Raw genomic sequence first — 57671 nt, 5'->3', positions numbered from 1 at the left:
GACGCGGCACAAAAAGGTCGAGCCCCGCACACCGAAATGTGCAGAGCTCGACCGAAGAACCAGTTGACTATGCGCCAACGACGTTCAGGTTGAACTTGGCAACCACATCGGGGTGCAGGTTCACGACCACGGCATGCTTGCCCGTGTTCTTGATGTGAGCCTTCGGCAACACGAGGGTGCGCTTGTCCAGGACCGGTCCACCGGCAGCCTTGATCGCAGCAGCGACGTCAGCAGCGGTAACCGAACCGAAGAGCTTGCCCGAGCCACTGGCGGTCTTGACCGTCAGCGAAACATCGAGTGCTTCAATTGCAGCCTTGAGCTCCTTGGCGTGATCCAGGCCGCGCACTGCGCGCAGTTCCTGTGCACGACGGATGCCTTCGACCTGCTTCTCGGCGCCACGGGTAGCGACAATTGCCAGCCGGCGGGGGAGCAAGTAGTTACGGCCGTAGCCGTCCTTGACCTCGACGGTGTCGCCAGGCGCACCGAGGTTGTCCACGTCAGCGGTGAGGATGAGCTTCATGTTCTTTCCTCCCTTTCCTTAGCGAGCCACGGTGGCGTAAGGCAGCAGTGCTACCTCACGTGAGTTCTTGACGGCAATGGCAACGTCGCGCTGATGCTGGACGCAATTGCCGGTGACACGACGAGCACGGATCTTTCCGCGGTCGCTGACGTACTTACGCAGCAACGTCGTGTCCTTGTAGTTGATCTGCGTGTTCTTCTCTTTACAGAAGGTGCAGACCTTCTTCTTCATAACCTTGTCGCGCAAGGGCGGCTTCGGCATGTCTTTGCTCTTTTCTGGATGTCCCTGATCAGGTACGGATCAGAAAGGCGGTTCGTCGTTGCCGCCGCCACCGAAGGAGCCCGAAGCCTGAGGCGCACTGCCCCAAGGATCGTCTCCACCGGAAGGTGCAGCAGCCGGACGTCCGCCACCCGATCCGCCGGAGGAACCTCCGAAGTTGCCGCCCGCGCCCCCACCACTGCCGCCACCACGGTTGGCCTTGTTGACCTTTGCCGTGGCGTACTTCAGGGAAGGACCGATCTCGTCAACTTCGAGCTCGACGACTGTTCGCTTTTCGCCCTCACGAGTTTCGTACGAACGCTGCTTGAGCCGACCGCTCACGATTACTCGTGAACCACGGGTCAAGCTCTCCGCGACGTTCTCGGCTGCTTCGCGCCAGATGTTGCAACGCATGAACAGCGCATCGCCGTCTTTCCATTCATTGGAATTACGGTCGAAGGTGCGGGGTGTGGATGCAACCGTGAAGTTTGCAACCGCAGCACCCGCCGGGGTGAAACGAAGCTCAGGATCAGCCGTCAGGTTTCCGATGACGGTGATGATGGTGTCGCCAGCCATGTGGTTCCTCCTGCATTTGATGTAAGTCTGTTGGGTGCGAGGTTAGAGCCCGCTACCGACAGAAATTACTTGTTGTGGCGCAGAACCTTCGTGCGCAGAACCGACTCGTTCAGACCGAGCTGACGATCGAGCTCAGCGACGGTGGCGGGAGTGGCGTTGATGTCGATCACCGCGTAGATACCTTCAGCATGCTTCAGGATCTCGTAGGCGAGACGACGCTTACCCCAGACATCGACCTTGTCGATCGTGCCGCCGTGCTGGCGCACAACATTGAGGAACGTATCCAGTGAAGGAGCGACAGTGCGCTCGTCCAGGCTGGGGTCAAGGATGACCATCAATTCGTAATGACGCATAAGACCTCATCACCTCCTGTGGACTAAGTGAAAACGGCCACGGACTATCCGTGGCAGGAGGGTCGTTGCGTCAGCAACCCTCGTAGGTTACACGAGGTGCCGCTGACCAGGGAAATCGCACCACCTAGGGTTGGCCTATGCGAACGGACCGAAAAACATCGGCGTCGATCCTGACGCTCGTCGTCGGTCTCTGCGGACTGGCCATGACCCTGGGCTACTTCAACAAGGCACGATGCGCCGGCGCGCCCTTCGCGCCGGACGGTCGAAGCTCGAGCTTCGACATCAACAAGAACGTCGATGTTTGTTACTCCGACATCCAGCTGCTGTGGCTCGGACGCGGCATCGACCAACACCTCTTCCCCTTCATCACCGGCGGCATCACGCCCGAAGGTTTCCTCTACGGCGGAACCGTCGAATATCCGGTACTGAGCGGAATCCTGATGTGGCTGGGCGGAATCGGCTCCCACAACGACGCTGAGTTCCTCCTCCATTCGGCGTTGATCCTGGCACCGTTCGGCCTCCTGACCGCCTGGATGCTGGGCCGGATGAGCGGTGGGTACGCCCTGATCTGGTCGGCCACACCGCCGTTGGTGCTGTACTCGTTCCACAACTGGGACCTGCCGGTGGTGGCGACGACCGTCGGTGCGATTTTCCTGATGACCTTCGAGCGCATTCCTTTTCGAACGCGAGCGATTCTGGCGTCGATCATCCTGGCCGTCGGGTTCTGCTTGAAGCTGTATCCGGGGATCTTTGTTCTCCCACTCGTCGCCTATGTACTGCTGCGTGGGACCGAAGGCAAGAAATACGACGTCCGCGGTGCCTTGATGACGGCGGGCGCGGCAGTGATGACCGTCGTCCTCGTCAACCTCCCGTTCGCTCTCATCTCTTACGACGGGTGGCGGGCGTCGTTCAGTTTCCAGGAGAAACGCAGCGCCGACATCACCACCAACTCGGTGTGGTTCTGGGGGTTGCGACCGTTCTACGGCTTCGGCGTCCGTGAGCTCAATGCGGATTACGACGCTCTGGTGAACATCGCGTCCCCACTGATGGTCCTGGCGTCGTTCGCGTTGGCGATGTACCTGGGTTGGCGACGGTACCTTCGCGACGGCTATTTCCCGTGGATCGCCGTGAGCGCCGCAATGCTGTGTGGATTCATCTTGCTGCACAAGGTGAATTCACCCCAGTACACGCTGTGGCTGCTGCCATTCCTGGTGTTGTTCAAGATTCGCTGGTTCTGGATTGCGGCATATCTGCTGGCGGATGCGGCGCTGGGAATCGGCATCTTCCGCTACTTCTACCAACTGGACATGAACTTCGATCCGAGTAAATACGAGGCCGTCGTACAGGCAAGTGTGTGGGGCCACGTCGTATTGCTTATCGTGTTCTTCTTCCTGTTCCTGCGGGTGCCGCTGCGCTATCCGTTGGCCGGGACAGGAGCCGACACGGATCAACCAACCTTGGAGCACGCACGATGACCGAATCCTGGTTCGGATCACCGACGTTGACGGGCGAGCACGTTCGCCTCGAACCGTTGGGCCACGAGCACGCCGACGCTCTGGTGATCGCGTCGGACGACCCGAGCATCTTCCAGTGGACGGCCGCACCGATCGACACTCGCGCCGACGCAATCGCGTACATCAATGCCGCGTCGGAAAACCCGGACCGCGTGGCTTTTGCGCAGGTAGCAGTCAAGACGGGCGCAGTAGTGGGTACAACGTCGTTCTACCAGATCGACCCCACTCATCGCAGTCTCGCAATCGGCTACACCTGGCTGTCGAAGGCCACTCAGGGAACCGGCATCAACCCCGAATCGAAGCTACTTCTGCTGCGCCGGGCCTTCGACGATCTGGCGGCCGTCCGCGTCGAATGGCACACCGACGAGTTCAACAAACAGTCACGCGCAGCAATCGCGAAGCTAGGTGCGCAGCTCGAAGGCCTCCTGCGCAAGCACCGCCAGCGCCTGGACGGAAGCTGGCGTACAACTGCCTTGTTTGCGATGACGGACGAGGATTGGCCGGCAATCGCACCGCAATTGGAACGACGCGTCCGCACCTAATCAGCCCGGTTGCCCGCTTTGCCGGGCTTCGTGTCGCAAAATCAGGGCATGAGCGAACAGGGCGGATACGGATACCCGCAGCAGCAGTACCCCCAGAATTGGCAACCCCGACCGATGAACACGCTTGCCATCCTGGCGATGGTGTTCGCGTTCCTGTTCGCCCCCCTGGGCATAGTTTTCGGACACATCGCGCGCAGTCAGATCAAACGAACCGGTGAACAGGGCGACGGGCTCGCGCTCGCCGGCCTGATCCTCGGATACATCTTCACGGGGCTCGGCATACTTTTCTTCATCCTGTGGATCGCCATCTTTGCCGCGGTCGTCGATGATGCAAACTCAAACAACAACCGGCCCAGCAGCAGGGCCCTCTCCTACTCTGCGACCACGCCGCAAGCGCCCCGCGCGACCACAACTCCGCCCCGCGCGACGACGACTGTGCCGCGAGCAACAACAACTGCGCCACGCGCAACCACCGCCTCCGGCCCGCTACCCACCGTCACCGGCTCGGACCGTCAGGGATTCATCTCCAACGGACCGAGTTGCAACGCGAACAACCCGGCCGTCGCTGTTGCGATCACCACCGGTTCACGAATCGTGGTTTGTGAAACCGGCGTCGGCCGCTACTACTACAAGGGCGAGAGGCTCAGTGACGGAGCAGTAATCGAACTCGACGATCCGATCCGCACCCGAGAAGGTTTCGCCGTCCGCAACGGCGATGTCACCTACCAGCTCAGTCCCAACGGATTAGTGATCCTGGACGGTGGATCTGAGCTGGGAAGCGAATCGGCCGTCGAAGTGTGGCTGAACTGAGTTCCGTCAGGACCCACACAGATCTCGGTACGGCACACCGGGAAGATAACGCTCCCACTCCTTCTCGGCGATGAGGGTTCCGGCGCTGCTGCAGATCCCTGCGGAAACAGCGTCCGGATCGGTGCCCCACAAGCGAATTGTCTTGTCGGGGCCACTGCCGGCAATCATGTTGGCACTGCCCGCGAACTGAGCGTCGTTGACACGCACGGGATAGGCCGTCAGCTGAGCAAACGGATTCTCACATTCCACAACTGCAGACTGTGGACGCGATCTCGAAGAATGGTGAATTACGCCGGCTGAAGCTCGGCCTCTTTCACTTGCGGCTGTGCCGGACGCAACCAACGTGGGAACCACGACGGCTGCTTGTCGGGCGCCTGATCGAGGACGCCGCCGGCCGGATCGTCGATGAACCCGTACCGCACCAAGTCCTCGTCCGGACGGTAGATCTGGCGCAGCACCACCGCGCACAGAACCAGAACGGCAATATCTCGGATCACGACTGTTCCGGTGAACCACTGCTCGGGCAGTCCCTTGTTGGAGACACCGAGGTAATACATCATCCGCGGAACCCACACCAACGCGTCGATAGTCATCCAAGCAAGAAGCAACCGACGATGTGGCAAGGCCAGAACGGCCAGCGGAACCAGCCACAGTGAGTACTGCGGGCTCCACACCTTGTTGGTCAGCAGGAAGCCCGCAACCAACAAGAAGCACAATTGCGCGACGCGAGGGCGTCGTTGCGCCGTCAAAGCGACATATCCGACGCCGACGCACACCACGGCAAACAGAACGAACGAGACTGCGTTGAGGTTCGACGGTGACTCACCCTGCGCAAGCGGACCGTCCAGACCCGTCCAGGGCGTAAACGACATGATGACGTTGTAAATCGAATCGGGATCGGCCCCGCGCTCCGAATTGAGACGGAAGAATTCGTACCACCCATTGGGGAACAAAGCCGCGATCGGCAGGTTCACCGCAAGCCACGCCGCGACGGCACTGAGCGCCGTCACCAGCCACTCACGAGTTTTGCCGGTACGCAGACACAAGACCAACAACGGTCCGAGCAACAACAGCGGATACAGCTTGGCCGCGCCACCCAACCCCAACAAGATGCCCGCCAGAACAGGCCGCTTACGCGCCCACGCCAACAAACCACCCATCGCGAACGCCGTCGCCAAAGGATCGAAGTTCGTGAAGACATGCACGATCACCAACGGCGAACACGCGACCATCGCGCCGTCCCACACGCGTCGGCCCGCCAGGAGCGTGCTCGCCCACACCGTCACCAACCATGCCAAAGCCAAACCGAAAGCGACCACGTTGAAGTACAGCGCCACCTGAATTGCGCCCGGCAGCCACGTGATCGAATCCCACGCCTTCGCGACCTTCATCGAGCCGTACTGATAGAGCCCCGACAACACCGGATACTCCATGTACCGCGTCTGAATCGAACCGTCGCCGCGAGTCTCTTCCCACGATTTCTTGTACGGGAACGCGCCCTGATCGAGTCGCTCCGCGCCATACAACGGCACCGTGTCCGAATAACACAACGCGACGTACTGACGGGAGCCACTCCAGTCCAGACCCATCTGGCCCTGATCACCGAACGGCGCCTGCTGAATACACGCAGCTTTCGTCGACCAACCCATCGCCAAAAACACCACGGCCAACAGCAGGATTACCCGCATCGGCGTAAAAAAACGGGTCCGGCCGATCAGCGCATGCCGACCGACCGGACCACCGACGGTTCCCGACAGTGCAGACACCATCGGATCGTTCCGACTCGGAACATCACGCCAATCAGCTGACCGCGCATCCTCCGCCAACGGGGCAGGGGATTCGGAAGTCCGAAGTTCTGCCGGAGTTGTCGGATCGGCGTCATCTACATTGGCGGCCACTCCGCGAGGCTACCGCCTCAACTACTGTCCGGGACTCACACCTGCCGGAGTCTCCTCGGTAGTTGTCTCCGCGCCCGACTCCGGGGTTGTTGTCGAGGGACGCGCCACTCCGGGTACCGGAATCGTGATACCCGGCAATATCTCGATATTCGTGGTCGTCACGACCACCGGCGGCTGCGTTGTTGTTGTCGGCGGCGCCGAAGTCGTCGACGGAGCAGTTGTCTTCGGCGGAGCCGGAGCCGTGTACTCGGGAACACCACCAGCCTGACCGTTGATCTTGCCCGGCTTCGGGAACTTCTCGTTGTCCGTACCGTCGAGCGCGCCGTCCATCGTGTCCTTCCAGATATCGGAAGGCAGACCGGAACCGTAGATCATTCCGCCGTTCGAATTGGTGATGGCCTGACCGTCCGTCGTACCGACCCACACTGCCGTCGACAGCGAAGGCGTGTAACCGACCATCCAGGCATCCTTGTTCGCACCCGTGTCACCGAGCTGGGCCGTACCCGTCTTCGACGCCGACAGACGCCCACCGGCCAAGTTATGACCGTTCGAGTAACCCGCGATGGGCTGCATCGCCGACGTCACATTGTCGGCGACAGCCGGATCGATCCGCTGCTCACCCTCCGGCGTTCCACGGTCCAGGAGAACTGTTCCGTCAGCCGCGACGACCTTCTCCACGAAGTGCGGAGCGTGGAAGGTACCGGACGCTGCGAGAGTCGCATACGACGACGCCATATCCAGCACCCGAGACTGGTACTGGCCCAAAACGATTCCGTTGTTGGGGCCGGTACCGTCCGACTCGGTGAGCGACGGGCCGACTCCCGGAATGTTCTCCGGGATACCGGCCTTGTGCGCGATGTCCGCGATTTCCTGCGGGCCGTTGCCGTCGAGGCTGAGCATCTGACGGTAGAAGCTGGTGTTCAGCGAACGCTTGAGAGCCTCTGCAATGGTGCAGGTTCCACAGCTTTCACCTTCGACGTTGCCGATCGAGATGCCGTTGATCGTCAGCGGCGAGCTGTCATACATCTGCGACAGCGGAATGCCCTGATCCAGGGCTGCTGCCAAACCGAATACCTTGAACGACGACCCCGTCTGCAAGCCGGCATTGGCGAAGTCGTAACCGATTCCGTCCTCGCCGCCGTAGTAGGCCTTGACGCCACCGTTACGCGGATCGACCGACACGACTGCGGTCCGCAGATCGTCCGGCTCACCCTTCATGTTGGAGCGCACCGCGTCCATCGCCGCGGCCTGAGCCGTCGGGTCGATGGTCGTAGTGATCTGCAGGCCTTCGGTATTGAGCGACTGCTCGTCGATGCCGGCATCCGTCAGCTCACGGAGAACCTGATTCTTGATCAGACCCTCGGGCCCCGTGGTGCCTTGGCTTCCGTTGTCTACCTGAGCAAGTGGAACGTAGGCGGGATACTTCATCGGCGCGCGCGATGCCTGATCCAACGTTCCGGCGGTCACCATGCCGTCGAGCACGTAATTCCAACGCGATTCCGCGCCAGTCGGATTGTTCTCCGGGTCAAGCAGTGACGGCAGCTGAATCGACGACGCCAAGACGGCACCTTCCTCGACTGTCAGCTGATCGACTGGCTTACCGAAGTACGCATTCGACGCGGCCCCGATGCCGTACGCACCACGACCGAAGTAAATGGTGTTCAAATACGCCGCAAGAATGTCGTCCTTGGACCACTCGTTTGCCATCTTCGACGCGATGACGAGTTCCTTCATCTTTCGCGTCAACGAACGCTCGGAACCGACCAGCGCCTTCTTGACGTACTGCTGAGTGATCGTCGATCCACCACCGGCGCTGTCTCGTCCCAGAACGTTGTCACGGGCCGCACGCGCAAAACCGGAAACGGAGAATCCGGGGTTCGTGTAGAAGTCCCGATCCTCGGCAGCAAGCACTGCGTTGCGCACATGAACCGGAATCTGATCGAGCTGAACCTCGGTGCGGTTACCCTCCGGCGGAACGACGGTGCTGATCACCGTGCTTCCGTCCGACGCAAAGATCGTCGCAACCTGATTGGTCTTGAGGTCACCTGGCTTGGGCACGTCCTGCACGATGTACGCCGCCATGAAAGCGAGAACCGGCAACACCATGCCGAGCGCCACCAACACATACGCCGAGCGGCGAACTGTGCGCCACTTCGACTTCTTCTTCACAGCGTCCTTCTGTCCCTTCGGAGGTCGACCACCAGTGCCGTCGCCACCACCGGAACCGCCTGTCGGCGGCTTCGTCGGCGGGGGGCCGGCCGGTGGACGCCCGCCGGCATTCGTGCGGGTTGTTGCGGCGGTTTTATCGAGACGAGGAGTCGCTGCTGCTGCCACGCGCTGTGTCGGTTCGCCACCCGGAGCGGGGCGATTCTGCGGCGGGCGACCTTGTTGTGCGCCTTGCTGCGGACGGCCCTGCGGCGGCGGGCCCATCGGGCGGCCCTGCGGCGGACCCATCGGGCGGCCCTGCTGAGGACCTTGCTGCGGACGGCCTTGTTGCGGACGTCCCTGTTGCGAACCTTGCTGCGGCGGACCCATCGGACGTCCCTGCGGCGGGGGACCCATCGGACGTCCCTGCGGCGGACCCATCGGGCGGCCCTGCTGAGGACCTTGCTGTGGGCGGCCCTGAGGCGGCGGGCCTGGTTGTCGGCCTTGCTGCGGGCGACCTGGCCCCACGGGGCGATCGTCGGGGTTGTTGGTGGGGGAACTCACGAAATCAAATCTCCAGTGGTCATGGACCGATCACATGAGACTTAGATCGGGCCCTTCGTCGGGTGTGGCGTTACTCGCTGGCGGTGCGCCGGCTCACAGACTGCTCTCGTCTGCTCGGTGGACGTGCTCGCCGCGGTCGCGGCGGCGCAGGGACTGCGCCGAGCACATAGGACTGCACCAAGTGGTTCCAGCTGCAGGAACGGCACACTTCTACGTCGTGCACCGTGAACTCCTCTGCTGTCTCCGCAAGCCGAGCGAGCTCGTCCGTCGTACGGGCTGATCCCGAAACTTGGCCGAGCTTCTCGCCGAACACCCAGGACACGAGCGTCAACTGTTCCTTACGGCAAATGGGACAGAGAACATCACTGCCCCGGCCGTGGAACTTCGCGGCTCTGAGTAGGTACGGATCGGCGTCACACACCTGCTTGACACCGGTCCTACCCGCAGACACCTCAGCCAGCACGGACCGACGCGCGAGCGCGTAGTCCACAACTTGCCGCTGTATCCGCACCCTGACCAGAGTACGTGCGTCGGGGAGGCAGCGGACTGTTCGGGAGGGTCACGATGAACACATTTTCACTCGACGATTGGGCGCTACCAGCGGAGATGAAGTCCACCTGTGAGTTCTCCACAATCGCGTTCGCGGCCAAACGTACGGAAAACCCCCCAAAATCACACATTTGTTACGGATCTATCCGTGACAACTTGGTACACATAGCGGCCAAGTGTGTGGTTTTATATATCGGCGCGATATAGTTAGACATCGCATCAAGCGGTTAGGTCCACAGACTCGGGAGGTGTCAGTTGCTCGAACTCGCAATTCTCGGGCTGCTCCTCGAGTCACCGATGCACGGATACGAGCTGCGCAAGCGGCTCACCGGTCTGCTCGGCGCATTCCGTGCGTTTTCGTACGGATCGCTGTACCCAGCGCTTCGGCGCATGCAGGCCGACGGATTGATCTCGGAAGACGTCGACAACGCCACCGGCACGCTCAAGCGTCGGGCGCGTCGCGTCTACAAGCTCACTCCGGAAGGCCGGCAGCGGTTCACTGAATTGGTCGCCGACACGGGACCGCAGAACTACACCGACGACGGCTTCGGCGTTCACCTCGCCTTCTTCAGTCGCACCCCCGCAGAAGCGCGGATGCGGATCCTCGAAGGCAGGCGACGCCAGGTCGAAGAGCGCCGCGAAGGGCTTCGCGACGCCGTCGGCCGGGCCAGCGGATCGCTGGACCGATATACCCGCCAGCTCCACCAGCTCGGACTCGAGTCGAGTGAACGCGAAGTGCGTTGGCTCAACGAACTGATCGCAGCTGAGCAATCGACAACAGGAATTTCCCAGAAAGAAGGAGAGCCCGACCATGGGTGAGAACAGCACCGCGGTGCGCGTAGCAATTGTGGGCGTGGGTAACTGTGCCTCGTCCCTGGTTCAGGGCGTCGAGTACTACAAGGATGCGGACGAGACGGCCACCGTTCCCGGCCTCATGCACGTCAAGTTCGGCAAATACCACGTCCGCGACGTGCAGTTTGTTGCCGCTTTCGACGTGGACGCCAAGAAGGTCGGCTTCGACCTCTCCGAGGCAATCCTCGCCAGCGAGAACAACACCATCAAGATCGCTGACGTCCCGCCGCTCGACATCCCCGTCCTGCGCGGCCCGACACTCGACGGCATCGGAAAGTACTACTCCGAGACCATCGAACTGTCCGACGCCGAGCCCGTCGACGTAGTTCAGGCACTCAAGGACGCCAAGGTCGACGTCCTCGTGTCCTACCTGCCCGTCGGTTCCGAAGCTGCTGACAAGTTCTACGCTCAGTGCTGCATCGACGCAGGCGTCGCCTTCGTCAACGCACTGCCCGTCTTCATCGCCTCCGACCCGGAGTGGGCTGCCAAGTTCAAGGACGCCGGCGTCCCGATCGTCGGCGACGACATCAAGAGCCAGGTCGGCGCAACCATCACCCACCGCGTGATGGCGAAGCTGTTCGAAGACCGTGGCGTCGTACTGGACCGCACGTACCAGCTCAACGTCGGCGGCAACATGGACTTCAAGAACATGCTCGAGCGTGAGCGTCTGGAATCCAAGAAGGTCTCCAAGACCCAGGCCGTCACCTCGAACCTCACCGGCGCTCTCGCCGGCAAGGTTCACGACCGCAACGTCCACATCGGTCCCTCGGACTACGTGGAGTGGCTCGACGACCGCAAGTGGGCATACGTCCGCCTCGAAGGCCGCGCCTTCGGCGACGCTCCCCTGAACCTGGAGTACAAGCTCGAGGTCTGGGATTCGCCCAACTCTGCCGGCATCATCATCGACGCCGTCCGCGCAGCCAAGATCGCCCAGGACCGCGGCATCGGTGGACCGGTTTACCCGGCTTCCGCTTACCTGATGAAGTCCCCGCCGGTCCAGATGGCTGACGACAAGGCTCGCATCGAGCTCGAAGCGTTCATCATCGGAGCCGATGAGGCGTAGCCAGACGCCGCGCCGACGAGCTTAAGTCTCGACACAAAAGTGGCCCGCACCGATTGGTGCGGGCCACTTTTGCTGTGCAGGACTACTTCTTGATCCAGGCCTCGTCCAGCAGAATGATGCTGTCCAGGCTCGGCATGAGTCCGTAGACGTTCTCACTCCACGGCACGAAGTTGGCACCGGCTCCCCAGACCATGATCGGCACCTGTTCGTTGAACAGCGTCTGCAGATCAGCCAACGCGGCCTTCTTGTCCTCACCATTGCCGGCTGCCTGAATCGCATCCAGCATGGCATCTACCTCCGGGCTGGCAACGCCGACAGTGTTATTCGCCGAGGTGCTGTGCAGCGCCGAGTAGAGACGTAGGAACGGCGCAGCGTCGAGGAGTCCGTTGCCCCCGAGGGCCAAGTCGTAGTTGTGATCGGCGTAGAGGCGCTTCACCATGTCGGCGGTACTCGCCGCGTACTCGACGGTGACGGTGAATCCCACCGACTGCAGCATCGCCTGCACTGCCAGAGCTGCAGCTTGACCGTTGGGATCCTGCGTGCCGAGATAGGTGACGTGCCCGTCGTAGCCGTCCTTCTTTGCAGCGTCGAGCAGTTCACGGGACTTCGCGGGATCAAGGCCGATTGGCGCGATGCCGTTGTGCCACATGGACCACCGCTGGAATATCTCGCTTCCCGGCATTCCCTTTCCGCCGCGAGCGCGCTGATCGAGAACGGCCGGGTCGATCGCGTAGTTCATCGCTTGACGAACCCGTACGTCTGCGCCCGGATGTCCGACACGATTGTTGATCTGGCCGACCATCGACAGACTGATGAACTCGGCATATCCGGGGAATTTGCCCTTGGCTACCTCGACCGTCTCGGAGTTGCGCAGATACGCCATCTGAACGCCGCCGGTGGCGAGGGAGTCGATCTTGGCCTGCTCACCTTGAATGGATACGAACTTCACCTGATCCAATTTCGGTGCGCCACCCCAATAATCGGGCTTCGACGCCAGAACCAACTCATCTGGCGGCGAGAAGCGTTCCACCGTGAACGCGCCCGCACCGACCGGCGTGAACGGTTCCGCTGCATACGAACTCGGCGCAACGATGACGCCGTGGCCGAAGCTCAGCATCGCCGGGAACTCAGCCCACGGCCGATTCAGCGTGAATACCACCGACGACGGACCGGCCGCCTCGGCACTCTTGACAGTGGACGTCCAGATTTCGTTGTTGGCACCACGTTTCGTGTTGTACCGATTGATACTTGCCACCACCGCGGCACTGTCGAGCGGGGTGCCGTCACTGAACTTGACGTTCTCGCGCAGAGTCAACGTCCACGTGAGGTTGTCGGCACTCTCGTCCAGGCCCTTCGCCAGCTGCGGATCGTACTTTCCGGTTTCTGCGTTGTACCGCATCAACAGGTCGTAGATCGCCGCCAATTCGGTACCACCGGTAGCGCCGGTGACCTGCGTCTTGGCCGGGTCCAGGCTGACCACCGGAGCATACGACGCATATGTCAGGGCGCCACCGGCGACGGACGTACCCCCATTTCCTTGACCTCCGAGAATCCCGGAAACTTGAACGCTTCCGGATTCCTTTGAACTACCGGCATTTTCAGCTTCTTGATTCGCTCCCCCCGCACAGCCGGCAAGCAACATTCCGCTTGTGACCGTAGCTACCACCAACTTTCCGAACCTCACCCGTTTTGTTCGAGTCATATCTGTTCCCTCACAGTGGACTTGCAGAATTTCGGACGTCGAACTTACATCGGTGCAGGCCGGCCCGCGCCGACCGTGCAGCGACGAACCTTGCGAACCAAACCGGCATGGTCGCTGAGTGCCCGGTGGTTTGTGCAGCGCTCGTCCCACAGGGCAATGTCGTTATTCTGCCAGCGCCAACGCAATTGGAGGCTGGGCTCCTCGAGTCCGCGGCGAAGCAGATCCAGAATGGTGTCACTTTCCCGGGGCGTCATACCGACGAGGTTCCGAACATTCGATCCGCACATGAACAGAGCTGGGCGGCCGGTTTCCGGATGCTTGCGAACGAGCGGGTGGTAGACGCCGGAGAATTCTGCCGAAACCTTTTCCCACACTTCCTGTCCGAACTTCTCGATGGTGATCTGTTCCATCAGTTCACCCGGATGTACGAACTGCTCGAGTTCGAGGACCAGGCGCTTCATCGGTTCGGAGAGATTGCTGTAAACGTCATACAGGTTGAGCCACATGGTATCTCCGCCCGCATCGGGGGTGTGGCGCATCGAGAGAACACCGAAATCGGGTGGCGTCTCGAGAATCGCGACATCGGTGTGCCAGAGGTCCGCCTTGGGCGAACTGTTGGGGCCGTCCTCGATGAATTCCATCGGACGATCGAGACCGCGCGCCCGAGTAGTGGGGTAGACGTTCGGAATACCGAAGTTGGACGCAAAATCGAGATGCTGTTGATCTGTGAGGTCCTGGTCGCGGAAAAACACCACCAAATGTTCGCGAATTGCTCGCGAAATATCCTCGAATTGCTGTCCCGAAAGCGGCTGGGCCAGGTCGATGCCACTGATCACGGCACCGAGACTCCGCGTAACAGGTGCAACTGAGATGGTTTCGTATTCCATGACGATCTCCTGAAGGTGATAGATCTGCCCAGTGGCAGAGACGACAAACGGACCGGCGTAGCGCTTCGGGTACGCCGACGAGACTGGCGGTCTCGACAGAGACAGCGCCAATGATGTTGTTCCGGTGGAAGTTTCGATACTACGAATCTTCGATGATAAAAGTTGGTGTCAGGGATTATGCGGAGCCGTCAGCGCACCGACGGCCATTTCGATCAGATGAGTAACCATGTCGTCGAAAGAAGCGGCGCCGGCAAGCAACCCCTCTTCCTGGCGTTGCTCGTAGGCCGCGAAAGCCGCGACCATCATGTTCATGATCAGATCCACCCGAGTCGCAGCCGCATCTTCCGGGAGATGCACCAGCGCACGGCGGAGCCTGACGATGATCTCGCGACTGACGTCACTGATATCCGCAAAATCACGGCTCGTGAAGTCGACCCGCGGTGTCATACGTGCCGAGAATCGTGCGTAATGCGAACCGTCCGTGGCACTTCGGAGATAGTCGGCGAGTGGGACGATCGACACTTCGATGAGCGAACGGATGTCTTCTCCGCGCCCTTCACTGTCGACGACTTCGAGATACGCACTGCGCGCTTCGTTCAGCTTGGCCAGACGACGACGGAAGACTGCAAGGAACAATCCGTCGCGGCCGCCGAAGTAGTACTGCACGGCGGACACGTTCTTCTGTCCGGATTCGATCACGATCTCACGCAGAGAAACCTCGTCGACACCTCGTTCGGCAAACATCCGATCTGCTACATCGGTGATTGCGTCTCGCGCTGGACTCGGCTTGCTCATGTAATGGACCATATGATGCAGGGCATTAAAAGTCAATGAAATTTGAGACGTGGGTTACACCGATAGACTTTGGATGAACGCTCACACGTGAATCGAGGCTCCCATGTCGATGTCATCGCTCCCCGTGCTCGACCTCGCACTGTCCGAGAATCCGGACACCGCCGAACTGTTCCGCAAGCAACTCCGCGATGCGACGCACGAGATGGGTTTCTTCTATCTAGTGGGCCACGAAATCTCCGATGACCTGCAACGACGCCTACTGAGCGTCGCCCGTGAATTCTTCGCTCTACCGACTGCCGAGAAACTGGCCATCGAGAACGTCCGCAGCCCACACTTTCGTGGATACACCCGCCTCGGCGGAGAACTCACCGAAGGTAAACAGGACTGGCGCGAACAGATCGACATCGGCACCGATCAACCCGCTGCCCAACTCACCGACGATTCGCCGGCGTGGGAGATCCTGCAGGGTCCCAACCTGTGGCCGGACGCGCTTCCCGAACTCCGCGAAGTCATCACCGAATGGAACGACGCACTCACGTCCGTAGCACTGAAGCTGCTGCGGGAGTGGGCCGTTTCCTTGGGCCAGGATCCGCACATCTTCGACGAGGCGTTCGCCGAAGACCCGTCCATCCTGATCAAAGTGGTGCGCTACCCGGGCAGGCCGCCCGGTGCGGGAACTCAAGGCGTCGGCGGACACAAGGATGCCGGAGTGCTGACCCTGCTGTACATCGAACCCCGCAAAGGCGGCCTACAAGTAGAGCACGACGGCGAGTGGATCGATGCGCCGCCGATCGACGGCGCACTGGTGGTCAATATCGGCGAACTACTCGAGGTAGCAACCGGTGGATACCTGAAAGCCACGGTGCACCGGGTTATTTCACCGGAAGGCGGCGGTGAGCGAATCTCGGTGCCGTTCTTCTTCAACCCGAACTACGCAGCTCAGATCCCGGAATTCGATCTCCCACCGGAACTCGCAACGCGCGCCACCGGAGTCACCGTGGACGCAAACAATCCCATCCACGATTCCTACGGCGCCAACGCGCTCAAGAGTCGCTTACGGGCACATCCTGACGTGGCGGCGCGGTGGTGGCCGGAAATCGTTGCAGCCCAGGGTTATACGTCTCAGCCGTCGCCGAGATCAACTGACAGCACTCGTCGGCGCGACCGTCGCTCGTTTAGAAATTAAGTGCCACAGAAGGTTTGGAAGGTCTCACTGAATGACTGCGGGGCAGCTGTTGTGTAGTCGGACCACTCGTCGCGTCGGCCGAACGGATGCGTGACCACCTCCAATAGCTTCTCGAAAGGGACGAGGTCGCCGTCGGTCGCGGCGCGCAAGGCAGCATCGAGCTGATGATTGCGCGGGATGTACAACGGGTTGACACAGTCCATCGCGTCCGCGGTCTCCGCTGCCCCGCGCCCCAGCTTCGTCAGGGCGCCGTGCCACCGTTCCAACCAGGGCCCGATGTACTCCCGTGGGACGAGGCCGTCGAGGGGCTCCGAATGTCCGCGCAGTTCGTCCGCGAGAGCACGGAAGCTGCCCGTCCAGTCGGCACCGTGTTCCGCCATCAACGTCAGCAGATCGTCGATCAGCGCCTGATCGATGTGCTGACCGGACAGGCCGAGCTTTGCCGCCAGACCGGCCGCGTAGTGGCCCTCGTACCGCTCGTCGAAGGTGTCGAGAACTGCTGACACCGCGGCAATCGCGTCATCGGGTGTGGAATCGATCAGCATCAACAGTGTTTCCGCCAATCGCGCCAGATTCCACTTCAGGACGGCGGGCTGATTGCCGAACGCATAGCGGCCGCCGCGATCGATCGAACTGAACACAGCCGACGGATCGAACGCGTCGAGGAAGGCACACGGACCGTAATCGATGGTCTCCCCAGAAATGGTCGTGTTGTCGGTGTTCATCACCCCGTGAACAAAACCGATGAGCATCCACCTCGCCACCAGTGACGCCTGCGACTCGACCACCGCCTCGAAGAACCTCAGGTAGCGATTGCTTTCACCCGTTGTCGGCAGTGCGATCAGCTCCGGGTAGTGGCGGGCGATCGCGTAGTCGGCGAGCGACTGCAAGACCTCACCCTGCCGGGCCGCGTATTCAAAGGTGCCCACCCGAAGGTGACTGGACGCGATCCGTGCGAGCACAGCACCGGGTTCGGCGCCGCTGCGGCGTACATTCTGGCCTGTTGCGATCACCGACAGCGCCCGCGTCGTGGGACTGCCGAGGGCATACATCGCCTCGCTGACCAGGTATTCGCGCAGCATCGGGCCGACAACCGCAAAGCCGTCACCGCCCCGAGAGAACGGCGTGCGCCCCGAGCCCTTGAGATGCAGATCCACTCGCCGACCATCACTGTTCACCAGTTCTCCGAGCAGCAACGCCCGGCCATCCCCGAGGATTGGTGCGTACCCACCGAACTGATGACCCGCATACGCCATCGCGACGGGTTTCGCCCCGACCGGCGCCGTCGATCCGGACAGGACGCCAATCCCGTCCTCACTTCGCAGTGCCTCGACTTCCAACCGCAGCGTCGCTGCGAGTTGCTCGTTCACAACGAGCAACTGGGGATCCGGCGCCTGAGCGCCTTGCCACGGCACCGTCAAAACGCCCAGCTCGTCAGCGAAGGTGCTCTCGAGGCCGCCCACCGCTGGGTCGGTGCCTACTGTGGAATCTTGGATTGCAGCCATCACACGAGGGTAGCGACCACTCGAGCTGTCCCGTCGCTCACGACCGACAGAGCAATACAACGATCAGATGGAGAACTCCCGAATACCCGAACCGGACTAATCGCCGCAAGCAATGATTCGATCGAGAACCGGTACCGGACATCGTTTCAGCCGAATATGACGCTCATCATCGACCCTGAGAATTCTCATCGAGAGGAAACCGTGAAAACAGAAATCAGTTGCGGGCCTGCATTCGCGATAGCCGAGATCAGTGTTCCCGCCGGCGGATCAGTCCGCGTCGAAGCCGGAGCAATGGCGATGATGCGGGGCGACATCGCCATCACCACTTCGACCCGAGGTGGCTTCATGAAAGGTCTCCGCCGCTCCCTGGGTGGGTCGAGCTTCTTTGTCAACGACTTCAGCAGCGATCGTGGTGGTGTCGTTGGCGTCGCCGGCGCACTGCCGGGCGACATAGTCGAAACCACCATCGACGAAGGGACACCACTGCTCGTCCAGTCCGGCTGCTGGCTCGCATCCGATGCAACCGTCGACGTCGACTCCAAGTGGGGCGGCAGCAAAGGATTCTTCAGCGGAGCCGGACTTGTTCTGCTGCGGTGCAGCGGAAGAGGCGAGATCCTGCTCTCCAGCTACGGCGCCATCCGGCCTGTGACACTCGCCGCGGAAGAAACCATGACACTCGATTCCGGTCACGTCGTCGCGTTCGACGAGTCCGTCCAATACCGCATCCGCAAGGCCGGCGGCTGGAAGTCGATGATCCTCGGCGGCGAAGGCATCGTCACCGAATTCACGGGACCAGGCCGAGTCTGGATGCAGACCCGCAGCGCAACAGATCTGGTCGACTGGCTTCGCACCCGGATGCCATCGAGCAGCAGTAGCAGCACTAGTAGTAGCGACTGAGCGCGACCGACTTCGCCCGGATGGGCACACTCGGTTTCAACGTCGTGCGGCTCACCATCGCGTGGTCCGCCCTCGAACCCACCCCGGGCGCCTTCGACCAGGTGCAGCCGCGGTCTACGACGCGCCGCTCTGGACCGGCGAGTGGGCCTGGTTCGGTGAACCCGAGGACGACGCGAACCAGGTCGAGCGGTTCATGGATGCGATGGACGCCCACAAGATGGGCGGAGCCTGGTGGTCGTGGTCGCAGGCGTGCGGTGACCCGCACGCCGTCCGGGACGGCAACACCGGCAAGCCGATGGGCAACCTCACCGCATCGACTGCCCGTCCGGCGAGCAGTTGGGGCTGGTCGAGGGCTTCGCCAAGCCGCTGTCTCGGGCCTACCCGCGCGCGACCCCCGGAACGCTGACAGAGATCACCGCAGCCGGCTTCACGGGGACCGGATCCGGACGCCTGGAGGCCTGGTGCCCCGGCCTCGGCCGTCCCGTGCTGGCCACCACCAATGTCTCGGACCCGGTCCTGACACAGGTGGCCGGCGGCTGGCGTCTGACCGCGGGCACCGACGGCGCCTACTCGGTGACCGCCCACTGAACCCATGAAACTCGACATCGGCCGACCCGAGCACACTCGGGTCGGCCGAATCCAGCACTTACAGTGCTGCGGCAACCTTCCACGCAGTGTGGATTGCACCCTCGATGTAATCGACCTCGACGGCGTCACCCACAACCTGCACATCGGAAACCACACCCACCAGCGCGTCGGCGAGCGGCGCCTGCGCCGAAACACCCGATGCGACGACAACCATGTCGGCCGGTGCCGTAAGAGTCTCATCGCCGACACGGAACTCGACGTGTTCCTTGGTGATTCGCTGCACGGTCGCATTGCGGTGGATGGTCACACCCACTTCCTTGGCGTGGCGCACAGCAGTCCAGCGACGCGGCATAGCCATCGGCACACCCAACTGCTGGCCTTCCTCGAGCAACGTCACGTTACGGCCACGCTCAGCCAGGAACTCCGAAAGTTCCAGCCCGACAAGAGAACCACCGATGACAACGACGTTCTTGCCCATCGGCAGGAACTTGCGAGTCACGGTTCGGATTGCGGCAGGGCTCTTGGTGATGCCGGAGAGCTTACCCAGCTTGGCCATGATCCGAAGGAAAGGCGGCACCTGCGACGTGTCACCGGCACCGGTCATCAAGGCGCGCAACGTATCACCGGTGTGCACGTGCGGCAAGTCGCCACCCGGAACACTGGGCCGATCACGAACTGCGCCCGTGGCCACCACAACCACGTCGGCGTCGAGCGCCTTGATCGAAGCGACGGTGGCCTCGGTGTTCAACCGAATATCGACACCCAAACGCTCGACCTCGACCTTCAGCCACTTCAGCAAACGACCGTTGTCCGGCGTCGTGAGGCTGGAGAACCAGAGTGTGCCGCCAAGACGATCGGACTTGTCCAGCACCGTAACTCGGTGTCCACGCTCGCTGGCCACGCGAGCAACCTCGAGTCCGCCGGGACCCGCGCCGACAACAACAACGTGCTTCGGAGTAGCGGTGCGCACGAGCGGAAGCAATGTTTCATTACCCAAGGCGGGGTTCACCGCACACAGCGGAGTCTCGTCCCAGAAGTTTTCCTGAACGCACACATAACAATTGATGCAGGGACGGACGCGCTCCGGCGTTCCGGCGTTGAGCTTGTTCACCAAGTCCGGATCAGCGAGCAGCTGGCGACCCATCGCCGCGAAGTCCGTGCGCCCTTCCGCGATCATCTTCTCGCCGACCTCGGGGAGCATACGTCCGACGGTGATCACGGGAATCGATATCGCCTGCTTGATTTGCGTTGCATTGTCGGTGTAAAAGCCGACCTTGTCCGGCAGGGGTCCGTCGGTGAAGTTGGCAAAAGCATTCAGTGCGGTACCGGTGACGTGGATGGCGTCAGCGCCGGCCTCCTCGAACATCTTCGCGGCCGCAACTGCCTCGTCGACGGTTAGCCCGTCGGTTTCGCCATACTCTTGACCGGCCAGACGCACGATGACGGCAAGCGAATCGCCGACCTCCTCCTTGACCGCGCGAATAACTTCACAAGACAGGCGAGCCCGATTCTCCATGGAACCGCCGTACTCGTCGCTGCGCTGATTCGTGTACCGACTCAGGAAAGCCCCGAGGACGTAGTTGTGGGCACAGTGAATCTCGACGGCGTCGCCGCCCGCGGCCTTCACTCGTCCGGCAGCCTCGCCGAACATGCGGACCAGCCAATCAAGATCTTCCTTGGTGGCCTCGTGGTAAGTCGCCTTCTTGCCCTCGTTGATGGCACCCATCTTGCCCAGTTCTTCGGGTGTGCAATCGATCATCGCACTCATGTCACTCGGCGGCTTCGGCATGGACGGCACCAACTGCGGTCGGCCGTCGAGGGTGTCGATGCGCGCCACCTTGCCGTGGTGCGTCATCTGCACACACAGCTTGCTGCCAGTGGCGTGCACCGCGTCGGCGAGAGCCTTGATTCCGGGGATGAACCGGTCTTCCGAGAGCCCCGGTTCCTTGCGGCTGGTGCAGCCCATCGGATACGCAACAGCGCAGCAACCGGTGATGATCAGCCCGGTTCCGCCGGCCGCGCGGGCCAAGAAATGATCGATGTCGCCCTTCTCGATCTCACCGTCTTCGCAGAGGTTCATGTCCATTGCGGGCAGAACAACGCGGTTGGGGATGGTGATGGGACCAATGGTCCCGGGAGCGAGCAGGTGCGAGAACGTCTGGTTGCGGATCACGGGTAGACGCTAAATCTCATTGCAACGTCGCATTGCACGGTTCCCGATCAACGGGATCTACCCAGCGTGATCCTCGAGACAATCCGCAATTACCTCCAGTGCATATTCCAGATCCGCGGCGTCGACTCTGCCGTACCCGATCACCAGACCACCCGGCGTCGTGTGGGTACGGGCAGACTCCGCGACGCTAGGTACCTCCACGCCACTCCGAAGCGCCTCGGATGCGACGGCCTCGGCCACACTCGTGTCCAGCATGAGCGTCGTGTGCATGCCGGCGCCCAGGCCACGTAATTCTCCGAACCTGGACAAAGCATTTTCGACGGACCGATCTCGCTCCCGGTATCGACGACGAGCAGTGCGGACTGCCCGATCCCACTCGCCGTCCCTCAGTAGCGAGAGCAGTGCCCGCTGCAGCGGAACCGAAGGGAAGTCGCCGATACTTTCACGATGCGCCGTGATTATCTCGACCAGTTCTGTCGGAGCAACCAACCAGCCCAGGCGAATTCCCGATCCGAGAGTCTTGGCGACAGTCCCGAGGTACACCACCCGATCGGGAGCAAGCTGCGCGAGTGCAGGTAAAGGTGCTACATCGTAACGGAATTCGGAATCGTAGTCGTCTTCGAACAGAAGCACGTCACGAGCGCGCGCGAAGTCGATCAGCTGGTTGCGTCTACTTACCGGGAGCAAGCCGCCCGTCGGATACTGGTGTGAGGGAGTCACATACACACCGCGAATGTTCTGCGATGACTCACCAAGGATGTTGACGCGAAGTCCGTGGGCATCCACCGGCACATCGAAAAGTGACCATCCACTTGCACGAGCCGCCGACGCAGCGGACCGGTAGCCCGGATCTTCCAGTGCCAGTATGGCGTCGGGGGATCGCAGTGCCGACAAGGCAAGACCGAGCCCGTGCGTGGCGCCGGACGTGATCATGATCCTCTCCGGCTCGACGGACATTCCGCGCGCTCGCGCCAGCAATTGCGAAAGAGCAGAACGCAGTTCGAAATCGCCGGCCGGATCCGGATCCTTGAAAGGCGGTGGCAGCACTCCGACGTCTCGCCAGGCTCGGCGCCACGCCGCGGTTGCACGCGGGGGAGTCCAGGGGACTCCCGGACGTAGCTCCACCCGGGAAATGGTGGGCGCGATAGTTCTTGCGGCTTTCACAATCGGCATGACGACGGACGACGGCGCTTCGGCCACAAAGGTTCCCGACCCTTGCGCCGTCGCCAGCCAGCCCTCGGCGATCAACTGCTCATAAGCACGTTCCACGACGCCGCGCGCAACGTTCAGTTCGGCAGCCAACTTCCGCGAACTGGGTAGCCGCAGACCCACAGCCGCCTGCCCGCAACGAATATCTGCCCTGAGGTGATCGGCAATCTGAATCGGAAGCGACCGGCGATCCGTCCGATCAAGCACGACGGAAACCGCTGAAGGCAGAAACATGTCACCCCTTTCAAAAGTGGCCTACCAAATTCACTGTCAATTGGACCATGACAACGAGCCACTTGGCTAAGAGTATTGCTGGCATGACCGATACCGTCGCACTCGCCGAACAGTTGTCCCCAACACCGCTGTCTCCAACACCGCTGTCTCCAACACCACGTACGACGCACAAGCGGGGACGTCATCACGGTGTCGCGGAGCGGAATGCACTCTTCGACGTCCTGCGTTGCGCCAAGTTGTGCCACCTGGGTGTGGCCATGGACGGGGTGCCCCTGGTGTTGCCCACGGCCTACGGCTTCGATCCAAACGGTCCGGACCAAGGCGGTACCCTCTATCTGCACGGTTCAGTAGCGTCACGCAGCCTCGCGGACGACGGTGAAATCTGCGTCACCATCACTCTTCTCGACGGACTAGTCCTCGCGCGGTCCAGCTTTCACCACTCGATGAACTACCGCAGCGCCGTAATTCTCGGGACTCCTCGCATCGTGACGGATACAGAAGAACGCCTTACAGCACTGAATCTGATTGTCGACCAAGTAGTTCCCGAGCGCTCCGGCCACCTGCGCGCCTCCACACGCAAGGAACTCGCGGCAACACTGGTGCTTGCACTTCCGCTGCACGAAGCATCCGTGAAGACCCGCACCGGCGGCCCCGGCGACGATGCCGCTGACATCGGCGTCGAAAAAGTTTGGGCGGGAGTGATTCCGGTATCTACTCGGTTCGGCGAACCGGTTGGTGCCACAGATTTGGCAGCGGATATCGAACTGCCCGAACATGTCTCGCAACTCATCTGAGCGAGTGGCGACGCGCTAGCGTGCGAGAGCCGTTCACGCGACCGTCTCGGTGCGGCGGAACGATCATGGCCGGAGTTCGCGGCGCCGCTTCACCGGAATCCGCTGCTCTGCCGCGGCTCTCGAGAAACGGTCGAACCAGGTCGAGAGGTAGCGGGAACACGATAGTGGAACTGTTCTCGTTACCGATCTCGTGCAGCGTCTGCAGATAACGCAACTGCAGGGTGGTCGGATTACGACTGATCACCTCAGCCGCGTCAGCAAGCTTCGTCGACGCCTGGAATTCGGCTTCGGCGTTGATGATCTTGGCTCGCCGCTCACGTTCGGCCTCAGCCTGTCTTGCAATGGCGCGCTGCATGTTTGCCGGAATTTCGACGTCCTTGATCTCCACTGTGGTGACCTTGACTCCCCAGGGTTCGGTCTGCTGATCGATCACCTTCTGCAGATCTTCGTTGAGTCGTTCACGTTCGGAGAGAAGGGCATCGAGTTCCGCCTTACCCAGGATGGAACGCAGCGTCGTCTGCGCAATCTGCGAGGTCGCGGCGAGGAAATCTTCGACCTCGACGATTGCACGGTCTGCATCGACCACTCGGAAGTAGGTGACCGCGGTGACCTTAGCCGGCACGTTGTCACGGGTAATCACTTCCTGGACAGGAATTTTCAGTGTCACTGTCCGCAGGCTGACACGCTCCATCCGGTCAACCGCGGGAATCAGCACCACTAGACCCGGGCCCTTCGATGTGATCAACCGGCCGAGGCGGAACACGACGGCGCGCTCATACTCGCGCAGGACGCGGACCGACATGCCCACGAGCACCACGGCGAACAAGACGATCATGGACAAGACGATAAGCAAGGTGGTCATAGCGACGACTCCCACGGTTCACGACGGCGCACCGACAACGTCAGACCCCGGATCCGCTCGACTACAACGGATTCACCCATGGTCGGCGCGGGATCTTCCTCATACCCGAACTCCATTCGAGCCCTCCATAATTCACCGGCCATCTCGACCTGCCCGTGCGATCCGGCCCAACTGCGAACCGTTGCATCAGAACCGATCAGGGATTGCACTCCGGTACGTACGGGTGAGTGCCGGGCGGTCAGCACTTTCCGGCTCGCGACCGCCGCCACACCCAGACCAGCCACTGCGACCCCCGCCGTCACCGGGATCGCGATCAACTGACCGGCGTCACCGGATGTGAAGAGCAGCCAGACGCCGGCCGCAAAAATGAGGGCCCCCAAGCCGCCGAGCACCCCCGCAGTCGGGGCATGCGCCTCGACCACGATCAACAAGACACCCAACAGCAGGGCCACGACGCCCAACGTCGTCATCACTCGTCTCCCACGATCACGCTTGCGAGGGCACGGTCGCTTCGCGTAGCCATCTCGCGATCGGACCCTCGACATCAACGGTAATCACGTTCGGAGGGAACTGCCACCGACCTACAAAAGCTCGCCGAAGTCCCGTCATCGATGGGTAGCGGACCAATCGCTGTCATCTGATTGAATGCAAAATATTTCACATTCGTTATATTCAGCACAAATACTGCTACCCTTCGGCTAACTCTTGGCATTCGGATTCAGCAGAAGGATTTCACTCGATGCGCTCTACCTATGCGGTTGCACCGACCAGGATTTCGCACTACACGAGCGCCGTCCGCAATCACGCTGCCGACTACGTGAACACAACCAGTGCGATTGAACTCGACGATAACCGGAAACCGTACGGAATCGCCGTTTCTCCGGACGGCACCCGCGTTTATGTGACGACCCTCTTCAGTGGCACCGTCGAAGTGATCGACGCGGCCACCGACTCCGTGGTGACATCCGTCCATGTCGGCGGAATCACGACAGGAGTGTCGGTGACACCCGACGGCAAATCCCTGTACATCGGCGAAGGCCACGGCAACGTCTACGCGATGAATACCTCCACATTCGCCCTGACCACGGTCATCACATCGGCGAACTACCCCGGCAAGGACGTCGCCGTCACACCGGACGGTCGATACGTCTACGCCCTCGACAACGTGTTCAACGAGATTCTGGTGATCAGAACCTCCACCCGGGCAATTGCAGCCACCATCGCACTCGATCAGGCGCCACAAAGCATCACCATCGCGCGCAGCAGTGGGCTCGCCTATGTCGGGACAGATTCCGCTTCAAAAGACCCTAGCGGTTCAGTTACGGTGATCGACACCGCAATTCACATGGTCGTCGACACCATCACGCTTGCAGACGGGGTGAGGTCCGTGTTCCTCGCAGCCGACGAAAGTCATGTTTACGCCGTCACCGATATCTCCACCGACGCGATCGAGCTGACAACCAACATCGTGGTGAAGTCGACGCCGCTAAGAATGTCCCCTTCGACGCAGTCGCGAATGTGCCCGGACGGTGTGGCAATCACCCCCGACGGTCGCTACGCGTACATCGCGAACTCATCGGGCAGTTCGGCCGCGAGCGTCACGCGCATCCACTTGTCGGAGTCGCGCCAGACGAGCACGCTGTAACGGGGGAGTTCTACCTTCGAGCGGAGCGCAGCAATGAGCACCACGATCAGCGAGATCGCACCGGACATCTACCGACTGTCGACCTTCGTCGAGGAAGCCAATCTGGTGATGAACCAGTTTCTCGTCGACGGCGAAGAGCCACTGCTTTTCCACGCAGGCCAGCGAGCATTGTTCCCGTCTGTCTCCGATGCGATCTCGCGCCTGATCAGCCTGGACAAGCTGAAGTGGATTACCTTCGGGCACGTCGAGGCTGACGAGTGCGGATCGATGAATTCCTGGCTGGCTGCCGCACCGAACGCACAGGTGGCTCATGGCGCGATGGGGTGCTTCGTCCAAGTCAACGACCTTGCCGACCGACTTCCGGTTCCGTTGCAGGACGGCGATGTCCTCGAGACCGGCAGTCGACAGGTCCGACATATCGACACACCGCACGTTCCCCACGGGTGGGATGCGGGTCTGATGTTCGAGGAAACGACGTCGACGTTGTTCTGCGGCGACCTGTTCACTGCATTCGGCCATCATCCTGCGTCGACGGACGAGGAGATCATCGCTCCCGCACTCAGCGCGGAGGATCTGGCACATGCCACCGCCCTGACGCCGGAACTCAGTCCCACTATCTGCGCACTCGCCGAACTCGAACCGAAGATTCTCGCCCTGATGCACGGGCCTGCATACTCCGGAAACTGCGTCGAGGCGCTGCGCGAACTGGCGAACGCTTATGACTCCCGATTCGTGGCTCAAACCGAAAGACATCGCAGTTGAGCCGGCAGCGGTAGTTCGGCAACCTGTCCGGGCCCACCACTAAGGTTGACCTCGAGAGGTTGAGCAGCGTCGTCTCGGCCCTCGAAAGGTTGGAGGCTCGATGCCCGAAAACACATTCGATCTCGAAATCACTTCTGCGTGGACTGCGTTCGGCAAGCGCTTGTCCGCCTACATTACGGCGATGGTCGACAACGACTCTCTGGTAATCGAATCGCAGTACGACTCCATGGACAACCTCGCCGACGCACCCGCCTGTGTCCAGTTTTTCGCGTGGAACAAGACGCGGGTCCGCACTGAAGTGCGGTCCAATCAATTCCTGCACCCATTGCGGACGCTCGATCCCAGGGATCACGACAAGTTGGTCGCGCTGGGTTTTCATCGTCCCGATCCGGGCGAGCATGACGATTCCGGCAACGGTTCGATGTCGTTCTACATTGACTCCGATCGCAGCAAGCCCGAAGTACTGGTATCCAAAGCGCTTCGAATTCTCGACGAAGTCTGGAGCATCACTCACCCAAGTTTCCTCCTTGCGAAAAGCAGCGGCCGCGAGGATATCCCCGCATTCACCGTGGGCCCGCAGCGAATCAACGCGGGAAATTCGTTGAGCATTTTGGTCGACGCCGCACTTGAACAACTCCTGGGGCATGCACCGGAGCGTGACGGCGACGGCGATATCCCCCTCGTCGGAGGCGAGCAGGTCACGTACGTCCGAGTTCTCGGCGACGATGGTTACGTCGAGGTCTTCTCACGCGTGGTTCATTCCATCGCCGACCTCGATCAGGCGGCTGTTGTTCTGGCGCAACTGAACCGCCAATGGCCCACGCTCAAGCTGATCCTGGTGGAGCAGAGCGTTCTCGGTGTTATCCGAGTCGACGGAGCACCCTTCGTATCCGAGCATCTCCTACGGGCACTGCGCTCCCTCGCGGATCTGTCCGAAGTTTCGGACCAACTCGCCGCAGAATTGGGTGGGCAACCGATTCGTGTCGAGGACAACACCGATCCGAGCCTGTCCGACTCAGAAGATCCGTTCAGCGACTTCGATTCACACGAGTGCCATGAGTTTCCACCGGCACTCATGTCCATTCTCGAACTCGATGCCGACGTCACCGGTGCTCTCACCCCGGACGAAGTCGCAGAAATCTGTGGACGCGACCGCGACACCATCCTCGAATACCTGCGCATCAGCCAGGAGCAGGAAGCGTCGTGGCACCAGGCCCTGACCGATGCAATCGGCCGCAGCGGCGACGACGTAGAGCTGTGCACCGGCGAAAAACTTGCCTGGACCCAGACGATCCAACACTTACGTCGTGCACTCCGCACTGTTGTGCTTCCGGAAAACGGCGGCAGCGCAAAGCAACTAGGCCTTTTCGACGAACCGATCTAGAGCGGAACTCAGCCAGGCAGCGGAATAACGATGCCCGGAAGAATTTCGATCGAGCGAGGCCGCTGCGGAGCCTGCGGGATCTGCGGAATCTGTACCGGCGGTAATCCGGGAATCGTGATCGTGTTGGAGGGATCCGCATTATTGGTCCTGCCACCCCCGCTGTTGGGTGAGGTGGCGCCCGAGTTGGACGGGACACCGGCCTGTCCACCGATCGGGTCGGGCCACGGGAAGGTCTCGACGTCCGAGCCCTTCAAGGCGCCGTCCATCGTGCTCTTCCAGATGTCGGCCGGCAGCCCGGATCCGTAGATCAGACCACCGTAGGAGTTGGTGATGGACTGCGCGTCGGAGGTGCCCATCCACACTGCAGTGGACAGCGAGGGCGTGTAACCGACCATCCAGGCGTCCTTGTTCTCGCCGGTGTCACCGAGCTGAGCGGTGCCGGTCTTGGCTGCGACGGGACGGCTACCGGCCAGTGCGTGACCATTGGAGTACGACGCGATCGGCAGCATCGCCTGCGTGACATTTTCTGCGACAGCTGCGTCCAGTCGACGCTCACCGGGGGATTCCGGGCGGTCGAGGAGGACCTCACCGTCGGCTGTGACCACCTTCTGGATGAAGTGCGGCTGCTGGTAGATCCCCGAGTTGGCGAGAGTTGCGTACGCGGACGCCATGTCGATAACGCGGGACTGATACTGACCGAGCACGATGCCGTTTTCCGGCGGGTCACCGGCTTGCGTGAGCGTCGGGTAGTCGAGGCCGGGGATGCGCTCCGGGATTCCGGAGAGATGGGCCGCGTCGGCGATCTTCTGCGGACCGTCCTCCATCGAGAGCATCAGCCGGTAGAAGCTGGTGTTCAGGGAACGCTTCAAGGCCTCGGCGATGGTGCAGGTGCCGCAGGATTCACCGCCGACGTTGCCGATGGTGACACCGTTGATGGTCAAGGGCGAGCTGTCGAAGCGGGCGGAGAGCGGGATGTCTTCCTTCAAGGCTGCGACGAGCCCGAAGACCTTGAACGCCGAACCCGTCTGAAGCGGTGCCTGCGCGTAGTCGAATCCAGCGCCGTCCTCGCCGCCGTAGTAGGAGGACACTCCACCGGTGTGCGGGTCGATGGACACAGCGGCGGTGCGCAGTTCCTCCGGTTCGCCGTCCATGTTCTTGCTGACGGCGTTGAGGGCGGCGGCCTGAGCTTGTGGGTTGATCGTGGTGGTGATCTTCAGACCGGCCGTGTTCAACGTCTCGTCACTGATCCCGGCGTCTGCAAGCTCCTTGAGGACCTGTGTCTTGATGTGCCCTTCGGGGCCCGGCGCCTGATTCAGATCCGTCGGACGATTGGCCGCCGCGACGACGGGAAACGTCATCGCCTCGCGATCGGATTTGGTGAGCGTCCCCAACTCTGCCATTCCGTTCAGCACGTAGCTCCATCGCGCCTCGAGCGCCGAGAGATTCGTTTCGGGGTCGAGGAACGACGGACTCTGGATCACCGACGCGAGAACTGCGCCTTCACTGACGGTCAGATCACTGACCGGCTTGTCGAAATACGCATTCGACGCGGCCGCGATGCCGTAAGCGCCGCGACCGAAGTAGATGGTGTTCAGATACGCCGCAAGGATGTCGTCCTTGGGCCACTCGCGAGCCATTTTGGCGGAGATAACCAGCTCACGGAGCTTTCGGTCGATGCTTCGTTCATCACCGACCAACACGTTCTTCACGTACTGCTGGGTGATGGTGGATCCGCCGCCGGCGCTTTCCTTGCCCATGATGTTGTCTCGGGCCGCGCGTGCGAACCCCGAAACCGAGAAGCCGGGGTTGGTGTAGAAATTGCGATCCTCGGCAGAAAGAACTGCGTCGCGAACATGAATCGGGATAGCTGACAACGCAACCTCGGTGCGATTGCCCTCCGGGGGCACCACCTTGCCGAGCACCGTGGTGCCGTCGGCCATGTAAATGGTGGATACCTGGTTGGTCTGCATGTCGGACGGCCGCGGAACCTCGGTGCGGGAGTAGGCAACAGCAAAAACCGACGCCGGCACGATGACCATCAGGAGTACGAGTACGTAAATCGTCCGCCGGACGAACCGCCACTTGGAACGCTTCTTCTTGGCCGGATTGGCCGCATTACTGGGGCGACGCGAAGACGACGCGCCGCCACCTGCCGCGTTCGATCTGTTCGATGGACTCACTCACACACTCCCGGTCGTGGACCTGACCTACCGGCACCATTTCACCAGGGCGTTGTCTCGATCAGATAACTCCCGGCAACTGCGATACCGAAACGTCACACTACCGGTCGGTCTCCTTCGGACGCTCGGCTCGGACTGCTTTCCGATATCCACGGAACGCGAATCCGAGCGCAATCACGCAACCCAGCAGCACCAGCGACTGCATGACTCCGGAATCGCCCTTGGCGATGGCGACAACCGCACCGATCAATGCCATGAGCGTGAAGACGGAAATGAAGCCGGCGATCAACTCCATACGCTGGGACTTGGAAGCCCGCATCACGACTTGACGCCGCCTGCTGTCAGACCGGCGATGATGCGTCGCTGGAAGATGAGCACCATGATCACCAGCGGGACCATGACGAGGGTTCCACCAGCCATGATCGACGTATATGGCGTGACAAACGGATCGGTTCCGGAGAACTTGGCCATTGCCACGGTGACGGGAGCAGTTTTGTCACTCGAGAGTTGGAGCGAGAGCAGATACTCGTTGACCGTCGCGATGAATGCCAGGATCGCGGTCGTAAACAGTGCCGGCGCCGCGAGCGGGAGCATGATCAGCCGGAAGGCCTGGCCGCGGGTAGCGCCGTCGATGCGTGCGGCTTCTTCGAGTTCCCAGGGAAGTTCGGAGAAGAACGACGTCAGCGTGTAGACCGTCAGCGGCAGAACGAAGGAAATGTTCGGGATGATCAGCGCTTTGTAGGTGCCGATCCAGCCGATGTCGGTGAACAGTTGGAACAGCGGCGTCACCAGGGCGACGACGGGAAACATCGACGCACCGAGGATGATTCCGGTGACGAAGTATTTGCCACGGAACTGGAAACGCGAGAGCGCGTACGCCGTGAAGACACCGATGACCAGGGCGATCAGGGTGGTCGCGCCAGCGATGATGAGGCTGTTCATCAGTGCCCGCGTGAAGTTCACTTTGGCGTCGGGATCAAGCGCTGCGGTGAAGTTGGACCACGTGAAATTGTTGGGCCAGAGTGACGTCGAAAAGGTTTCCGACGGGTCGCGAAAAGCTGTCACGATCATCCAGTAGCAGGGCGCGAGTCCCCACACGATGATCAGTACGACGCCGATGTAGGTGCCGATCTTGCCGCGCAGTGACTTGTTCATACCGGCTCCCCCTTTCGCTGCTTTTCCTGCGTGCTGACCGCGTTGGCTCCGAGGAATCGGACCAGGATGAAGGCCACAGCGAAGATGATGAGGAATGTGATGGTCGAGAGTGCCGACGCGGAATTGGCGCCGACGCGCATTTGATCGACCACCAGAACCGAGATGGTGGACGTTGCGGGGTTGGAGCCCATCATGATGGCGGGCAGATCGTACATACGCAGTGCGTCCATCACACGGAAGAGCACGGCCACCATCAGCGCGGGTTTGACCAGCGGAAGGGTGATCATGCGGAAGCGCTGCCACGCCGTGGCACCGTCCACCTTGGCGGCTTCGTAGACGTCGGCGGGAATCATCTGCAAGCCCGCGAGGATGAGCAGGGCCATGAACGGCGCTGTCTTCCAGACGTCTGCAACGACGATCGCGAATCGCGCCGGCCAGGGGTCGGCCGTCCACAGGATGTTGGTTCCGAGAATCTTGTTGGCAATGCCGTCGTTGGCGAAGATGAAGAACCACAGCTTCGCGGTGACTGCGGTGGGGATGGCCCACGGAATCAGGACGGATGCGCGCAGCAGACCGCGGCCACGGAACGTCTTGGCCATGATCAACGCCATCGAGAGACCGATAACCGTCTCGAGAAGGACAGTGACGACGGTGAATCCGAAGGTATTGCCGATCGACTGCCAGAACTGCGAGCCGAGCGTGCCGGGCGGGCACGGAATGGAACCCGCGGCCGTGTTGCAGGACTCGGTGATCCAGTTCTTGTAGTTGTCGAACCACGTGAATGAACCGCTGACGAACATCCCCGTCTCGGGATCGAGCTTCTTGGCGTCACTGTGCATCGACATCCAGATCGCGCGCCCGAGCGGGTACACGATGATGATCGCGAGCACGATCAACGACGGAGCGACAAACGCCCACACGGGAATCTTGCGCCGCTTCTTCGGCTTGTCCGTCGATTTCCCCGGCACGGCGGGCGGACCCGGTGGCGGCGTGTCGACAAGGTCAGGCAGAACCTCGGTCAGGGCCGAACCCGGCGCCTGTGGCTCCAAGGTTTTTTCCAGAGTCGGAGTTTTTTCCAGAGAAAAATCCGGTGCGCGATGCCTCCCGCCAACGCCCGAACGGTCGGAGCCGGTTGACCCGGCCCCGACCGCGGGGTTGGCAGGCACAGCCGCGGAAGGATCCTGCGGTTCTGCCATTGCCTATTGCTCCTGGTAGATCAGTTACCGGCGGTTTCGATGCCGGCCTTGGTGTCCGCCAAAGCCTGCTCGACGGTCTTCTCGCCGCGGATAGCAGCGTAGGTGTTGTCGGAAATCGACTTGGACACCTGCGTGTAGTACGGCGTGACGGGACGCGGCTGAGCCGTGGCCAGTGCTTCCTTCAGCGTCGCGAAGTACGGGAACTGTGCGAGCACTGCCGGGTCGTCGTAAACAGCCGCGAGGACGGGCGCGCCGCCGACCGCGGTGAAGTACGTCTGCGACTTCTTGGTCTGCATGAACTCCAGGAAGTCACGAGCAGTCAGTGGTGCATCCGAGAACGCGCTGATGCCGACGTTGTAACCGCCGACGGTCGAAGCACCCGGTCCGTCGACACCCGGCAGAACTGCGTAGCCGTACTTGCCGGCGACGGAGGTCTTTTCACCGTCTACCGAGAAGCCTGACCAGCTGCGCATGAAGAGTGCCTTGCCGTCGCCGAAGGAGCTCTGCGACTCGCCCTCCGAGTAGGTCAGGGCCGACTGCGGAATGGTCTTGTCGGCAAACGAATCGACGATGAACTGCACGCCGGCCTGCGTCTTGTCGTCAATGGCCGGGGTGATTCCGTCCGGGCCGACCCACGGTCCACCGTATGCGTTGGTGATCTCGGTGGTGTTGACCGTCAGGCCTTCGTAGTTCTTGAACTGGCCGATGTAGCAGTCGATACCAGCTTCGACGGCCTTCGGGCAGTTTTCCTTGAGCTCGGCCAGTGTGGTCGGAGCCTTCTCGACGAGGTCCTTGCGGTAGTACAGGAACGCGGCGTTGGTGTTCTTGGGCGCGGCGTAGAGCTTGCCGTTGTAGGTACCCGAGGCGACGGTCGACGGCAGGAGGCCGGACTCGTCGATCTTCAGGTCACCTTCGAGTGGCTTCAGCCAACCGTTTGCAGCGAACTGTGCGGTGTTGACGACGTCGACGCCGATGAGGTCGTACTCGTCGCTCTTGGCCTGCATACGCTGCGTGATGTCGTCGACCTGCGCGTTGGCTTCCTTTGCCAGCGGCTTCAGGGTGACCTTCTCGTCCGGATGCGCAGCATTCCAGTCGGTGATGATGTTTTCGAGCGCCTCGTTCAGGGCATCCTGACCTTCGACGATCGTGATCGGGCCGCGGCCTTCGCTCGAGGTCGACCCTCCTGCGGCAGCTGTGGTGGTGCTGGTGTCACTGCTTCCGTTGTCGGACGAGCAGCCTGCCAGTACCAGCATCGACACTGCCGATGCTGCAATTGCAGCTCGGCGTATCGCCTTCGAGTTCAGAACCATGGATTCGCTCCCCGTTGTATACGACAAATAGACGGTCACCGAGAGTCGGCTCACGGCATGCGCCATGAGTACCGGCTCCCGGCGTCGGCCCTTACTGTGGCACGAGACACCCCTACTTGTGGGTATTACGACGAAGCTGAATCGTTCATGTGTCGTATGCGAGGTTCCTCGACCCGGGTTGTCCGGATTGTCTAGCCCAAGCGCCGACCGTCGCTGGCTGCGAAAATATGCACCTTTTCGGGATCAACACGCAGATTTACTCGATCACCCTTCTCGGGCGGATTTCGCCAGTCGCCACGCGAAACGATCTGCTGCGACACGCCCCCGATGGTGGTGCGGCCGTAGACGTAGGCGTCGGAACCAAGCTCTTCGACGACGTCGACCTCCATCGGCAGGCCGTCGGGCGCGACGTCGAGGTGTTCGGGGCGAATTCCGAGCACTACCTCGGTCTCGGGTGTCCCGTTCAATGTTTCACGGGAAACCGGCACAATCACGTCACCGAACGCCACACCACCGTCGACAAGCGGGAGGGTGAACAGGTTCATTGCGGGCGAACCCATAAAGCCGGCTACGAACACATTCTTCGGCCTGTTGTACAGCTCACGCGGCGACGCACACTGCTGCAGGATTCCCTTTTCGAGGACGGCGACGCGGTCACCCATGGTCATGGCCTCAACCTGGTCGTGAGTGACGTAGACCATCGTGGTCTCGAGGCGTCGCTGCAGCTGAGCGATCTGCGTACGCGTCTGGACGCGCAGTTTTGCGTCGAGGTTGGAAAGCGGCTCATCCATCAGGAAGACCTGCGGCTGACGAACAATCGCGCGGCCCATGGCAACTCGCTGACGCTGACCACCGGAAAGTGCCTTCGGCTTGCGATCCAAGTACGGCTCGAGATCGAGCATCTTGGCAACTTCTTCGACGCGAGCGCGGATTTCTGTCTTGTTCGTGCCCGCCAACTTGAGCGCAAATCCCATGTTCTCGGCCACCGACATGTGTGGGTAGAGCGCGTAGTTCTGGAATACCATCGCGATGTCGCGTTCTTTGGGTTCCTGGCCCGTCACGTCGCGGTCACCAATGAGGATGCGCCCGCTGTGGACATCCTCGAGGCCGGCGAGCATGCGCAAGGTTGTCGACTTTCCGCAGCCCGACGGGCCGACGAGAACAAGGAATTCGCCGTTCTCGATTTCGAGGTCCAAGTTGTCCACCGCGGGGGTGTTCGAGCCGGGGAACAGGCAGGTTGTGCCCTCGAATGTCACTGAAGCCATGACTGATAAATCCCTTCTACCGGCAGGAACGTGCCGGACGATCCGAGTTGAGGGTGAGCGTGTGCCCCAGCAGCATAAGCTGCCGTGTCGGTCTGCGGGCGTACTCTGCGGCGGTGAGTTCGGAGAAGATGTTGACCCGCGTCGGTGCGCTGCTTCGCCAAGCAGAATCCACCGACAATCCACATGAGGGCGAAGCCTTCATGGCAGCCGCGCAGCGGTTGGCCACCAGTTCCGCCATCGACTTAGCGGTTGCTCGGGCACACACCGCGTCGTCGGAAAAACGTGCGACGCCCACTCAACGGCTCATCACCATCGGCGAACCCGGCAAGCGCGGACTGCGTACCTACGCGCAGTTGTTCATCTCCATCGCCGCCGCCAACGACGTGCAGTGCGATATCGCGCAGACCGGCGCGGTGATCTTCGCGTACGGATTTGCCGGCGACATCGACGTGTGTGAGGCCCTGTACTCGAGCCTGCTGTTCCAAATGGTGCGTGATTCCGACGCCTACATTCGCTCGGGCGCATATCGAGGCGAGACGACGATCCGGACTGTCGTCGAAACTCGCGGGCGTCGTCGCGTCAGCTCGCAAGTTCGTAAACCGGTAGCAGGAGTGACGGCTCGCCTCAACTTTCAGATGGCGTATGCGTCGCGAATCGGTGCACGGTTGACGGAAACCAAACAGGAAACGGAGACAAAAGTAGTCGCCGAGTCGTCTTCGGAAACTGCTTTAGTGTTACGTAACAAGGAAATTGAACTCAAGAACTACTACTCCTCCAACTCCAAAGCTCGCGGAACCTGGAAAGGCGGTGGACGCGCCGACGCCGGGCATTCGTCGCATGCGCGTAAGGCCGGAGATCGCGCCGCCCAGTCCGCTCGACTGGGAAATCTGCCGGAAATCGGCGGAGCGCGAGGACAATTGAGCTCGTGAGAGATTCTCAGCGCAGCGCGGTCTACGACGCAGAAACTTTGGTGCGCGGTATGTTCGATCGTGCCGATGAACGCAACCTCCGGACCGTCGAGGTAATGGGCTCCGCCATCACCCTGCCGGTGGAGCGCAAATTCGGATCCGTGGAATCGGTTCAGGCATATTGCGATCAGGTTCTCAGAATGAATTGGGTAGCTGAAACCTGGCCCCGTGCATGCGTTTCGGTTTCCGTGCGCCCCCGCGCCGGCAACACTGCTGCCCACTACTCGAATGAGGTTATCGCCGTTCCGATTGATCGTGGCGGCCGGTGGGCGATGCGGGAACTTGTTGTCCTGCACGAACTTGCGCATCATCTCGGCAAGGATGACGAGCCTGGCCATGGAGCAGCTTTCGTCGACCGTTATCTGACTTTGGTCGGGGAAATCATCGGCCCCGAGGCGGCATTCGTGCTGCGGGCCATGTACCTGGCCGGCGGCGTCAAGACCGGCTGACCATGTCAGCCCTCGGCGAATCTCCTGGCAACCTGGCCGGACGCCTGGAATACTCAGCACATGGACACGCCGCACAAGTTTACCCTGGTCAGGAATGCTTCTGAGCATTCCGGAACTGCGGTGCCCGCACAGAAGGCCCCGCTGATTCGAGAAGCTTACGGACGCGTACTGCGTGAGGTCAGGCGCGATCAGGATCGAACCTTAGGCGATGTTGCTGCCGAAGTCGGAATGTCGAAGCAATACTTGTCCGAGGTCGAACGAGGCAAGAAGGAACCGTCCTCGGAGATCTTGCGCTCTATCTGTGATGCACTCGGAATGCCGTTGGAACACTTACTCTTCCGCTCGGGAAACAAAATCGTGGCACTCAATTCAATCTCCTTCGGACACACGCCGCGGCCGATATCCGGGCCCGTCCTGATGGCGGCCTGAGTCAATTCCCTTCAATAAGCACGTCGGCCAAGCCGTAAGCGATCGCGTCACGTGCCGTGAAGATCCGGTCTCGGTCAGTATCCTTCCGGAGTCGCTCGACGCTCTGACCGGTGTGCTTGCTCAAGATCGTCTCGGTTTGCTCGCGGATTCTCATAATCTCAGCTGCCTGAAGCGCCAGATCCGAGATGGTTCCACTGCCTTGCGTCGACGGTTGATGCAGCAGCACCCGCGAATGGGCGAGAACATGCCGGTGCCCCGGCGTGCCGGCAGCGAGCAGCACCGCAGCAGCCGACGACGCCTGCCCCATGCAGTAGCTGGCGATCGTGGGTTTCAAGAACTGCATAGTGTCGTAAATTGCCAGCATCGCAGTGGTAGAACCACCGGGAGAGTTTATGTACAAACCGATTTCGCGGTCCGGGTTGTCTGCCTGCAGATGCAGCAGCTGAGCCATCACAACGTTCGCGACTCCGTCGTCGATCTCCGTGCCGAGAAAGACGATACGTTCGTTGAGCAACCGGCTGAAGATGTCGAAAGACCGCTCGCCCGTGGGTGTTCGTTCGATAACGCTGGGAATCGTGTACTGGGACATGATATTCACAGTCCGATCTTGGGGAACATTGCCTGCGGCGCGATTTCGGCGAACGCCGTCACGACGCGATCGACAATTCCGTACTCACGTGCTTGATCGGCGGTGAACCACCGATCACGATCACTGTCGGTCTCGATCTCTTCTACGGTCCGCCCGGTTTCAGCGGCAAGAATTTCCTGGGATTGACGCTTCATCATCTCGAGACTCTCGGCCTGAATCGCGATGTCTACCGCCGTACCGCCGATCCCCGCGGAGGGCTGGTGCATCATGATTCGGCTGTGCGCCAAGCTTATTCGTTTGCCTTTTGTACCCGAGCAGAGCAGTACCTGACCCATACTGGCGGCGAATCCCATTGCGACCGTCACCACGTCGTTGGGAACGAGCTTCATGGTGTCGTAGATGGCAAGGCCCGCGAATACCGAACCTCCGGGCGAATTGATGTAGAGGACGATGTCACGCTTGGGGTCGGTGGTCGCAAGAAGCACCAGTTCGGAACACACGCGTTCGGCCATGGCGTCGTTGACTTCGCCGGTAAGTAAGATGGTGCGTTGGCGGAAGAGCCTATCTGTCAACAGGTCACGGTAGCCGGTATCGGTGGGTGCTGAAGTAGTCATGCGGTCATTCCTACCGGCGGTGTGCGGCTCGGCTCCTGATTGTCTGCTGTGGGCAGATCCCCTTTCTGAGCGAACGTACCTTTCGGTCGATCTAAGGCGATCGACGTACCGTTCGCTCGGAATGGGGCCTCTAGACAAGATGCAACACAAATGGCCAAAACCGGCAGGAACGTAGCGGCCAACACGTATCTCCGGTCATGATGAGTAAAGACAACCATTTCCTCTCGGCAGGAGCGTGGCATGACTCGTCCGGTACGCATCGGTATTCAACTCCAACCTCAGCACGCGCCCAATTACGGGCTGATCCGCGATGCAGTCCTGCGATCGGAGGATGCGGGCGTCGATATCGTCTTCAACTGGGACCATTTCTACCCGCTGACGGGAGATCCGGACGGCGCGCATTTCGAGTGCTGGACCATGCTCGGGGCCTGGGCGGAGCAGACATCGAACGTGGAGATCGGTGCCTTGGTGACCGGCGGCGGCTACCGCAATCCCGATCTGCTGGCCGATATGGCACGCACCGTCGACCACCTGAGCGGCGGGCGCTTGATCCTCGGTATCGGAGCCGGATGGTTCGAGAAGGACTACGACCAATTCGGTTACGACTTCGGCACTCCCGGCTCGCGCCTGAAACTGCTCGGAGAATATCTACCGCGGATCACAAAGCGCCTGGCCAGGGGCAATCCGTCGCCGACGCGCGATATTCCGGTTCTGATCGGTGGTGGCGGAGAGAAGAAGACACTGCGCCTGGTAGCCGAGTACGCCGACGTCTGGCACAGCTTCGGGGACCGTGAGACGCACTTGCGCAAGTCCGGAATCCTGACCGACCATTGCGCTGCGGTCGGACGCAATCCCCTGGAAGTGGAGCATTCTGCGCCGTGGCCCGGGTTGGAGAACGCGTCGGACCTGGTTTCCGACGGCGTTACGTTGTTCACCGTCAGCGCGAGCGGACCCGATTATGACCTCACGACGCTCATCGAGGCCATCGGGTGGCGAGATGACAACACGGCCCCCTCGCTGAGTGGGCTGGCCTGACTGCATTTCGCGAAAACCGGAATTCCCCACCGGCCAACTCCGTAGTGTCCTGATTGCGAAGCGCGGTTCACTTGGTCGCCTCGCCAGGACATCTATTGGAGGCACCAATTGACGCGCTCGAAGTTGGTCCGGAACTACCGAATCTCGATTCTCGGGATCTGCGTCGCCCTACCGCTCTCACTATCCGTTATGCCGGCGGCAGCAGAAGTTCCCGGCCCTTCGGTAACGATTCGAGTCGACGCCACGAAGCCGGGTCGCGTCATTCCGCAAGACTTCATCGGCCTGTCCTTCGAAGCCAACCTCATGCATCAGGCGTGGATCGATCCAGCGGCCGGGAACGTCGATACTCTGCTCGAGAACCTCGGCACCGGCAATCTGCGCTTCAGCGCCAATCAGGTGGACAACACCGCGTGGATGCCGGATCCCGATGCTCCGGTCCCGGCTTGGGCCAAAGAGGGCCAGCACATCACTCCCGACGACCTGTCACGAGTCGGAAAGCTCGCTGAGGCAACAGGATGGAGCGTCGACCTCGGCGTGAATTTTGCACACTTCGATCCCGCTGCGGCCGGGAATCAGGCGCGCGAGGCTCAGGAGCGAATCGGTAACTCTCTCCGGTCAATTCAGATCGGAAACGAGCCCAACTTCTATCTCATCGCGCCCATCAGCAAAGCTGGAGATCGCCGTCCCCTACTTCCGGCGACCTACGTACCGGATGCCCGGGCCTACCGCGACGCGATCCGCGCCGCCGCTCCGGGAGTACCGATCGAAGGGCCGAACACTGCCGGTGCCGGAATCGGCAACCAACTCATTGATCCGGCGATCGCCTCAGCCGTGGTGAATCCGTGGCTTGATACCTACATTTCCGCATTCGGTTCGGAGAGCAAGTACCTCAATCAGCACTACTACCCGTACGTGAACACTGCGAGGGTCGGATTCACTTCCGCCAGTTCCGATCTCATCGGCGGACTCCCCAGCGTCGACAAACTGATGTCGCGCGAAAACTCCATGAAACAAACAACGTTCATTCGAGACTTCGTCGCCAAGGCCGAACATGCCGGACTCGAACCGAAACTGGCCGAAACAAACTCGGTAGCAAAAGAAGGAAAGGAAGGCGTCACCAACTCCTTCGGCGCGGCATTGTGGACAGTCGATTATCTGATGACCGCAGCGCGTGAGGGTGTCACCGGTGTCAACCTGCACAATCAGCCCGACGATTGTGAAAGCTACTCACTCATCTGCTTTGCCGACGACACCGCTCGCCAGGCCGGTCAGGCTCAGGCCAACCCGAACTACTACGGCCTGCTCATGCTCAGCCAGCTTGTCGGTGGCCAGATCTTGCCCACCACAGTCGAATCCGGCACAGCCAATGTTTCGGCGTATGCGGTCCGCCTGTCCGACGGCACCGTCAAGGTGATCGTCAACAGTATGGATCGGGCATTCAACGGTGATGTCAACGTCGAAATCGTTGGAGACGACGGCGCTTCCGCCTCTGTCGAACGATTGACCGCAGCTTCGCCCGACGCCGTCGACGGTGTTATGGTCGCCAATTCCACGGTCGCGAAAAACGGCACCTTCACACCGAGTTCGAACGAAAACGTACTCGGTACCGACGGACGGTACCGAGTACGAATTGACGCACCGAGCGCAGTACTACTGACAGTCGATTAAGCGCGAGCAAGGATCCCGGCGAAATCTGTTCCCACCGGAAGGGTTCCGTACTCGTGGCCACGATCGGCTCCCAAGCGTCCAGCGATGAACGCATCGGACGACGCGGCCGGTGAGTAGCGCACCATCAGCGAAGCCTGCAGCGCCAAGGCCATGGCTTCGACGACGGTACGAGCGCGGAACTGCGCGTCGGCGGGTGCCATCGTGGCAAGTTCGCCGAGTTGACGACGCACCCGGTCGAGGTGCTGATCGAGAACGGGGTTGTTGCCGCGAGCCAGATTCACTTCGTGGTCGAAGGCTGCGACGGAATCGGATTCACGGGTCATGGCGCGCAAGACGTCGAGCGCGATGACGTTGCCGGAACCCTCCCAGACCGCCATGACGGGCTGTTCGCGGTAGCGGCGAGCCAGCGGGAAGTCTTCGGTGTATCCGTTGCCACCGAGGCATTCGAGGGCCTCGTAGGAGTGGTGCGGTCCGCGCTTGCAGACCCAGTACTTCGCGACAGCGGTCGCGAGACGACGGAACGCCTTTTCCTGGTCGTCGGCGTCGTTGTCCTGAGCGCGCGCCAACCGAAGACCGGTGATGGTGGCGGCTTCGGACTCGAGTGACAGGTCTGCCAGGACGGACGTCATGGCCGGCTGATCGGCCAGGACTGCACCGAATGCGCTGCGGTGGCGGGCATGCCACACGGCCTCGGCGACGGACTGGCGCATACCGGCGGCGCTGCCGAGGATGCAGTCGAGGCGTGTCTGCGACACCATCTCGATGATGGTTCGCACTCCGCGGCCGGGTTCACCGATCATGATGCCGACGGTACCGTCGAGCTCGATCTCGGAGGATGCGTTGGACTTGTTGCCGAGCTTGTTCTTCAGCCGCTGGATACGGAAGACGTTGCGAGTTCCGTCGGCCAGGATGCGGGGGAGAAGGAAGCAGGAAAGTCCTTCGCCGGCAGCACCTTCGGCCTGGGCCAGAACGAGAAACGCGTCGGACATCGGTGCCGAGCAGAACCATTTGTGGCCGGTGAGCAGGTAATCGGCGCCCGGGCCACCGCGGCCGGCAGGCTTGGCGACGGTGGTGTTGGCCCGCACGTCGGAGCCGCCCTGCTTCTCCGTCATGGACATACCGAAGATCGCGGATGCCTTTCCGGGAGCATCCAACTCGGGGGTGTAGCTACGAGAGAGTGCGCGGGGCTTCCAGATAGCAGCGACGTCGGGTTGCAGCTCCAGCGAAGGAATGACGGCATGCGTCATGGAGATGGGGCACGCATGGCCTGGTTCGACCTGAGAGAACAACATAAATGCTGCTGCGCGCGCAACATTGGCGCCCGGCTTCGGGTTTTCCCAGGCCGAGGTGTGCGCGCCGTGCGCTACGGCCGCCGAGATGATGCGGTGGTACGACGGGTGGTATTCCACCTCGTCGATGCGGTTGCCCCAGCGGTCGAACGTGTGAAGCTCGGGGATGACGGTGTTGGCGAGCTCGGCGTCGTGTTGGAATCCTGCACTGCCGACCAGTTCGCCGATATCGGTGAGTTCGTCTGCAGCCCAGCCGGCATCGTGGCGGACTACGCCTTCGGCGAGCACCGGATCGAGGAGGTACTCGTTGACGTCGGTCCGGGGTACGGACTGATTGAGCACAGCATGCGTGCGATGCGGAGCCGGGTGCGTGACGGTCTTCTCGGAAATTTCAGTCATGATTGGCCTTTCAGCTCGCACTGCGGATGAGGTGCTTCTGGATCTTGCCGGTGGGTGTACGCGGGAGAACCGACGTGAAGACAACTTCACGCGGAATCTTGTAGCGCGCCAGCTTGTCCGAGAGGTAGGTCTTGATGTCGTCGGCATCGATGACGCCGGGTTCACGCCACACGACGTGCGCGACAACGGTTTCGCCCCATTCCACGTTGGGCTTTCCGACTACCGCCACATCGATCACGTCGGGGTGGCCCGAGATCACGTCCTCCACTTCCTTGGAGTAGACGTTCTCGCCGCCCGTGATGATCATGTCCTTGGCACGGTCCACGATGAAGAGGTAGCCGTCGGCGTCGGCACGAGCGAGATCACCGGTGCGGTACCAACCGCCGTCCGCGAAGGCCGCTGCAGTGGCTTCGGGATCGTCGAGGTAGCCCTGCATGACAGTGTCGGCGCGCAGCCAGATCTCGCCGATCTGCTCGGGGGCAACGTCTTCGCCGTCTTCGCCGACCAAGCGCAGATCCACAGCGGCGAGGGCAAACTTTCCGATGGAGCCGGCCTTGGTCAACTGCTCTTCGGGGTACAGCACAGTTCCGACGGGGCCGGTTTCGGTCATGCCGTACACCTGACGGAACTCGGTGGTGCCGTAGGACTCCACCAGTCGCCGTGCAACATCGGCGCCGATGGGACCGCCTCCGTACAGCCAGGCGCGGACGCTTCCGAGGTTGTAGTCGGCAAAATTGGGCACCATGTTCAGTGCGGTGGTGTAGATGACGGGCGGACCGAAGCACAGCGTAATCCGCTGTTCCTGAACCGTTTCCAGAAACTTGACCGGATGGTATTCGCGCAGCAGAACAACGGTTCCACCCATGTACAGCGTCGACATGAACCAGTTGTTCAGTGGTGAGGCGTGCCAGATCGGCACGGCCATCAGCAGCCGCTCGTCGCGAGTGGTCGAGACTGCCAAACCGGCAGTGATGGCTACTCCCACTACATTTCGGTGACTGTGCACGCAACCCTTGGGTGCGCCGGTAGTCCCCGAGGTGTAGAGGATTTCAGCGGGATCATTTTCGTCGATCTCGACACCGTCCACTGCGTCGGCAACAACAATGGCGTCGTCGAAGAATTCGAAGCCCTTGGCTGCGGAGTCAGTACTGACCAGCTTGGCCGTCGTTTCGAGGCGGCTGACAATCGGCGCCAGTTCACCGTCGAAAACACACACCGACACCTTCGCGTGTTCGAGAACGTACGCAACTTCAGGTGTCTGCATCTTGTGGTTGATCGGAACCACTACAGCGCCCAGACGCCAGGCGCCGAGCATCGCGTACACAAAACCCGGAGTGTTGAAGCACATCAACGCAACTCGGTCGCCACGCTTGACACCCAGAGTTGCCAGATACCCGGCAGCACGACGACTTCCGTCGTGAACCTGCTGATACGTGTGCCCCCGGCCGCCCGAGATCAAGAACGGTTTGTCCGGCGACTTGGTGACATTACTGTCGAATACACGAACGATGTTCATCTGAAGATCCTTAGAAGTTCTTGTCGGGAAAGGAGATTCAACCCATTGAGCTGTTGAGTACGGCATCAGGGATCTGAAGGGTGGCAAAAATAACGGCAACCGCTTCCTCGAGCGAGTAGCCGAAACTCTCGCCGGTGGCCGTCTTCTGGATGACGAGGCCGAAGATCGCAGACCAGAAGGCCTTCGATTCGACGTCGATGCCCGCACGCAGTTGCCAACCGGTGCGGACCAAAGTGCGGAGCAGGGCGGTTTCGCCCGAGGCGTGCAGCGTCCGCAAAGTATCGGAGATGAGGGTGCGCAGTTCGCCGCGGCGGCCCGTCATGATCATGGCTTCGACAAAAATTTCGACGCTCGGAGCGCCCGGACCGAGTAGGGAACCAACCAGCTTTTCGGTGTAGTCCCCAACTGTATGGGCGTCGGCGGCATCGATCTCTGCTCGCTTGCCAACGCGCAGGACGGCGGAGCAGGCAACCTCGACGAAGAGCTTTTCTTTGGAGCCGTAGTAGTAGGTCACCTGGTTGGGGTGGGCACCGGCGGACGCGCAGATCTGGGCGATGGACACGCACTCGCCATGCTCGAGAAACAGTGCGGTGGCAGCGTCGAACAGTGCCTGACGGGTCTGCTTGCCGGATTCACGCGTCGCACGCGCTGCCGGTACTGGCTCGGTAACCATCAACGCACTCCTACTTGTTTGTATGACAAACAATAACTTGGCATTTGTTGGATGGCAAGCAATTCCTTTACCCAGCGACATTTTCGATCAGGCGGATTCGAATGCGTGACCGCAGCGCAATCACACCAAGTCCGAATCGTGGCATCGGCTTCACCCCCAGGTGCAGCTACCTTTTGGACTACGCTTTTTGCATGCTTTCCTCCGTCTCAGCGAAGATCCGCTCAGTGGCGGCACTGCTTCTCATCGTTTTGCTGGCACTGACCGTGTCTGCATGCTCGAGTAGCTCCGATTCGCCCACAGCTTCGACCGATCACTGCTCACCACCCGGGGTGGGCGCGGCTACAGCGGCGCCCACCAACCTCGATGCGGCCTCCGGAGCCGGTGCCGAAGACCGGTACACCACGGCCACAGTTACCCCGATCGATCAAATCGACACCGCGAAACTGAACCTGATCAAACCGGGAGTCATCACCGTCGGCACTCTCGGCGACGCACCGCCGAGCATCTGCGTCAACTCCGAGAATCAGTACACCGGATACGACAACGAACTGCTCAAAGCCGTCGCCGACAAACTGGGATTGAAGGTCGAGTTCGTCGGCACCGAATTTGCCGGTCTGCTCTCCCAGGTGGCGGGCCGGCGCTTCGACGTCGGATCCTCCTCCATCACGACGACCGACGAGCGTCGCAACACCGTCGGCTTCACCAACGGCTACGACTTCGGCTACTTCTCCCTGGTTGTTCCCAACGGGAGTCCTATCACCGGCTTCGGCGATCTGAATGCGTCGACGCGCATCGGGGTTGTGCAGGGCACGGTTCAGGACGACTACGTCGTCAATACCTTGAAGCTCGATCCTGTGAAGTTCCCCGACTACGCGACCGCCTACGCGAACCTCAAAACCGGCCAGATCGACGCCTGGATCGCGCCGTCGCAGCAGGCCGAAGGCACTATCGCACCCGGTGATCCCGCCTCGATCGTCGAGAACACATTTTCCGTCAACAACTTTGTCGGCTGGGCTGTGAACAAGGAAAATCAGCCACTTATCGACGCTCTCAACTCTGGCCTGGACGCCGTCATCGACGACGGGACCTGGGCTCAGCTGTACGCCGAGTGGGTGCCGCGTGAGCTCCCCGAAGGTTGGAAGCCAGGATCCAAAGCGGCAGTTGCACCGGAGCTGCCTGACTTCGCTGCGATCGCTGCGGCAAATCCGGCCGATGGGACCGAGACTGCGACCTACCAGCCCAAATCGACACTCGAGCAGCTCAAAGACACGTTCTTCAACTGGGAGCTGTACAAGAAAGCCTTCCCTGATCTACTCAAAACAGGCCTTCCCAACACCCTCATCCTGGCCCTCGCGTCGGGTGTCATCGGCACTGCATTGGGCATGCTCCTGGCCGTCGCCGGACTCTCGCGAACTCGTTGGCTGCGTTGGCCGGCCCGCATCTACACCGACATTTTCCGCGGACTGCCTGCCGTCGTCATCATCTTGATCATCGGTTTGGGGGTAGGCCCCATCGTCAAGGGCATCACCGGCAGCAATCCGTACTGGCTGGGCGTCGCGGCGCTGTCGCTACTCGCATCGGCATATATCGGTGAAATCTTCCGATCAGGCATCCAGAGCGTCGAGCCGGGTCAGCTCGAGGCCTCTCGCGCGTTGGGCTTCAGCTACCGCAAATCCATGTCGCTGGTGGTCATTCCGCAGGGCGTACGACGCGTTCTGCCCGCGCTGATGAATCAGTTCATCGCACTGATCAAAGACTCGTCGCTGATCTACTTCCTCGGTTTGCTCGTCACTCAGCGTGAACTCTTTGCCGTGGGACGCGATCTCAATGCCCAAACCGGCAGCTTGTCCCCGCTGGTCGCGGCCGGGCTCTTCTACCTCGCACTGACGATCCCGCTGACACACCTCGTCAACTACATCGACCATCGACTCCGAACGGGGCGCGCCGATACTTCCGGCACGTTGGATCCGCTCGAGCAGTCCATCGTCGTGGAAAGGGGCTGAGGACATGACCAGCTCAGAACTGAAATCCGTATCCCTCACCGGCCAGAATCTGCACCTGTCCTTCGGCGCCAACAAGGTGCTTCGCGGCGTCAACCTGCACGTCGACGCCGGCAATACCGTCACTGTCATCGGCCCGTCGGGTTCGGGCAAATCGACCCTCCTACGCGTGCTGAACCGTCTGCACGAGCCTGAGAAGGGCGACGTGCTGCTCGGCGGAAAGTCTGTGCTGCAAGATAATCCGGATCACCTGCGCCAACGGATCGGCATGGTGTTTCAACACTTCAATCTGTTTCCACACAAGACCGTGGCCGAGAACATCGCTTTGGGACCCCGCAAACTCAAGGGACTGTCCAAGGAGGCCGCTCGCTCCCTGGCTCTCGAACAACTCGAGTTGGTGGGCCTGCGAGAGAAGGCCGATTCGCGTCCGGGCAATCTGTCCGGCGGCCAGCAGCAGAGGGTGGCAATCGCCCGGGCATTGGCCATGAAGCCCGAGGTCATGTTCTTCGACGAGGCCACCTCGGCCCTGGATCCCGAACTGGTCAAGGGAGTCCTGGCACTGATGGCGGACCTTGCAAAATCTGGCATGACGATGGTGGTCGTAACCCACGAAATGGGCTTCGCGCGTTCGGTTTCCGACAAGGTGTTGTTCATGGACCGTGGCGCCGTTGTCGAAACAGGCACGCCGGAGCAGCTTTTCGATGATCCGGCCACGGATCGTTTGCAGGCGTTCTTGTCACAGGTGCTCTAAATCCAACCCTGCCGGCGGGCGACCACCGCAGCTTCATGTCGATTTGCCGCACCGAGTTTGGTGACGGCCGAGGACAAGTAGTTGCGCGTGGTCCCGGCCGACAGGTGCGCGCGGGAAGCTATCTGCTCGATTGAGGCCCCATCGGCCGCATACTCGAGCACATCTGCTTCGCGCGGCGTGAGCGGTGAGTCACCCGCACCGATGGCCTCCGCGGCCAGGGACGGGTCGACGTACCGTCCCCCGGAATGAACGCTACGAACAACCTCGGCGAGAGTGGTTGCGGACGTTGTCTTGGGAAGAAATCCTCGAACCCCCGCTGCAAGCGCCTTTTTCAGATAACCCGGACGGCCGTGACTGGTCACGATGATCGACCTACATCCCGGCACGGATTTTGCAATCTCCTGCGCTGTTTCGATGCCGTCGATACCGGCCATCTGCAGGTCCAGAACAGCCACGTCAGGCCGAAATTTTGTCGCGGCAACTACAGCCGCTTCACCCGATTCCGCTTCCGCCACAACAACGATGTCGTCCTCGAGGGACAACATCATCGCGAGGGCAGAGCGGATGAGATTTTCGTCGTCGGCCAGCAGTACCTTGATCGGCTCGGTCACCGAGACTCCTTCATCGGGTGTGAAAAGTATGCGGTGAGCGTGAAATCTTCGCCGCCACGCGTCACTTCAAGCGTGCCACCTACCGCTTCGACGCGCTCACGCAGGCCGTTCACACCTGTACCGTCGCTGTCCCGTTGTCGTCCGGCGCCGTCGTTGGTGATCGAGACCGATCCACCGGTCACTTCGATCACGGCGTGCTGAGCGGACGAATGTCGCAGAATGTTGGTCACGCCTTCACGAACGACCCAGGCTGCGGATTCGGCCAATTCGATCGGCAATGCATCTGCGGATCCACGAATATCTGTCGCGATTCCCGCCGCCTCGAGCAATGACCGGGCTCCCGCCAATTCAGACGCCAACGCAATGGATCGGTAGCCACGCACCAATTCCCGCGCCTCGACGAGGGATTCCTGTGCCAGATCACGAACTTCGTCCATCTGCTGAGCTGCACGATCGTCGCCGCGGCGCGACAATGTAGCTGCCAGATCACTTTTCACCGCGATTGCCGACAATGCGCGACCCACTACATCGTGGAGATCGCGCGAAAAGCGTAGACGCTCTTCGGCTACCGACAACGCCGCTGCCGCGCCTCGTGCCTCGTCGAGTTCGGTGACCATGCGCAGAAGCCACACGGACATCTGCACCGTCACGGTCATGAATGCGACGGCACTGCCCACGAAGACACCGATGTCTGCCCGCCCCGCAATCACGAATCCGACGGTAATCGCCGCTGCTGCCAGGATCAGCCATCGCAGTTCGACTAACGCCGCGAATGGTACGGCGACAACGGCAGCGAGCCAGAAATAGGGGCCGGAATCGTCGCCGCGAACCAACGCAATTCCTGTCGCGGCGAGCGTGGCCACAGTCATCACCGCCAATGGAACCCGAACCGGTTCCGCTACAACGCCGCCCAGGTCTGGAATCCGAGCAATCGCAACGATGGCAGCCACCGCGCTGATTCCGAGGAAGATCGCCACCAGGTACTGATCCGCCATCACTTCGGTGAAAACCCCGAAACCACCGAAGAACAGACCGATGGCAAAAAATGACTGGCGCGTGTAGAGACGAACCTTGTCGACATTCGACGCAGTTCGCCATGCCCGGGTCGGATTCCAGCGTCCGAAGTTTTCCGCAATCATGGCTACTACCTTCTCAGAGTTTCTACGAGCGCGGTTCCCAGCGGAAATGCACGTTGGCGATCAACACGGACCCGACGATCCACACAACCATGACGAGCAGCGGTTGACCCGCTGCACCGAAGGTGTCCGCAAAACTTGCCGCAGCACCGGTTTCGGTCAGCTCGGATGACGTGCGTCCCACCCATCCCAAATTTACGAGGTCCAGTATTGCTGCCATCGGTGTGAAATCGAGAATACGAGCGATGTTGTCCGGCACCATGTTTCTGATACTCGACATCCCGGCCGAAGCCAGGATCAGGATCGGCATGCACGTGATCTGTGCAGCTTCGGCATTGCGGGTCACTGCCGATGTGATGAGCGCTAATGCGGTGAACACTGCCGCACCGCCGATGAATGCCACAAACACCAGGATGGGATTGACCGGGGTACGGCCACCCAGAACGACGACTGCGACGCCGACGAGCACCGTCAGCAGCCCTGTCAATACCCACGACGGGACAGCGGGGCCGGCCAGAATCTCGGCGTCGCTGCACTCGCCGGTGCGCAAACGCTTGAACACCAATTCATCCCGCCGCGTCGAGTACACGGAAAGCAGGTTGTAGAAGACGACGAACACGAGTAGGAAGAGCGCAAAGATTTCCAGGCCCGACGCCACCGCCGCATCGGAGAGTCCGTCGTCACGCGAGAGGATCAGCATTCCGATGGGGAAGATGAGCGGCAAGACGATTGCATTGAAGAGCAGCAGTCGATTTCGGCCGAGAAGAGTGAACTCTGCGCGGGAAAGTGTTGCTATGCGGTTCATACCGACGCCCCTTCAAACTTCACCTGCTGATCGAATTGATCTGCAATGGAGAGAAATACGGTTTCCAGCGATGCTGCCCGAGCGTCCAACCCAGACAGCGTCACGTTGTTTCGCTGGGCCCAGACCAGGAGTTCGGTGAGTGTTTCCTGCACAGTGGCCGTCGTGATCACAACGCTGTCGCCTTCAGTATGTATATCGGCTCCCGGCAGTGTGGGAAGCGCAAGAGAAGGTCGGTTCACTTTGATCTGAGCCGGATGATCCGCGACCACTTCCGCAACCGTCCCACGCCGCACCACCGATCCCCGGTGCATGATCGCCAACTGATCACACAGAGACTCAGCCTCGTCGAGATAGTGCGTCGTCAACATGATCGTGACACCGGACGCCTTCAGATCAGCAATCAATTGCCAGGTGTTACGGCGGCTTTCGGGGTCCAGTCCCGTCGTCGGCTCGTCCAGGAACAGCACCAGTGGTTGACCGATGATCGCGCAAGCCAAGTCGAGACGACGCGCTTCGCCGCCGGAGAGGAACTTCACGCGGATGTCGCCGCGATCACGCATGCCCACTCGCTCGAGCACTTCGTCGACGGGTAGTGAATTCGAGCAAGTTCCCGCCCACATAGACAGACTCTCCCGTGCGGTGAGATCCTGTGGTAGACCGCCTTTTTGAAGCATGATGCCCAGACTCGGCCGAAGATCCCTACGCTCGCGCACCGGATCCATGCCCAGAACGCGTACAGTTCCCTCGGTTGCCCGCGAGAGCCCCTGAATCACTTCGAGGCTGGAAGTCTTTCCGGCACCGTTTGTTCCGAGGAGTCCGAACAGTTGACCTTCATTCACACTCAGATTCAGATCACGGACTGCGTAAAACGCATCCTTCCCTGAACTGTAGCGCCGGGACATACCGTCCACTGTGATTGCCGGATCACCCTTCATCGCTGTGCCGCCGCTCGGTTCCATCCTCGCAGCCCGATCAGGAATCGAACCCCCATGGCAACGCCGATCACGGCTATCGCGATCCAGACCACCGTGGTCGGCCCGACAATCGCGAACAACACCGCCACGACCGCAACGTTGAGCACGATCACCACGAGTTCGCGGCCCATAGTCGGTGCGGGGCCGAACTCCATCAGGTCGGTCAGGAAGGTTCCTTCGTGTGGTTCTCTCATGCTTCCAAGTTTTGTCGGAACAGTCGATCGAAAACAGTGCGTGGTGTCATCGGTTGAGGTGACACCCTCACGAGTCGGCGATGACAAATGTCATGGGCGATTTGCACGGTTAGGGTCACCTCGTTGTTCTCATGTTCATATTCACGTTCCTTTACCCTCGCTTAAGGCTTCTACGGTTCCCGAGTCTGTACATCGAAACTCGGGAGTTCACGTGGCTATCAAGCCTTTGGCTTTGTTCGTCAAACATGACGGCATGTCTTCACGCGCGTCGATCACGTGCCAGTACAAGTGTGGGAATGCCTGCTCGCACGAGGTACCCAACAACTCGCAGGGCGAGTACTTCCGCGATATCGCCCGCACGGCTCTGAGCCGACGCGGCATGCTGCGCGGAAGTGGCATGGCAGTTCTGGCAGTGGGTGCCGGTAGCGCACTCGTCGCCTGTTCCGACAGTGCAGAAGCAGCGCCGGGAACCGGCTCTGCGGGCAGTAGTGATGGCAGCACCGGCAGTACGCCTGCCGGCACCAACTTCTCCGCCGTCGCCCCCAACAAAGCGGACGCAGTCACTGTCCCCACCGGCTACGAAGAGAGCGTCGTCATCCGCTGGGGCGATGCAGTACTCGCGGGAGCTCCCGCTTTCGACTTCGAAAACCAAACTGCCGCAGCGCAGGAACTGCAGTTCGGTTTCAACAACGACTTCGCTGGGCTGCTTCCCGTCGACGGAGCACCCAACGCCTACTTGCTGGTGGTCAATCACGAGTACTCCACCGAGCCGGCAATGTTCCGTGGATACGACGCCCAGAATCCCACCGAAGAGCAGGTCAAGATCGGTTGGGCCAGCCACGGACTTTCCGTCGTCCAGGTCAAGGGCGAATCCGGCAGCGGCAAGCTGGTTCCCGAGATCGGATCCAACAACCGACGCATCACCGCGACCACCGAATTTGTCGTCACCGGACCCGCCGCCGGGAGCAACTTCCTCAAGACCAGCGCAGATCCCACCGGTACCAAAGTCCTGGGTACCCTCAACAACTGTGCCGGTGGCGTAACCCCTTGGGGCACCGTCCTTTCCGGTGAAGAAAACTTCAACCAGTATTTCGCGAACGCCGAAGCCGTCACCGATCCTGTTGTCGCGGCCCGCTTGAAGCGCTACGGCCTCGCCGGCGGCGCTTCCGAACGCAAGTGGGAACGGTTCGACAAGCGCTTCGATCTGGTGGCAGAGCCCAACGAAGTGAATCGCTTCGGCTACGTCGTCGAGGTTGACCCGTGGGATCCGACGTCTACCCCGATCAAGCACACCGCGCTCGGCCGCTTCAAGCACGAAGCCGCCACCATCTACATCACTTCCGATGGAACAGTTGTCGCCTACAGCGGCGACGACGAGCGCTTCGACTACATGTACAAGTTCGTCTCCAGCCGAAAGATGCAGGCCGGCAAGAGCCAGGCGGCCATGCGGCACAACATGACTCTGCTCGACGCCGGCACACTGTACGTCGCCAAACTCAGCGGAAATTCGGCCGCCGAGATCGACGGAACCGGCAAGCTCCCCGCCGACGGTAAGTTCGACGGCAGCGGCGAATGGGTTGCCATCCTGCGTACCGACGAAGACGGCAAGGGCGAATCGCTGGTCGACGGCATGAGCCCCGAAGAGGTCGCCGTCTTCACCCGTCAGGCCGGCGACAAAGTCGGGGCCACCAAGATGGACCGTCCCGAGGACTTCGAAGCAAACCCGAAGAGCGGCAAAGTGTATGTCGCACTGACCAACAACACCAAGCGTGGAGTCGACAGTGGCGCTGCCGCCGACGAGCCGAACCCCCGCAACAACAACAAGAACGGTCAAGTTCTCGAGATCACGGACAACCACGCCGGAACCACCTTCAACTGGAATCTACTTCTTGTGTGCGGAGATCCGGCTACAGCCGACACCTACTTCGGCGGATTCGACAAGACCAAGGTCAGCCCCATCTCCTGCCCCGATAATCTTGCCTTCGATTCCCACGGCAACCTGTGGATCTCCACCGACGGCAATGCCCTGAAATCCAACGACGGACTGTTCAGTGTTGTTCTCGAAGGCGAAAACCGCGGTGAGACAAAGCAGTTCCTCACCGTCCCCATCGGAGCCGAGACCTGCGGCCCCATCGTCGACGAGAAGCGCGTCATCGTGTGCGTCCAGCATCCCGGTGAGACCGATGGTGCGAGCATCGAGAGCCCGGCATCGCATTGGCCCGACGGTGGGTCGTCGCAGCCTCGCCCGTCGGTAATTGCGGCCTGGAAGAAGGACGGCTCGCGGATCGGCTCCTAGCGCTGTCGCGAAAACGACTGTGGGGCAGATCGCCGGCGAACTGCGATCTGCCCCACGTCATTTACCTCAAATCCTCACAGCACTAACTGCTGCCGAACCCGACGCTGTTGGAATATCGACCGAAATCACCCTGAGCTCCGCTGTAGACATTGATGTCCGTGTTCCCCTCGATCCCCGGGATGCGTCCAGTGCTCGTGTACTGCCAAAAAGTCCAGTTCGACCAACCGCCCGGCAACGGACCCGGAGCATTCTGCCCGTTGTAATCGGCAATCCACAGCGGGTAGTTGTTGAACTCCGTGGTGTTGGCCATCTGCGTACGCCAAAAATTCGGATACGTGTAGATGATCGGCTGACGCCCGGTTAATGCCTGAACCGTATTCAGGTACCGGTGTGTCCAGTCAATCACCTGGGAAGCCGGCAGACCTTTTCCGTCCTCGAGATCCAGGACCGGAGGCAGATCACCGGGGCCGTTGATACCCAGGACCATCGCTGAATAGAACGCCGCCTGGGCCTCAGGAGACTGAGTTACATCGGCGTAGTGGTACGCCCCGCGTGCAACGCCGGCCGTCCTCATACGCAGGCAATCCTGAATAAAATACGGATTCACGTAGTTCAACGACTCTGTTGCCTTGACCATCGCGAACTCATGCCCCGATGCTCGGACCTGGAACCAGTCGATCCCCACGCCATTCACGTGCTGCCAGGACGACACATCGGGCCCGCGAGGCGCATCCGCTGCAGCGAGCCCCGGGGCAGTCAATGCGATGGCCGCAGCCATCACGATCGGTGTGAACTTACTCAGTTTCCTGACGATCCGTCGCTTGGCCATTCATCGAGAGTAAGAGCATTGAGTCTGTTTTGTCGGCTATTCGCTGAAGGTTGATACGCGAGTAACGGAATAGCTGCTTCGGAAATGACTGTGGGGCAGATCGCCTACGAACTGCGACCTGCCCCACATCGTTTACATCAGACCCTCACGAGGATCAGCCTTCGCCCTCCTCGCGACGCTTGCGCATCAGGAGAACAATTCCGGTACCCAGTCCCAACATCAGAACCAGTCCACCAGCGACCAGCAAGGTGGTGTCTACGCCACTCTCACCAGCGCCTCCACCGGAGTTGATCGTTCCACCCTTAGGCGGCGCGGTCGTCGGCTTCGGCTGACCTGCGCCACCCGGCTGACCGGGGTTCACCGTCGTCGGCTTCGGCTGACCCGGAACAGTCGTCGGAACAATGACAACCGGAGGAACAACAACCGGCGGAACAATGACGATCGGCGGAACAATGATCGTCGGAGTAACCGGAACAGTCGTCGTAACCGGCGGAACCGTTGTGGTCGGATCCGTCGTGGTCGGATCTGTTGTAACCGGCGGCGTGGTTGTCGTCGGGATACACCGATCCACAGTTACCTCGGGGGTAGTTGTTTCCTCCGTGGTGGTCTCCTCCGTGGTGCTGGTGGATTCCGTTGTCTCCGTGGATGTTGCATCCGTGGAGGTTTCCGTCGTAGTGGACGTGGTGGTCGTCGGCGGCACCGTAGTGGTGGTCGTCGTCGGCACACACGGATCCGTCGTAACCGGCGGAGTCGTGGTGGTCGTCGGCGGCACCGTAGTGGTGGTCGTCGTCGGCGGATCCACCGGATGCTCGGTGCAGAGAGCGTTACCCGGAACACACTCGGTCGGCGGGTTCTCGCCACCAACCACCAGGTAGTTGATCAGAACGCCGGGGTTGAATCCGGGGCCTGTCTCCGTACCGATCTCGGGATTGACCTTAACGGTGTACGTCACCGTCGCAGTTGCACCCGCTGCAAGCTCACCTGTGACAGTGAACTTCTTTTCCACGATCGGGGAAACCACCAGAGTGGAATCCTCGGTCTTCGGAGCATCCTTGATCTCAGCATCATCGAGAACGTCAGTCAGATCGTCGAAGAAATCGATCTGGCCGGCTGCCGTGCCCACATTCTTGAAGGTGAGCGTGTACTTGATCTCGTCGCCGGCCTCGACATGCGTCGTGGTGGCCGGGTCAGAGGACTTCAGTACCTCGATAGCGGGTGTTCCGACAACCGGGTGTTCGGTGCACAGAGCATCGCCGGCGACACACGGAGTCGTGGTCGGAGGCTCGGTCGGCGGCACCTCGGGTGTGGTCGGATCCTGCTTGACCACGAAGTTGGCGAGCAGATTGTCACCAGCGGGAACGAAGTCCGCGGCATTGACCTTCACCGAATAGGTGACGGTCACCGTTGCGCCCGCAGCGAGATCGCCGTGGACACGGAACTTCTTGTCGACGATCTGATCAGCGGTCAACGCAGCATCCGAAGACACCGGCTGATCCGAGACCAGAGTTGCATCATCGAGAACACGGCTCAGGAAGTCGGTGTAATCGACTACCGCAGAAGCGGTTCCGGTGTTGCGGAAGGTGAGCGTGTAGTCGATGTTCTGACCCGCGGTCACTGTCGTTCCGGTTGCCGGGTTCGCGGTCTTGACGACCTCGAGGTTCGGCGAGACAACCGGGTGTTCGGTGCACAGAGCATCGCCGGCGACACACGGAGTCGTGGTCGGAGGCTCGGTCGGCGGCACCTCGGGTGTGGTCGGATCCTGCTTGACCACGAAGTTGGCGAGCAGATTGTCACCAGCGGGAACGAAGTCCGCGGCATTGACCTTCACCGAATAGGTGACGGTCACCGTTGCGCCCGCAGCGAGATCGCCGTGGACACGGAACTTCTTGTCGACGATCTGATCAGCGGTCAACGCAGCATCCGAAGACACCGGCTGATCCGAGACCAGAGTTGCATCATCGAGAACACGGCTCAGGAAGTCGGTGTAATCGACTACCGCAGAAGCGGTTCCGGTGTTGCGGAAGGTGAGCGTGTAGTCGATGTTCTGACCCGCGGTCACTGTCGTTCCGGTTGCCGGGTTCGCGGTCTTGACGACCTCGAGGTTCGGCGAGACAACCGGGTGTTCGGTGCAGACCTGAGTCAACGGATCACAAGTGACCGGAGGATCAACCGGAGGAGTGGTCCCCGGAATCACCACGTTGAGCACCTTGCTGTCGCCACGTGCGCCGTCAGCCTTGACCGTCGCCGTGTACGTGACCGTGCGGCTGTCGCCGGCCTTGATCGGACCCGCAACCGTGAAGCCGTCCGACGCTGCATTCGCAGTCGCCGTCAGGTCAGGCTGAGCCACCAGATCGTTGTTGAACGTCGCATCGTCGACCAGACCACGCAGATCATCGAAGTACGAGACGACACCGTCACCGGTTCCGTTGTTCGTGAACTTCAACGTGTACGTAATCGTGTTGCCGGTAACGACACTGGTACCGGAAGCCGGATTCGAGATCTTCTCGACCTCGATGTCCGGTGCCACCGCCGGATGCTCGGTCTCCACCGGAGGCGTCGTGATCGGAGTCTCGGTGCCCGGAGGCGTCGCCGAACCCGTCACCGAGTTGTTCAGGACGGTGCCACCGGCAACATCCGCATTGACCTTCACCGCGTAGGTGAGAACAACACTCTTACCTGCCGGCACCGCACCGGACCACGTCAACGTGGTACCCGTCAGCGTCGGAACAGCCTGCGCCGCACCGTCGATCGTCGCCGACAAAGCACCGTCGATGACAGCGTTGTTGAGGACCTTCGAGAGATCATCGGTCAGAACCATCGGATCGAGCACGGTATTACCGGTGTTGGAACCGGTGACCGTGTAGGTGATGGTGTCGCCGCCCTTGACCGTCGAACCCGAAACGGGTGCAGCGGTCTTGGTGACTGCGAAACCGGGGGCAGCCGTCACCGGATGCTCGGTCTCCACCGGAGGCGTCGTGATCGGAGTCTCGGTGCCCGGAGGCGTCGCCGAACCCGTCACCGAGTTGTTCAGGACGGTGCCACCGGCAACATCCGCATTGACCTTCACCGCGTA

General features: G+C 61.0%; 54 protein-coding genes. 20 read left to right on the top strand and 34 right to left on the bottom strand.

Annotation, left to right across the window (positions count from 1 at the left end; genetic code table 11):
• Positions 1-67: 67 nt before the first annotated feature.
• The 4 genes from rplI to rpsF form a co-directional block, all read right to left on the bottom strand.
• Positions 68-520 carry a 50S ribosomal protein L9 gene (gene rplI, locus MTX36_RS24770; RefSeq protein ID WP_243622283.1) on the bottom strand — a complete coding sequence of 151 codons (453 nt, stop codon included), beginning with the start codon at positions 518-520 and terminating at the stop codon, positions 68-70.
• A gap of 18 nt (positions 521-538) precedes the next feature.
• Entirely contained in the window at positions 539-781 is a 243-nt protein-coding gene (gene rpsR, locus MTX36_RS24765; RefSeq protein WP_003941245.1) for a 30S ribosomal protein S18, read from the bottom strand.
• 39 nt (positions 782-820) lie between these two features.
• Positions 821-1354 carry a single-stranded DNA-binding protein gene (locus MTX36_RS24760; protein ID WP_094270507.1) on the bottom strand — a complete coding sequence of 178 codons (534 nt, stop codon included), beginning with the start codon at positions 1352-1354 and terminating at the stop codon, positions 821-823.
• 65 nt (positions 1355-1419) lie between these two features.
• Positions 1420-1707 (bottom strand): 30S ribosomal protein S6, encoded by a 288-nt coding sequence (rpsF, locus tag MTX36_RS24755; RefSeq protein WP_003941237.1) that lies wholly within the window; start codon positions 1705-1707, stop codon positions 1420-1422.
• 137 nt (positions 1708-1844) lie between these two features.
• Between rpsF and MTX36_RS24750 the strand changes: the two genes are divergently transcribed.
• Genes MTX36_RS24750 through MTX36_RS24740 form a run of 3 tightly spaced genes read left to right on the top strand, consistent with a single transcriptional unit; the run spans position 1845 to position 4573 of the window.
• Complete coding sequence (locus MTX36_RS24750; protein WP_243622282.1) at positions 1845-3182, top strand: glycosyltransferase family 87 protein; 1338 nt, start codon at positions 1845-1847, stop codon at positions 3180-3182.
• On the top strand, positions 3179-3763 hold the full coding sequence (locus MTX36_RS24745; protein ID WP_243622281.1) for a GNAT family N-acetyltransferase: 585 nt from the start codon (positions 3179-3181) through the stop codon (positions 3761-3763). Before MTX36_RS24750 ends, MTX36_RS24745 begins: the two co-directional genes overlap by 4 nt.
• Positions 3764-3811: 48 nt before the next feature.
• Positions 3812-4573, top strand: coding sequence for a DUF4190 domain-containing protein (locus MTX36_RS24740; protein WP_243622280.1), 762 nt, complete (start codon positions 3812-3814; stop codon positions 4571-4573).
• Between the two features lie 6 nt (positions 4574-4579).
• Here the strand turns inward: MTX36_RS24740 and MTX36_RS24735 are convergent, their stop codons facing one another.
• The 4 genes from MTX36_RS24735 to MTX36_RS24720 form a co-directional block, all read right to left on the bottom strand.
• Entirely contained in the window at positions 4580-4780 is a 201-nt protein-coding gene (locus tag MTX36_RS24735) for a hypothetical protein (protein ID WP_243622279.1), read from the bottom strand.
• Positions 4781-4860: 80 nt separating this feature from the next.
• Positions 4861-6471, bottom strand: coding sequence for a glycosyltransferase family 87 protein (locus MTX36_RS24730; RefSeq protein ID WP_243622278.1), 1611 nt, complete (start codon positions 6469-6471; stop codon positions 4861-4863).
• Positions 6472-6492: 21 nt separating this feature from the next.
• Positions 6493-8640 (bottom strand): transglycosylase domain-containing protein, encoded by a 2148-nt coding sequence (locus MTX36_RS24725; RefSeq protein ID WP_308198251.1) that lies wholly within the window; start codon positions 8638-8640, stop codon positions 6493-6495.
• Between the two features lie 610 nt (positions 8641-9250).
• Positions 9251-9691: a DUF5318 family protein gene (locus tag MTX36_RS24720; protein ID WP_094270513.1), complete on the bottom strand. Its 441-nt coding sequence runs from the start codon at positions 9689-9691 to the stop codon at positions 9251-9253.
• 293 nt (positions 9692-9984) lie between these two features.
• Here MTX36_RS24720 and MTX36_RS24715 point away from each other — a divergent pair, with 293 nt between their 5' ends.
• Together MTX36_RS24715 and MTX36_RS24710 are read left to right on the top strand one after the other, a co-directional pair.
• Positions 9985-10548 carry a PadR family transcriptional regulator gene (locus MTX36_RS24715; protein WP_094270514.1) on the top strand — a complete coding sequence of 188 codons (564 nt, stop codon included), beginning with the start codon at positions 9985-9987 and terminating at the stop codon, positions 10546-10548.
• A complete protein-coding gene (locus MTX36_RS24710; RefSeq protein WP_243622277.1) occupies positions 10541-11644 on the top strand; it encodes an inositol-3-phosphate synthase in 1104 nt (367 codons plus the stop codon). Before MTX36_RS24715 ends, MTX36_RS24710 begins: the two co-directional genes overlap by 8 nt.
• Before the next feature lie 82 nt (positions 11645-11726).
• On the opposite strand, the gene MTX36_RS24705 is transcribed toward MTX36_RS24710, so the two are convergent.
• From MTX36_RS24705 to MTX36_RS24695, 3 genes are all read right to left on the bottom strand, one after another.
• Complete coding sequence (locus MTX36_RS24705) at positions 11727-13346, bottom strand: ABC transporter substrate-binding protein (protein WP_243622276.1); 1620 nt, start codon at positions 13344-13346, stop codon at positions 11727-11729.
• Between the two features lie 44 nt (positions 13347-13390).
• The gene (locus MTX36_RS24700; RefSeq protein ID WP_243622275.1) at positions 13391-14233 is read right to left on the bottom strand and encodes a TauD/TfdA family dioxygenase; all 843 of its coding nucleotides are present in this window, start codon (positions 14231-14233) and stop codon (positions 13391-13393) included.
• A gap of 168 nt (positions 14234-14401) precedes the next feature.
• On the bottom strand, positions 14402-15028 hold the full coding sequence (locus MTX36_RS24695) for a TetR/AcrR family transcriptional regulator (protein ID WP_243622274.1): 627 nt from the start codon (positions 15026-15028) through the stop codon (positions 14402-14404).
• Positions 15029-15131: 103 nt separating this feature from the next.
• Between MTX36_RS24695 and MTX36_RS24690 the strand changes: the two genes are divergently transcribed.
• Complete coding sequence (locus tag MTX36_RS24690) at positions 15132-16214, top strand: isopenicillin N synthase family oxygenase (protein ID WP_243622273.1); 1083 nt, start codon at positions 15132-15134, stop codon at positions 16212-16214.
• Here MTX36_RS24690 and MTX36_RS24685 read toward each other — a convergent pair.
• A complete protein-coding gene (locus MTX36_RS24685; RefSeq protein ID WP_243622272.1) occupies positions 16211-17719 on the bottom strand; it encodes a YdiU family protein in 1509 nt (502 codons plus the stop codon). The genes MTX36_RS24690 and MTX36_RS24685 overlap by 4 nt on opposite strands.
• Positions 17720-17920: 201 nt before the next feature.
• On the opposite strand from MTX36_RS24685, the gene MTX36_RS24680 reads away from it, so the two are divergent.
• Together MTX36_RS24680 and MTX36_RS24675 are read left to right on the top strand one after the other, a co-directional pair.
• On the top strand, positions 17921-18616 hold the full coding sequence (locus MTX36_RS24680; protein WP_243622271.1) for a TIGR00266 family protein: 696 nt from the start codon (positions 17921-17923) through the stop codon (positions 18614-18616).
• A 61-nt stretch (positions 18617-18677) separates the two neighbouring features.
• Positions 18678-19022: a hypothetical protein gene (locus tag MTX36_RS24675; RefSeq protein WP_243622270.1), complete on the top strand. Its 345-nt coding sequence runs from the start codon at positions 18678-18680 to the stop codon at positions 19020-19022.
• Positions 19023-19262: 240 nt separating this feature from the next.
• Here MTX36_RS24675 and MTX36_RS24670 read toward each other — a convergent pair whose 3' ends face one another.
• Both MTX36_RS24670 and MTX36_RS24665 read right to left on the bottom strand, forming a co-directional pair.
• Positions 19263-21377 carry an FAD-dependent oxidoreductase gene (locus MTX36_RS24670; RefSeq protein WP_308198250.1) on the bottom strand — a complete coding sequence of 705 codons (2115 nt, stop codon included), beginning with the start codon at positions 21375-21377 and terminating at the stop codon, positions 19263-19265.
• Positions 21378-21434: 57 nt separating this feature from the next.
• The gene (locus tag MTX36_RS24665) at positions 21435-22820 is read right to left on the bottom strand and encodes a PLP-dependent aminotransferase family protein (protein ID WP_243622269.1); all 1386 of its coding nucleotides are present in this window, start codon (positions 22818-22820) and stop codon (positions 21435-21437) included.
• 83 nt (positions 22821-22903) lie between these two features.
• On the opposite strand from MTX36_RS24665, the gene MTX36_RS24660 reads away from it, so the two are divergent.
• The gene (locus MTX36_RS24660; protein WP_243622268.1) at positions 22904-23614 is read left to right on the top strand and encodes a pyridoxamine 5'-phosphate oxidase family protein; all 711 of its coding nucleotides are present in this window, start codon (positions 22904-22906) and stop codon (positions 23612-23614) included.
• Here the strand turns inward: MTX36_RS24660 and MTX36_RS24655 are convergent.
• Positions 23607-24476 carry a slipin family protein gene (locus MTX36_RS24655; RefSeq protein ID WP_243622267.1) on the bottom strand — a complete coding sequence of 290 codons (870 nt, stop codon included), beginning with the start codon at positions 24474-24476 and terminating at the stop codon, positions 23607-23609. The two genes, MTX36_RS24660 and MTX36_RS24655, sit on opposite strands and share 8 nt — an antisense overlap.
• A complete protein-coding gene (locus tag MTX36_RS24650; protein ID WP_243622266.1) occupies positions 24473-24946 on the bottom strand; it encodes an NfeD family protein in 474 nt (157 codons plus the stop codon). The genes MTX36_RS24655 and MTX36_RS24650 overlap by 4 nt, the downstream gene beginning before the upstream one ends.
• Before the next feature lie 269 nt (positions 24947-25215).
• Here MTX36_RS24650 and MTX36_RS24645 point away from each other — a divergent pair, with 269 nt between their 5' ends.
• From MTX36_RS24645 to MTX36_RS24635, 3 genes are all read left to right on the top strand, one after another.
• Positions 25216-26121: a YncE family protein gene (locus MTX36_RS24645; RefSeq protein ID WP_243622265.1), complete on the top strand. Its 906-nt coding sequence runs from the start codon at positions 25216-25218 to the stop codon at positions 26119-26121.
• 33 nt (positions 26122-26154) lie between these two features.
• Positions 26155-26883 (top strand): MBL fold metallo-hydrolase, encoded by a 729-nt coding sequence (locus MTX36_RS24640; RefSeq protein WP_243622264.1) that lies wholly within the window; start codon positions 26155-26157, stop codon positions 26881-26883.
• 100 nt (positions 26884-26983) lie between these two features.
• Complete coding sequence (locus MTX36_RS24635; RefSeq protein WP_243622263.1) at positions 26984-28267, top strand: hypothetical protein; 1284 nt, start codon at positions 26984-26986, stop codon at positions 28265-28267.
• An 8-nt stretch (positions 28268-28275) separates the two neighbouring features.
• Here MTX36_RS24635 and MTX36_RS24630 read toward each other — a convergent pair whose 3' ends face one another.
• From MTX36_RS24630 to MTX36_RS24605, 6 genes are all read right to left on the bottom strand, one after another.
• Positions 28276-30447: a transglycosylase domain-containing protein gene (locus MTX36_RS24630; protein ID WP_243622262.1), complete on the bottom strand. Its 2172-nt coding sequence runs from the start codon at positions 30445-30447 to the stop codon at positions 28276-28278.
• A gap of 100 nt (positions 30448-30547) precedes the next feature.
• Positions 30548-30766: a hypothetical protein gene (locus MTX36_RS24625; RefSeq protein ID WP_243622293.1), complete on the bottom strand. Its 219-nt coding sequence runs from the start codon at positions 30764-30766 to the stop codon at positions 30548-30550.
• Positions 30766-31602, bottom strand: coding sequence for a carbohydrate ABC transporter permease (locus MTX36_RS24620; protein WP_243622261.1), 837 nt, complete (start codon positions 31600-31602; stop codon positions 30766-30768). Before MTX36_RS24620 ends, MTX36_RS24625 begins: the two co-directional genes overlap by 1 nt.
• On the bottom strand, positions 31599-32798 hold the full coding sequence (locus tag MTX36_RS24615; RefSeq protein ID WP_243622260.1) for a carbohydrate ABC transporter permease: 1200 nt from the start codon (positions 32796-32798) through the stop codon (positions 31599-31601). The genes MTX36_RS24620 and MTX36_RS24615 overlap by 4 nt, the downstream gene beginning before the upstream one ends.
• Before the next feature lie 20 nt (positions 32799-32818).
• Entirely contained in the window at positions 32819-34108 is a 1290-nt protein-coding gene (locus tag MTX36_RS24610; protein WP_243622259.1) for an ABC transporter substrate-binding protein, read from the bottom strand.
• A gap of 191 nt (positions 34109-34299) precedes the next feature.
• A complete protein-coding gene (locus MTX36_RS24605; protein ID WP_243622258.1) occupies positions 34300-35373 on the bottom strand; it encodes an ABC transporter ATP-binding protein in 1074 nt (357 codons plus the stop codon).
• A 113-nt stretch (positions 35374-35486) separates the two neighbouring features.
• Between MTX36_RS24605 and MTX36_RS24600 the strand changes: the two genes are divergently transcribed.
• Genes MTX36_RS24600 through MTX36_RS24590 form a run of 3 tightly spaced genes read left to right on the top strand, consistent with a single transcriptional unit; the run spans position 35487 to position 37219 of the window.
• Positions 35487-36302, top strand: a complete 816-nt coding sequence (locus MTX36_RS24600) for a DUF2786 domain-containing protein (RefSeq protein ID WP_243622257.1) — start codon at positions 35487-35489, stop codon at positions 36300-36302.
• Positions 36290-36790, top strand: a complete 501-nt coding sequence (locus MTX36_RS24595) for a TIGR04338 family metallohydrolase (RefSeq protein WP_243622292.1) — start codon at positions 36290-36292, stop codon at positions 36788-36790. The genes MTX36_RS24600 and MTX36_RS24595 overlap by 13 nt, the downstream gene beginning before the upstream one ends.
• A 60-nt stretch (positions 36791-36850) precedes the next feature.
• On the top strand, positions 36851-37219 hold the full coding sequence (locus MTX36_RS24590) for a helix-turn-helix domain-containing protein (protein WP_243622256.1): 369 nt from the start codon (positions 36851-36853) through the stop codon (positions 37217-37219).
• Between the two features lies 1 nt (position 37220).
• Here MTX36_RS24590 and MTX36_RS24585 read toward each other — a convergent pair whose 3' ends face one another.
• On the bottom strand, positions 37221-37808 hold the full coding sequence (locus MTX36_RS24585) for an ATP-dependent Clp protease proteolytic subunit (RefSeq protein ID WP_243622255.1): 588 nt from the start codon (positions 37806-37808) through the stop codon (positions 37221-37223).
• A gap of 5 nt (positions 37809-37813) precedes the next feature.
• The gene (locus MTX36_RS24580; RefSeq protein ID WP_243622254.1) at positions 37814-38422 is read right to left on the bottom strand and encodes a ClpP family protease; all 609 of its coding nucleotides are present in this window, start codon (positions 38420-38422) and stop codon (positions 37814-37816) included.
• Positions 38423-38662: 240 nt separating this feature from the next.
• Between MTX36_RS24580 and MTX36_RS24575 the strand changes: the two genes are divergently transcribed.
• Positions 38663-39457, top strand: a complete 795-nt coding sequence (locus MTX36_RS24575) for an LLM class F420-dependent oxidoreductase (RefSeq protein ID WP_243622253.1) — start codon at positions 38663-38665, stop codon at positions 39455-39457.
• 108 nt (positions 39458-39565) lie between these two features.
• Entirely contained in the window at positions 39566-41125 is a 1560-nt protein-coding gene (locus MTX36_RS24570; RefSeq protein ID WP_243622252.1) for a hypothetical protein, read from the top strand.
• Here MTX36_RS24570 and MTX36_RS24565 read toward each other — a convergent pair.
• The 3 genes from MTX36_RS24565 to MTX36_RS24555 are packed head-to-tail and all read right to left on the bottom strand — an operon-like array spanning position 41122 to position 45002.
• Positions 41122-42813 carry an acyl-CoA dehydrogenase family protein gene (locus MTX36_RS24565; protein WP_243622251.1) on the bottom strand — a complete coding sequence of 564 codons (1692 nt, stop codon included), beginning with the start codon at positions 42811-42813 and terminating at the stop codon, positions 41122-41124. The two genes, MTX36_RS24570 and MTX36_RS24565, sit on opposite strands and share 4 nt — an antisense overlap.
• A 10-nt stretch (positions 42814-42823) precedes the next feature.
• Entirely contained in the window at positions 42824-44395 is a 1572-nt protein-coding gene (locus MTX36_RS24560; protein ID WP_279394978.1) for a long-chain-fatty-acid--CoA ligase, read from the bottom strand.
• Positions 44367-45002, bottom strand: a complete 636-nt coding sequence (locus tag MTX36_RS24555) for a TetR/AcrR family transcriptional regulator C-terminal domain-containing protein (RefSeq protein ID WP_243622249.1) — start codon at positions 45000-45002, stop codon at positions 44367-44369. The genes MTX36_RS24560 and MTX36_RS24555 overlap by 29 nt, the downstream gene beginning before the upstream one ends.
• A gap of 191 nt (positions 45003-45193) precedes the next feature.
• Between MTX36_RS24555 and MTX36_RS24550 the strand changes: the two genes are divergently transcribed.
• On the top strand, positions 45194-47005 hold the full coding sequence (locus MTX36_RS24550) for an ABC transporter substrate-binding protein/permease (protein ID WP_243622248.1): 1812 nt from the start codon (positions 45194-45196) through the stop codon (positions 47003-47005).
• A gap of 4 nt (positions 47006-47009) precedes the next feature.
• On the top strand, positions 47010-47753 hold the full coding sequence (locus tag MTX36_RS24545; protein WP_243622247.1) for an amino acid ABC transporter ATP-binding protein: 744 nt from the start codon (positions 47010-47012) through the stop codon (positions 47751-47753).
• Here the strand turns inward: MTX36_RS24545 and MTX36_RS24540 are convergent.
• From MTX36_RS24540 to MTX36_RS24520, 5 genes are read right to left on the bottom strand one after another with little or no spacing between them, the layout of a single operon-like run.
• Positions 47750-48364 carry a response regulator transcription factor gene (locus MTX36_RS24540; RefSeq protein ID WP_243622246.1) on the bottom strand — a complete coding sequence of 205 codons (615 nt, stop codon included), beginning with the start codon at positions 48362-48364 and terminating at the stop codon, positions 47750-47752. The two genes, MTX36_RS24545 and MTX36_RS24540, sit on opposite strands and share 4 nt — an antisense overlap.
• Positions 48361-49503, bottom strand: coding sequence for a sensor histidine kinase (locus MTX36_RS24535; protein ID WP_243622245.1), 1143 nt, complete (start codon positions 49501-49503; stop codon positions 48361-48363). Before MTX36_RS24535 ends, MTX36_RS24540 begins: the two co-directional genes overlap by 4 nt.
• Positions 49504-49525: 22 nt before the next feature.
• The gene (locus tag MTX36_RS24530; protein ID WP_243622244.1) at positions 49526-50305 is read right to left on the bottom strand and encodes an ABC transporter permease; all 780 of its coding nucleotides are present in this window, start codon (positions 50303-50305) and stop codon (positions 49526-49528) included.
• On the bottom strand, positions 50302-51240 hold the full coding sequence (locus tag MTX36_RS24525; RefSeq protein ID WP_243622243.1) for an ABC transporter ATP-binding protein: 939 nt from the start codon (positions 51238-51240) through the stop codon (positions 50302-50304). Before MTX36_RS24525 ends, MTX36_RS24530 begins: the two co-directional genes overlap by 4 nt.
• On the bottom strand, positions 51237-51473 hold the full coding sequence (locus tag MTX36_RS24520) for a hypothetical protein (RefSeq protein ID WP_243622242.1): 237 nt from the start codon (positions 51471-51473) through the stop codon (positions 51237-51239). Before MTX36_RS24520 ends, MTX36_RS24525 begins: the two co-directional genes overlap by 4 nt.
• Before the next feature lie 211 nt (positions 51474-51684).
• On the opposite strand from MTX36_RS24520, the gene MTX36_RS24515 reads away from it, so the two are divergent.
• Entirely contained in the window at positions 51685-53769 is a 2085-nt protein-coding gene (locus MTX36_RS24515) for a PhoX family phosphatase (RefSeq protein ID WP_243622241.1), read from the top strand.
• Positions 53770-53851: 82 nt separating this feature from the next.
• On the opposite strand, the gene MTX36_RS24510 is transcribed toward MTX36_RS24515, so the two are convergent.
• Together MTX36_RS24510 and MTX36_RS24505 are read right to left on the bottom strand one after the other, a co-directional pair.
• Positions 53852-54598, bottom strand: coding sequence for a glycoside hydrolase family 25 protein (locus MTX36_RS24510; protein WP_243622240.1), 747 nt, complete (start codon positions 54596-54598; stop codon positions 53852-53854).
• 154 nt (positions 54599-54752) lie between these two features.
• Positions 54753-57671 (bottom strand): isopeptide-forming domain-containing fimbrial protein (locus MTX36_RS24505; RefSeq protein WP_243622239.1); only part of this gene is annotated, 2919 nt, incomplete at its 5' end.

The organism is Rhodococcus sp. ARC_M6, from assembly GCF_022810305.1.
Lineage (GTDB): Bacteria > Actinomycetota > Actinomycetes > Mycobacteriales > Mycobacteriaceae > Rhodococcus_F.
The sequence above is the reverse complement of the archived record's forward strand: the minus strand, read 5'-3'. Positions and strand labels throughout refer to the sequence as shown.

What these genes read in the sequence shown, in the direction of transcription:
- rplI (WP_243622283.1), bottom strand. Translation starts at nt 520, where the DNA reads ATGAAGCTCATCCTCACCGCTGACGTGGACAACCTCGGTGCGCCTGGC.
- rpsR (WP_003941245.1), bottom strand. Translation starts at nt 781, where the DNA reads ATGCCGAAGCCGCCCTTGCGCGACAAGGTTATGAAGAAGAAGGTCTGC.
- MTX36_RS24760 (WP_094270507.1), bottom strand. Translation starts at nt 1,354, where the DNA reads ATGGCTGGCGACACCATCATCACCGTCATCGGAAACCTGACGGCTGAT.
- rpsF (WP_003941237.1), bottom strand. Translation starts at nt 1,707, where the DNA reads ATGCGTCATTACGAATTGATGGTCATCCTTGACCCCAGCCTGGACGAG.
- MTX36_RS24750 (WP_243622282.1), top strand. Translation starts at nt 1,845, where the DNA reads ATGCGAACGGACCGAAAAACATCGGCGTCGATCCTGACGCTCGTCGTC.
- MTX36_RS24745 (WP_243622281.1), top strand. Translation starts at nt 3,179, where the DNA reads ATGACCGAATCCTGGTTCGGATCACCGACGTTGACGGGCGAGCACGTT.
- MTX36_RS24740 (WP_243622280.1), top strand. Translation starts at nt 3,812, where the DNA reads ATGAGCGAACAGGGCGGATACGGATACCCGCAGCAGCAGTACCCCCAG.
- MTX36_RS24710 (WP_243622277.1), top strand. Translation starts at nt 10,541, where the DNA reads ATGGGTGAGAACAGCACCGCGGTGCGCGTAGCAATTGTGGGCGTGGGT.
- MTX36_RS24705 (WP_243622276.1), bottom strand. Translation starts at nt 13,346, where the DNA reads ATGACTCGAACAAAACGGGTGAGGTTCGGAAAGTTGGTGGTAGCTACG.
- MTX36_RS24700 (WP_243622275.1), bottom strand. Translation starts at nt 14,233, where the DNA reads ATGGAATACGAAACCATCTCAGTTGCACCTGTTACGCGGAGTCTCGGT.
- MTX36_RS24695 (WP_243622274.1), bottom strand. Translation starts at nt 15,028, where the DNA reads ATGAGCAAGCCGAGTCCAGCGCGAGACGCAATCACCGATGTAGCAGAT.
- MTX36_RS24690 (WP_243622273.1), top strand. Translation starts at nt 15,132, where the DNA reads ATGTCGATGTCATCGCTCCCCGTGCTCGACCTCGCACTGTCCGAGAAT.
- MTX36_RS24685 (WP_243622272.1), bottom strand. Translation starts at nt 17,719, where the DNA reads ATGGCTGCAATCCAAGATTCCACAGTAGGCACCGACCCAGCGGTGGGC.
- MTX36_RS24665 (WP_243622269.1), bottom strand. Translation starts at nt 22,820, where the DNA reads ATGTTTCTGCCTTCAGCGGTTTCCGTCGTGCTTGATCGGACGGATCGC.
- MTX36_RS24660 (WP_243622268.1), top strand. Translation starts at nt 22,904, where the DNA reads ATGACCGATACCGTCGCACTCGCCGAACAGTTGTCCCCAACACCGCTG.
- MTX36_RS24655 (WP_243622267.1), bottom strand. Translation starts at nt 24,476, where the DNA reads ATGACCACCTTGCTTATCGTCTTGTCCATGATCGTCTTGTTCGCCGTG.
- MTX36_RS24650 (WP_243622266.1), bottom strand. Translation starts at nt 24,946, where the DNA reads ATGACGACGTTGGGCGTCGTGGCCCTGCTGTTGGGTGTCTTGTTGATC.
- MTX36_RS24645 (WP_243622265.1), top strand. Translation starts at nt 25,216, where the DNA reads ATGCGCTCTACCTATGCGGTTGCACCGACCAGGATTTCGCACTACACG.
- MTX36_RS24640 (WP_243622264.1), top strand. Translation starts at nt 26,155, where the DNA reads ATGAGCACCACGATCAGCGAGATCGCACCGGACATCTACCGACTGTCG.
- MTX36_RS24635 (WP_243622263.1), top strand. Translation starts at nt 26,984, where the DNA reads ATGCCCGAAAACACATTCGATCTCGAAATCACTTCTGCGTGGACTGCG.
- MTX36_RS24625 (WP_243622293.1), bottom strand. Translation starts at nt 30,766, where the DNA reads ATGCGGGCTTCCAAGTCCCAGCGTATGGAGTTGATCGCCGGCTTCATT.
- MTX36_RS24620 (WP_243622261.1), bottom strand. Translation starts at nt 31,602, where the DNA reads ATGAACAAGTCACTGCGCGGCAAGATCGGCACCTACATCGGCGTCGTA.
- MTX36_RS24615 (WP_243622260.1), bottom strand. Translation starts at nt 32,798, where the DNA reads ATGGCAGAACCGCAGGATCCTTCCGCGGCTGTGCCTGCCAACCCCGCG.
- MTX36_RS24610 (WP_243622259.1), bottom strand. Translation starts at nt 34,108, where the DNA reads ATGGTTCTGAACTCGAAGGCGATACGCCGAGCTGCAATTGCAGCATCG.
- MTX36_RS24605 (WP_243622258.1), bottom strand. Translation starts at nt 35,373, where the DNA reads ATGGCTTCAGTGACATTCGAGGGCACAACCTGCCTGTTCCCCGGCTCG.
- MTX36_RS24590 (WP_243622256.1), top strand. Translation starts at nt 36,851, where the DNA reads ATGGACACGCCGCACAAGTTTACCCTGGTCAGGAATGCTTCTGAGCAT.
- MTX36_RS24585 (WP_243622255.1), bottom strand. Translation starts at nt 37,808, where the DNA reads ATGTCCCAGTACACGATTCCCAGCGTTATCGAACGAACACCCACGGGC.
- MTX36_RS24580 (WP_243622254.1), bottom strand. Translation starts at nt 38,422, where the DNA reads ATGACTACTTCAGCACCCACCGATACCGGCTACCGTGACCTGTTGACA.
- MTX36_RS24575 (WP_243622253.1), top strand. Translation starts at nt 38,663, where the DNA reads ATGACTCGTCCGGTACGCATCGGTATTCAACTCCAACCTCAGCACGCG.
- MTX36_RS24565 (WP_243622251.1), bottom strand. Translation starts at nt 42,813, where the DNA reads ATGACTGAAATTTCCGAGAAGACCGTCACGCACCCGGCTCCGCATCGC.
- MTX36_RS24560 (WP_279394978.1), bottom strand. Translation starts at nt 44,395, where the DNA reads ATGCCGTACTCAACAGCTCAATGGGTTGAATCTCCTTTCCCGACAAGA.
- MTX36_RS24555 (WP_243622249.1), bottom strand. Translation starts at nt 45,002, where the DNA reads ATGGTTACCGAGCCAGTACCGGCAGCGCGTGCGACGCGTGAATCCGGC.
- MTX36_RS24550 (WP_243622248.1), top strand. Translation starts at nt 45,194, where the DNA reads ATGCTTTCCTCCGTCTCAGCGAAGATCCGCTCAGTGGCGGCACTGCTT.
- MTX36_RS24545 (WP_243622247.1), top strand. Translation starts at nt 47,010, where the DNA reads ATGACCAGCTCAGAACTGAAATCCGTATCCCTCACCGGCCAGAATCTG.
- MTX36_RS24535 (WP_243622245.1), bottom strand. Translation starts at nt 49,503, where the DNA reads ATGATTGCGGAAAACTTCGGACGCTGGAATCCGACCCGGGCATGGCGA.
- MTX36_RS24530 (WP_243622244.1), bottom strand. Translation starts at nt 50,305, where the DNA reads ATGAACCGCATAGCAACACTTTCCCGCGCAGAGTTCACTCTTCTCGGC.
- MTX36_RS24525 (WP_243622243.1), bottom strand. Translation starts at nt 51,240, where the DNA reads ATGAAGGGTGATCCGGCAATCACAGTGGACGGTATGTCCCGGCGCTAC.
- MTX36_RS24520 (WP_243622242.1), bottom strand. Translation starts at nt 51,473, where the DNA reads ATGAGAGAACCACACGAAGGAACCTTCCTGACCGACCTGATGGAGTTC.
- MTX36_RS24510 (WP_243622240.1), bottom strand. Translation starts at nt 54,598, where the DNA reads ATGGCCAAGCGACGGATCGTCAGGAAACTGAGTAAGTTCACACCGATC.